The sequence below is a fragment of the Streptomyces sp. P17 genome (genome assembly GCF_032436805.1).
Taxonomy (GTDB): Bacteria; Actinomycetota; Actinomycetes; order Streptomycetales; family Streptomycetaceae; genus Streptomyces.
This window is the reverse complement of record NZ_JAVRBF010000056.1, coordinates 1-56,437: the sequence shown is the minus strand read 5'-3', so window position 1 is coordinate 56,437 and position 56,437 is coordinate 1. Positions and strand designations below refer to the sequence as shown.

The 56,437-nt window shown below is 71.4% G+C and carries 48 protein-coding genes and 9 pseudogenes (1 of these 57 cut by a window edge); 24 read left to right on the top strand and 33 right to left on the bottom strand.

All coding sequences use genetic code 11. The features are described from left to right. Positions 1-282, top strand: partial view of a DUF234 domain-containing protein gene (locus RMT89_RS30625; protein WP_315887021.1) — the 3' end only. The gene continues 1,155 nt to the left of window position 1, outside the view; 282 of the gene's 1,437 nt are visible here — the last part of the coding sequence; the start codon falls outside the window, past its left edge; it ends in the stop codon at positions 280-282. A 66-nt stretch (positions 283-348) separates the two neighbouring features. Next, positions 349-558, top strand: a complete 210-nt coding sequence (locus tag RMT89_RS30620) for a DUF6416 domain-containing protein (RefSeq protein WP_315887020.1) — start codon at positions 349-351, stop codon at positions 556-558. Between the two features lie 708 nt (positions 559-1,266). Here the strand turns inward: RMT89_RS30620 and RMT89_RS30615 are convergent. The 4 genes and pseudogenes from RMT89_RS30615 to eccD form a co-directional block, all read right to left on the bottom strand. Continuing rightward, a complete protein-coding gene (locus RMT89_RS30615; protein ID WP_315887019.1) occupies positions 1,267-2,670 on the bottom strand; it encodes a DUF6177 family protein in 1,404 nt (467 codons plus the stop codon). A gap of 161 nt (positions 2,671-2,831) precedes the next feature. Beyond that, a pseudogene (locus RMT89_RS30610) lies at positions 2,832-4,478 on the bottom strand (FtsK/SpoIIIE domain-containing protein); the annotation flags it as partial. After that, positions 4,475-5,749: a hypothetical protein gene (locus RMT89_RS30605; protein ID WP_315887018.1), complete on the bottom strand. Its 1,275-nt coding sequence runs from the start codon at positions 5,747-5,749 to the stop codon at positions 4,475-4,477. The pseudogene RMT89_RS30610 and the gene RMT89_RS30605, both read right to left, overlap by 4 nt. Positions 5,750-5,764: 15 nt before the next feature. Then, positions 5,765-7,096 (bottom strand): annotated as a pseudogene (gene eccD, locus RMT89_RS30600) (type VII secretion integral membrane protein EccD). Here eccD and RMT89_RS30595 point away from each other — a divergent pair. Then, a complete protein-coding gene (locus RMT89_RS30595) occupies positions 7,005-7,226 on the top strand; it encodes a hypothetical protein (RefSeq protein ID WP_315887026.1) in 222 nt (73 codons plus the stop codon). The pseudogene eccD and the gene RMT89_RS30595 sit on opposite strands and share 92 nt — an antisense overlap. Positions 7,227-7,264: 38 nt before the next feature. Here the strand turns inward: RMT89_RS30595 and RMT89_RS30590 are convergent, their stop codons facing one another. The 6 genes from RMT89_RS30590 to RMT89_RS30565 form a co-directional block, all read right to left on the bottom strand. After that, complete coding sequence (locus RMT89_RS30590; protein ID WP_315887017.1) at positions 7,265-8,125, bottom strand: immunity 49 family protein; 861 nt, start codon at positions 8,123-8,125, stop codon at positions 7,265-7,267. Further along, positions 8,122-10,620, bottom strand: a complete 2,499-nt coding sequence (locus tag RMT89_RS30585) for a hypothetical protein (protein ID WP_315887016.1) — start codon at positions 10,618-10,620, stop codon at positions 8,122-8,124. Before RMT89_RS30585 ends, RMT89_RS30590 begins: the two co-directional genes overlap by 4 nt. Beyond that, the gene (locus RMT89_RS30580; protein ID WP_315887015.1) at positions 10,617-11,009 is read right to left on the bottom strand and encodes a DUF6507 family protein; all 393 of its coding nucleotides are present in this window, start codon (positions 11,007-11,009) and stop codon (positions 10,617-10,619) included. The genes RMT89_RS30585 and RMT89_RS30580 overlap by 4 nt, the downstream gene beginning before the upstream one ends. Positions 11,010-11,041: 32 nt before the next feature. Next, positions 11,042-11,353: a pore-forming ESAT-6 family protein gene (locus tag RMT89_RS30575; RefSeq protein ID WP_315887014.1), complete on the bottom strand. Its 312-nt coding sequence runs from the start codon at positions 11,351-11,353 to the stop codon at positions 11,042-11,044. A 272-nt stretch (positions 11,354-11,625) separates the two neighbouring features. After that, positions 11,626-11,985: a MazG-like family protein gene (locus RMT89_RS30570; RefSeq protein ID WP_315887013.1), complete on the bottom strand. Its 360-nt coding sequence runs from the start codon at positions 11,983-11,985 to the stop codon at positions 11,626-11,628. 52 nt (positions 11,986-12,037) lie between these two features. Further along, a complete protein-coding gene (locus tag RMT89_RS30565; RefSeq protein WP_315887012.1) occupies positions 12,038-12,595 on the bottom strand; it encodes a DoxX family protein in 558 nt (185 codons plus the stop codon). 131 nt (positions 12,596-12,726) lie between these two features. On the opposite strand from RMT89_RS30565, the gene RMT89_RS30560 reads away from it, so the two are divergent. Next, positions 12,727-13,053 (top strand): nuclear transport factor 2 family protein, encoded by a 327-nt coding sequence (locus RMT89_RS30560; RefSeq protein ID WP_315887011.1) that lies wholly within the window; start codon positions 12,727-12,729, stop codon positions 13,051-13,053. Positions 13,054-13,111: 58 nt separating this feature from the next. Next, a pseudogene (locus RMT89_RS30555) lies at positions 13,112-13,738 on the top strand (aldo/keto reductase); the annotation flags it as partial. Positions 13,739-13,969: 231 nt separating this feature from the next. Here RMT89_RS30555 and RMT89_RS30550 read toward each other — a convergent pair. Then, positions 13,970-14,737: an SDR family oxidoreductase gene (locus RMT89_RS30550; protein WP_315887010.1), complete on the bottom strand. Its 768-nt coding sequence runs from the start codon at positions 14,735-14,737 to the stop codon at positions 13,970-13,972. A gap of 134 nt (positions 14,738-14,871) precedes the next feature. On the opposite strand from RMT89_RS30550, the gene RMT89_RS30545 reads away from it, so the two are divergent. Further along, a complete protein-coding gene (locus tag RMT89_RS30545; protein WP_315887009.1) occupies positions 14,872-16,512 on the top strand; it encodes an alkaline phosphatase D family protein in 1,641 nt (546 codons plus the stop codon). On the opposite strand, the gene RMT89_RS30540 is transcribed toward RMT89_RS30545, so the two are convergent. Then, entirely contained in the window at positions 16,499-17,542 is a 1,044-nt protein-coding gene (locus tag RMT89_RS30540) for a Gfo/Idh/MocA family oxidoreductase (protein ID WP_315887008.1), read from the bottom strand. The genes RMT89_RS30545 and RMT89_RS30540 overlap by 14 nt on opposite strands. Positions 17,543-17,630: 88 nt before the next feature. Between RMT89_RS30540 and RMT89_RS30535 the strand changes: the two genes are divergently transcribed. The 4 genes from RMT89_RS30535 to RMT89_RS30520 all read left to right on the top strand — a co-directional run bounded on the left by RMT89_RS30535 (position 17,631) and on the right by RMT89_RS30520 (position 21,949). Then, on the top strand, positions 17,631-18,935 hold the full coding sequence (locus tag RMT89_RS30535) for a multidrug effflux MFS transporter (protein WP_315887007.1): 1,305 nt from the start codon (positions 17,631-17,633) through the stop codon (positions 18,933-18,935). Further along, on the top strand, positions 18,887-20,062 hold the full coding sequence (locus RMT89_RS30530) for a serine hydrolase domain-containing protein (RefSeq protein WP_315887006.1): 1,176 nt from the start codon (positions 18,887-18,889) through the stop codon (positions 20,060-20,062). The genes RMT89_RS30535 and RMT89_RS30530 overlap by 49 nt, the downstream gene beginning before the upstream one ends. A gap of 242 nt (positions 20,063-20,304) precedes the next feature. Next, positions 20,305-21,294, top strand: coding sequence for a small ribosomal subunit Rsm22 family protein (locus RMT89_RS30525; RefSeq protein WP_315887005.1), 990 nt, complete (start codon positions 20,305-20,307; stop codon positions 21,292-21,294). A 40-nt stretch (positions 21,295-21,334) separates the two neighbouring features. Beyond that, positions 21,335-21,949, top strand: coding sequence for a TetR/AcrR family transcriptional regulator (locus tag RMT89_RS30520; RefSeq protein ID WP_315887004.1), 615 nt, complete (start codon positions 21,335-21,337; stop codon positions 21,947-21,949). On the opposite strand, the pseudogene RMT89_RS30515 reads toward RMT89_RS30520, so the two are convergent. After that, positions 21,927-22,737: pseudogene (locus RMT89_RS30515) on the bottom strand (glycerophosphodiester phosphodiesterase). The gene RMT89_RS30520 and the pseudogene RMT89_RS30515 sit on opposite strands and share 23 nt — an antisense overlap. A 160-nt stretch (positions 22,738-22,897) precedes the next feature. Between RMT89_RS30515 and RMT89_RS30510 the strand changes: the two are divergent. Then, entirely contained in the window at positions 22,898-23,629 is a 732-nt protein-coding gene (locus tag RMT89_RS30510; protein ID WP_315887003.1) for a bifunctional DNA primase/polymerase, read from the top strand. Positions 23,630-23,640: 11 nt separating this feature from the next. Here RMT89_RS30510 and RMT89_RS30505 read toward each other — a convergent pair whose 3' ends face one another. Next, a complete protein-coding gene (locus RMT89_RS30505) occupies positions 23,641-24,636 on the bottom strand; it encodes a hypothetical protein (protein WP_315887002.1) in 996 nt (331 codons plus the stop codon). Next, positions 24,596-25,070, bottom strand: a pseudogene (locus tag RMT89_RS30500) (FTR1 family protein); the annotation flags it as partial. The pseudogene RMT89_RS30500 and the gene RMT89_RS30505, both read right to left, overlap by 41 nt. 248 nt (positions 25,071-25,318) lie before the next feature. On the opposite strand from RMT89_RS30500, the gene RMT89_RS30495 reads away from it, so the two are divergent. Together RMT89_RS30495 and RMT89_RS30490 are read left to right on the top strand one after the other, a co-directional pair. Next, positions 25,319-25,456, top strand: a complete 138-nt coding sequence (locus RMT89_RS30495) for a hypothetical protein (RefSeq protein WP_315887001.1) — start codon at positions 25,319-25,321, stop codon at positions 25,454-25,456. Continuing rightward, positions 25,449-26,093 carry a PhzF family phenazine biosynthesis protein gene (locus RMT89_RS30490; protein WP_315887000.1) on the top strand — a complete coding sequence of 215 codons (645 nt, stop codon included), beginning with the start codon at positions 25,449-25,451 and terminating at the stop codon, positions 26,091-26,093. The genes RMT89_RS30495 and RMT89_RS30490 overlap by 8 nt, the downstream gene beginning before the upstream one ends. A gap of 15 nt (positions 26,094-26,108) precedes the next feature. Here RMT89_RS30490 and RMT89_RS30485 read toward each other — a convergent pair whose 3' ends face one another. Both RMT89_RS30485 and map read right to left on the bottom strand, forming a co-directional pair. Then, positions 26,109-26,756, bottom strand: a complete 648-nt coding sequence (locus RMT89_RS30485; RefSeq protein ID WP_315886999.1) for a biliverdin-producing heme oxygenase — start codon at positions 26,754-26,756, stop codon at positions 26,109-26,111. Positions 26,757-26,869: 113 nt separating this feature from the next. Then, positions 26,870-27,727, bottom strand: a complete 858-nt coding sequence (gene map, locus RMT89_RS30480) for a type I methionyl aminopeptidase (protein ID WP_315886998.1) — start codon at positions 27,725-27,727, stop codon at positions 26,870-26,872. A gap of 205 nt (positions 27,728-27,932) precedes the next feature. Here map and RMT89_RS30475 point away from each other — a divergent pair, with 205 nt between their 5' ends. After that, positions 27,933-28,349: a zinc ribbon domain-containing protein gene (locus tag RMT89_RS30475; RefSeq protein ID WP_315886997.1), complete on the top strand. Its 417-nt coding sequence runs from the start codon at positions 27,933-27,935 to the stop codon at positions 28,347-28,349. 97 nt (positions 28,350-28,446) lie between these two features. After that, the gene (locus RMT89_RS30470) at positions 28,447-28,671 is read left to right on the top strand and encodes a hypothetical protein (protein ID WP_315886996.1); all 225 of its coding nucleotides are present in this window, start codon (positions 28,447-28,449) and stop codon (positions 28,669-28,671) included. Here the strand turns inward: RMT89_RS30470 and RMT89_RS30465 are convergent. Next, positions 28,668-29,939: an MFS transporter gene (locus tag RMT89_RS30465; RefSeq protein WP_315886995.1), complete on the bottom strand. Its 1,272-nt coding sequence runs from the start codon at positions 29,937-29,939 to the stop codon at positions 28,668-28,670. The genes RMT89_RS30470 and RMT89_RS30465 overlap by 4 nt on opposite strands. Before the next feature lie 184 nt (positions 29,940-30,123). Beyond that, positions 30,124-30,858, bottom strand: a complete 735-nt coding sequence (locus RMT89_RS30460) for a hypothetical protein (protein ID WP_315886994.1) — start codon at positions 30,856-30,858, stop codon at positions 30,124-30,126. 119 nt (positions 30,859-30,977) lie between these two features. On the opposite strand from RMT89_RS30460, the pseudogene RMT89_RS30455 reads away from it, so the two are divergent. From RMT89_RS30455 to RMT89_RS30445, 3 genes and pseudogenes are all read left to right on the top strand, one after another. Next, positions 30,978-31,487, top strand: a pseudogene (locus RMT89_RS30455) (exo-alpha-sialidase); the annotation flags it as partial. Between the two features lie 37 nt (positions 31,488-31,524). Next, positions 31,525-32,232 carry an NADPH-dependent F420 reductase gene (gene npdG / locus RMT89_RS30450; RefSeq protein WP_315886993.1) on the top strand — a complete coding sequence of 236 codons (708 nt, stop codon included), beginning with the start codon at positions 31,525-31,527 and terminating at the stop codon, positions 32,230-32,232. Between the two features lie 60 nt (positions 32,233-32,292). After that, positions 32,293-32,472, top strand: coding sequence for a hypothetical protein (locus RMT89_RS30445; RefSeq protein ID WP_315886992.1), 180 nt, complete (start codon positions 32,293-32,295; stop codon positions 32,470-32,472). On the opposite strand, the gene RMT89_RS30440 is transcribed toward RMT89_RS30445, so the two are convergent. Beyond that, positions 32,457-33,224, bottom strand: coding sequence for a site-2 protease family protein (locus RMT89_RS30440; protein WP_315886991.1), 768 nt, complete (start codon positions 33,222-33,224; stop codon positions 32,457-32,459). The two genes, RMT89_RS30445 and RMT89_RS30440, sit on opposite strands and share 16 nt — an antisense overlap. Positions 33,225-33,330: 106 nt before the next feature. On the opposite strand from RMT89_RS30440, the gene RMT89_RS30435 reads away from it, so the two are divergent. Further along, positions 33,331-33,882 (top strand): DUF6578 domain-containing protein, encoded by a 552-nt coding sequence (locus RMT89_RS30435; protein ID WP_315886990.1) that lies wholly within the window; start codon positions 33,331-33,333, stop codon positions 33,880-33,882. 41 nt (positions 33,883-33,923) lie between these two features. Further along, positions 33,924-37,163: a BTAD domain-containing putative transcriptional regulator gene (locus tag RMT89_RS30430; RefSeq protein ID WP_315886989.1), complete on the top strand. Its 3,240-nt coding sequence runs from the start codon at positions 33,924-33,926 to the stop codon at positions 37,161-37,163. An 11-nt stretch (positions 37,164-37,174) separates the two neighbouring features. On the opposite strand, the gene RMT89_RS30425 is transcribed toward RMT89_RS30430, so the two are convergent. From RMT89_RS30425 to RMT89_RS30400, 6 genes are all read right to left on the bottom strand, one after another. Further along, entirely contained in the window at positions 37,175-37,975 is an 801-nt protein-coding gene (locus tag RMT89_RS30425; RefSeq protein WP_315886988.1) for an ABC transporter permease, read from the bottom strand. Continuing rightward, on the bottom strand, positions 37,972-38,997 hold the full coding sequence (locus tag RMT89_RS30420) for an ATP-binding cassette domain-containing protein (protein WP_315886987.1): 1,026 nt from the start codon (positions 38,995-38,997) through the stop codon (positions 37,972-37,974). The genes RMT89_RS30425 and RMT89_RS30420 overlap by 4 nt, the downstream gene beginning before the upstream one ends. Before the next feature lie 205 nt (positions 38,998-39,202). Then, positions 39,203-40,420 carry an MFS transporter gene (locus tag RMT89_RS30415; protein WP_315886986.1) on the bottom strand — a complete coding sequence of 406 codons (1,218 nt, stop codon included), beginning with the start codon at positions 40,418-40,420 and terminating at the stop codon, positions 39,203-39,205. Positions 40,421-40,534: 114 nt separating this feature from the next. Then, on the bottom strand, positions 40,535-41,587 hold the full coding sequence (locus RMT89_RS30410) for an endonuclease/exonuclease/phosphatase family protein (RefSeq protein ID WP_315886985.1): 1,053 nt from the start codon (positions 41,585-41,587) through the stop codon (positions 40,535-40,537). Positions 41,588-41,770: 183 nt separating this feature from the next. Beyond that, positions 41,771-42,406: a TetR/AcrR family transcriptional regulator gene (locus tag RMT89_RS30405; RefSeq protein ID WP_315886984.1), complete on the bottom strand. Its 636-nt coding sequence runs from the start codon at positions 42,404-42,406 to the stop codon at positions 41,771-41,773. A gap of 34 nt (positions 42,407-42,440) precedes the next feature. Next, a complete protein-coding gene (locus RMT89_RS30400; RefSeq protein WP_315886983.1) occupies positions 42,441-43,991 on the bottom strand; it encodes an MFS transporter in 1,551 nt (516 codons plus the stop codon). A gap of 181 nt (positions 43,992-44,172) precedes the next feature. Here RMT89_RS30400 and panB point away from each other — a divergent pair, with 181 nt between their 5' ends. Further along, positions 44,173-45,039 (top strand): 3-methyl-2-oxobutanoate hydroxymethyltransferase, encoded by an 867-nt coding sequence (panB, locus tag RMT89_RS30395; RefSeq protein ID WP_315886982.1) that lies wholly within the window; start codon positions 44,173-44,175, stop codon positions 45,037-45,039. Between the two features lie 68 nt (positions 45,040-45,107). On the opposite strand, the gene RMT89_RS30390 is transcribed toward panB, so the two are convergent. From RMT89_RS30390 to RMT89_RS30370, 5 genes and pseudogenes are all read right to left on the bottom strand, one after another. After that, positions 45,108-45,305 carry a hypothetical protein gene (locus RMT89_RS30390; protein ID WP_315887025.1) on the bottom strand — a complete coding sequence of 66 codons (198 nt, stop codon included), beginning with the start codon at positions 45,303-45,305 and terminating at the stop codon, positions 45,108-45,110. Between the two features lie 79 nt (positions 45,306-45,384). Next, a pseudogene (locus tag RMT89_RS30385) lies at positions 45,385-45,680 on the bottom strand (oxidoreductase); the annotation flags it as partial. Between the two features lie 131 nt (positions 45,681-45,811). Continuing rightward, positions 45,812-47,566, bottom strand: coding sequence for an NAD+ synthase (locus tag RMT89_RS30380; RefSeq protein ID WP_315886981.1), 1,755 nt, complete (start codon positions 47,564-47,566; stop codon positions 45,812-45,814). Between the two features lie 450 nt (positions 47,567-48,016). Continuing rightward, positions 48,017-48,641 (bottom strand): annotated as a pseudogene (locus RMT89_RS30375) (DUF305 domain-containing protein). Next, positions 48,638-48,805 (bottom strand): annotated as a pseudogene (locus tag RMT89_RS30370) (DUF3105 domain-containing protein); the annotation flags it as partial. The pseudogenes RMT89_RS30375 and RMT89_RS30370, both read right to left, overlap by 4 nt. Positions 48,806-48,861: 56 nt before the next feature. On the opposite strand from RMT89_RS30370, the gene RMT89_RS30365 reads away from it, so the two are divergent. Beyond that, entirely contained in the window at positions 48,862-49,305 is a 444-nt protein-coding gene (locus tag RMT89_RS30365) for an Rrf2 family transcriptional regulator (RefSeq protein ID WP_315887024.1), read from the top strand. Here the strand turns inward: RMT89_RS30365 and RMT89_RS30360 are convergent. After that, positions 49,289-50,461 carry a globin domain-containing protein gene (locus RMT89_RS30360; RefSeq protein WP_315886980.1) on the bottom strand — a complete coding sequence of 391 codons (1,173 nt, stop codon included), beginning with the start codon at positions 50,459-50,461 and terminating at the stop codon, positions 49,289-49,291. The genes RMT89_RS30365 and RMT89_RS30360 overlap by 17 nt on opposite strands. Positions 50,462-50,773: 312 nt before the next feature. Between RMT89_RS30360 and glnA the strand changes: the two genes are divergently transcribed. Further along, positions 50,774-52,135, top strand: coding sequence for a type I glutamate--ammonia ligase (gene glnA / locus RMT89_RS30355; protein WP_315886979.1), 1,362 nt, complete (start codon positions 50,774-50,776; stop codon positions 52,133-52,135). A gap of 287 nt (positions 52,136-52,422) precedes the next feature. On the opposite strand, the gene RMT89_RS30350 is transcribed toward glnA, so the two are convergent. Continuing rightward, positions 52,423-52,872 (bottom strand): VOC family protein, encoded by a 450-nt coding sequence (locus RMT89_RS30350; protein WP_315886978.1) that lies wholly within the window; start codon positions 52,870-52,872, stop codon positions 52,423-52,425. 495 nt (positions 52,873-53,367) lie between these two features. Here RMT89_RS30350 and RMT89_RS30345 point away from each other — a divergent pair, with 495 nt between their 5' ends. Beyond that, positions 53,368-56,352: a bifunctional [glutamine synthetase] adenylyltransferase/[glutamine synthetase]-adenylyl-L-tyrosine phosphorylase gene (locus RMT89_RS30345; RefSeq protein ID WP_315886977.1), complete on the top strand. Its 2,985-nt coding sequence runs from the start codon at positions 53,368-53,370 to the stop codon at positions 56,350-56,352. Positions 56,353-56,437: the final 85 nt, after the last annotated feature.

Sequence of the window (56,437 nt, the reverse complement as noted above, 5' to 3'; positions counted from 1 at the left end):
GTGGGCGGCTGGTGGAATCGGCAGAACAACCCCGAGGTCGACCTAATTGGCGCGGACCGCGAACCCGTGGCGGGCGCGGTGCACTTCGTCGGCTCCATCAAGTGGCTGGAGTCCCAGCCTTTCGGCAGACGTGAATACGACACTCTCGTCCGGAACGTGCTGGCCGTACCAGGCGCCGGCCCGGACACTCCGCTGGTCGCGGTGTCCCGCAGCGGCGTGACCGACGATCTTCCCCTTGCGGCCCACTGGGGACCCGAAGACCTGGTACGGGCCTGGCAGTAGCCCGGGGCGCGGCACCGGCGGGGTTTCGTACTTCAGGGGCGACGGTGGGCAGAGGGCATCTCGCGAGTGGCTGGTTCCATCGACGGGCACTCGGCACACCGGAATTCGGTATCGGTCGAGGCGGATCGCAGAGCGGGCCCGTGCGGCGCGCCGTCCCGTGGGCGGTGGCTACCGTTCTACTGGTGGGAGGCCCCTGAAAGGAGCGCGGGCGCAACGTACGCAGTCCGCCCCTCGGTGGCAGCGGTGTTCCTGGCCGCTCAGCTCGGCGCTGCGTGATCTGCACAGCCCCAACTGATGGACGGCGGCCGTGACCTGCGGCCGCTGGCCGGTATGCGGCCGGAAGTTGAGGTGCGGTCCCGGCGGTCGCCCTGTTGCGGAACCGCCGGGGCACAGGCGCGCCGGGATCAGTTGGCCAGGGCCATGCGCTCGCGCGCGGAACGCGCGAACCCTGGGCTTGGCCAGGTCGGGCAAGACCGGCTGCGGGACGAGTTGGCCCGATTGGGCCTGTATGTCCAGGGCGTACGTGTGCATGTAGACGCGGACTCTCCAGATGTGGAAAGGGTTGCAAGAACCCGTAAAGGAAATGTGTCTCCTTGCGTCGGGTGGGTGCAGGCACTTCTGGTGCGCTACGCGGACGCCGACGGATATGTGACGTCCCGTGCCCTGGACGGAGTGATCCGGCTGGCCGGGCTCACCTTCCGTGAAGCGGCCACGCTTCGGGCGGCAGCACGCGTGAGGGACGTCGAAGCCGAGGTTCGGAACAGCCAGCGGCTGGGGCGGCCTCGTCATCGCCGGAGGGTGGGCCACAACGGCGGAGCGGCAGGTGTCCCCGCAGAACGGCGACTTCGCCGACGCGGTGGCGGCCACCATGTCCGTGCTGCACGTGGATCGTGTTCCATGGGGCCCGACGCTGATGCCGTACCCGGCGCAGCCAGATGGTCGGGCTAGCTCGCGCCCGCGCACCGACACGGCGTGCTCTGGCAGTTATGCCTGCTGCTTGAGGTGTTGGGAGAGGCGCTGGAAGGTGGACCAGGCGTGCGGTTCGGTTCCATCGCCCAGGGGGTAATGGAGGGCCGGTTCGGCCGAGGGGCCGACACGTGTGGGGGTGGGGCCGAGGGGTGGTTGCTCGGCGTGGGGCGGGCCGGTGCTCCTCGCCTCGTCGTGGCCGAGCGTGAAGGACACCGGGATCGGTGGGGGTTCGAGCTGCGCGGGGACGGTGAGGTCGCGGCGGGCGGCACGGAGCGATGTGAACAGGGTGACGAGACCGTGTTCCGCGTCGAGTTCGGCCGCGAGAGCCTCGATGGCTTGCCGGGGCGGTGTCTCGTTCCCGCCGTAGCCGAGCGCGAGGGTGATGTCTTCTTCGACGCCCGCCGTCGTCCGGAGCACGCGCATGGTGGCGAGAGCGGGCCGGTCGGGGTGGCCGATGGCGATCAGCCAGCTGGGTCGGGGTGCGCGGGCCCGGGCGAGGTCGGTCAACTGGCTGGTGGACCAGGGGAGGTTGACCGGTTCGGCGGTGCTCCAGCCGGTGGGCGGGGCGCCTGTCAGGTGCCGGAAGGCGGCCTCCAGGGCGCGACCGAGGACGAGATCCGCATCTGCGGGGTGTCGGGTGCGCAGGGTGAGGAGAAGCTGGCGCTCACCGGTCTCGGGGGCCGCTTTGAACGCCTCGGCCACGGAAGCGGTGCCGTCCTCGTCACGTACGGGGGTGAACGTGCCGTTCTTCCAGTGCAGTTCGGCACCGGACAGGCCGTCGTAGTAGCCGCGCTCGGGGCCTTGGACGACCCAGCGGTTGGGCGCCCCGCGCAGGGCGGTGCGGGTGGGCAGGGTCAGGCGCGCCGTGGGTGGCGTGACGATGTGCAGGGCTCGGTCGCTCTCGGCGGCCACGCGCAGGGCATCCGACAGCCAGCTGGTCATCGCGACCAGGGGACGGTCCTGGATCACCACGGCCGTGGTGGCGGTGAGGACGTCCACGGCCGGGGTCGCGGTGGTGGGGACGGGGATCGCCGAGACGTCGGTGGTGAGGGGGACGACATCCGTGGTGGCGGCCTCCGGCGGCCAGACCGTGCCGCCGAGCACGGTGGCCAGCCGTCCGGCGAAGGAGCCGGCGAGCCGGCCGGCCTCGGCGACGGCGGTGGAGGCGCGGGCCTCGGTCCACCACACCGGCCCTTCCTGGACCGCGTGACCCAGCAGACGGGCCGTCTCACCGGGGACCTGGACCAGGATGGGCGCCTCCACCGAGACCAGGGGGCGGCCGTCGGGGGCGCAGAGCTGGACGACGGCGCCGTCTGCCGTGGTGTTCACGCCGAGGTCGGGGCCGCCGGCGTAGAGGCCCGCCAGCAGGGTGGGCAGGTCCGGCATCTTGGGGGTGAGGGCGATGACGTCTTTGGTCACGGGCTCTCTTCGTCTGTTACGGCGGTCTGGACCAGCTGGTGGGGTCGGCCGCGGCGGACGAGCGTGCCCCGGCCCGGCGGCTGCTGGGAGGCGTACAGGCCGGGGAAGAGCTGGCCCTCGCTGCGCTCACCGGACATGAGGAGCGTGGTGGTGCCGGTCTCGAGGCCCGCCTGGTTCTCCAGGTTGGTGATCACCCCGGCCACGTGCGGGAGTTCGGCGAACGGGGCGAAGGTGGCGCCGCCCTTGTAGTCGACCAGGACGAGGGCGAGGTCTTCGGGGGAGTGGGCGGCGGCGAGGGCGAGGACGAGGGTGCGCAGCAGTTCGCTCTTGCCTGAGCCGGTGGCACCTACGCACAACCCGTGTGGGCCCATGCCGAGTTGCGAGGATTCCTTCAGGTCCAGGAGCACCGGTTCGTGGCGGTCCGTCAGGCCGATGGGGACGCGCAGGAAGTCGCGTTCGCCGCGTGGCGCCCACAGTCGGGGCAGGTCGAGGGCGGCGGGGTCATCAATGCCGAGCAGGGCGGGGAAGTCGACCGGCCCGGACACGGGGGTGCCCTCGGCGGCCGACTCCGCCGACAGGCGCAGCGGGGCGAGCATGCGGGCGATGCCCTCCGCACCGGCCGTGCTCGCCGGGTCGACCGTGCCCTGGGCGATGTTCCCGCGCAGGTCGTCCACGACGATCCGGTCGCCGTCGACGGTGATGCGCACGCTCACCTGGTCGGGCTCGTGGATCTGCTGCTCCAGTAGGTGCAGCACGGTGACGCCCATGTCGGGCAGCCCGACGGCCGAGTCCGGCGGCGGGAGTTCGGCCGCGGTGTCACCGTAGGAGTCGCTGATCATCAGCATGCGGGAGGTCAGCCGCAGCGCGTCCTGGCCCCGGCCGGACAGTCCGCGCCGCACCTCGGCCGCGTACCCGGCGCGCTGCCGCAGGTCGGGTGCGCAGAGCCGGTCCAGTTCGGGCAGATCGGCGGCGATGCGGCGGGCGGCGACGGGGCCGTCGTAGGTCTGTGGATCGAGGACGTGGGGCAGCCACTTGGCCCAGGCCCACTGCGGCTCGTCACCGGTGGCGATGGCTACCGCGACGTCGTCCGGGGCGTGCGTCACGGCGGTCTGCAGCAGCAGCGTCCGGGCGACCCGGAGGACGCCCTCGCGGTCGCCGAGGATGCTGACGTTCCCGGCGCGGTCCAGCGGAACGTTGAGCGGGAAGTCCGTCGCCGTGCCGAAGCGGTTCTGGAGGGCACGGGCCTCGTTCAGCATGAAGGGGTCCGGCGGGGTGAGGACACCGCCGGTGCTGTTCTGCGCGATGACCGGCGCCGGAGCGGGCACGTCGCCGGTGCCGGCCCGCACCGAGAGGAAGTCAGGGTCCGCACGGCGGCGTTCCCACAACCTGGCCGGATCCCTGACGAGGTCGTAGAGAGCCTCGGGCGGTGGGTTCAGTTCGCGTGCCGCCTGCCGTCGTGCCCGCTCGACGGAGCCCAACTCCTCGCGCAGCTCCTCCAAGTACTCCAGATAGCGCTCCCTCTGCACGCGCCGGGTGCGCTGCGCCTTGCCACGCTGGGACAGGAACAGTGCCACGGCTCCGAGCAGCGCGACGACCAGAACGAGGGCCCCGATCGCGGCGAACTGGCTGTTGCGGATGACGGTCATCAGCACGACGGAGCTGACGATTCCGGCCATGGGCAGGAGTGCGGTGGCCGCGTTGCCGACCTTGCCCTCCGGCAGGTTGGGGGGCGCCTCGACCGTCCGGGCCTCGGCAGGCGGGAGGGGACGGGTGCTGCGGGCGGGCCGGTGGACGACGTGCTGCGTCACCTGACCCTCACCGCCCGCCGCATCGCCTCGGCCGCGAGGCGGACGGCCGCGTCACGGGTGCTCCGGCCCAGCATGGCGGTGTGGATGGGGCCTCCTTGGGCGAGGTGACGGTCGTAGGGCAGCGGGACGACGAGCACGCCGGGTTCTCGCAGGTGTGCGACGGCGGCCTTCGCGTCGAGCGTGGCGTCAGGGGTGTTGGCGCTGAGCGCGACCACCGTGGTCGCCAGGGCGGAGTGCGGCAGCCGGGCCAGCCAGTCGAGGACCTGTCGGGTGCCGTGGATGCCCTCGGCGGTCATCGGGGCGACGATCACCCGCGCGTGCGCGGTGTCCATCGCCGTACGCGCCACCTCGCCGGGCAGCGTCTCGCAGTCCACCACCGTCACCGCGAAGTACCGGCGCAGGGCCAGCGTCACGGTCCGGTAGGCAGGGACGTCCAGCGGGGCGCCGACCCGTCCCTGGCCCGCGGGCAGCAGCCAGCCGCCGTCGGTCACCGGCACCAGGTAGCCGGTGACATCGGTGAGTTGCATGGAGGGGGTGAGGATCCGGGCGAGGTCGGCGCAGGACCAGCGCACCGTGTCCGCGCCCATGCGCACCGGGAGCGTGCCGAGGGCCGCGTCGGCCTCCAGGGTGAGCACCGGGTCGTGCCGGTAGTGGTTGAAGGTACGGCCGAGCAGGGCGGCAACCGTGGACTTGCCGACGCCGCCGCGGATCGAGGTGACGGCGATGACCCGGCCGGTGGTGACGGGCTGCTGCAACTCCTGGGCGAGGCGGGTCTGTTCGGTTACTTCCCGGGTGGCGGAGGCGGTGAGACGGCGGAGCGAGCCGCCGGCCCGGCGCGCGACCGAGTCGCCGTGCTGCGGGCCGCCCAGGGCCAGGGCGAGCCGGGGGCCGACGGTGGGGAGGGACTCGGGGACGTGGACGGGGACACGTGGGTCACCTGTCTGGCGCGGGGCCGGGGGCTGGGGCGGTTCGGGAGCGGCCTGGGCCGCCGGGGCGGGTAGGGCAGGAGCAGCCGGGTCCGGGGCGGCCTGGGCCGACGGGGCGGGCACGGCGGGAGTAACCGGGTCCGGGGCGGCCTGGGCCGCCGGGGCGGGCACGGCGGGAGTAACCGGGTCCGGGGCGGCCTGGGCCGCCGGGGCGGGCACGGCGGGAGTAACCGGGGCCGGGGCGGCCTGGGCCGCCGGGGCGGGCACGGCGGGACTAACCGGGTCCGGGGCGCCCTCCGCCAGCTCCCGCAGCACGTTCCGCTGCCAGTCTCCGCCCTCCGCCATGTCCGCCACCGCGCCCTATGCGAAGGTGCCGAGCAGCCGCCCGTACACCCCGAACACGCCGATCACCAGCGGGAACAGGGCCATCACGGCCACCGACTCCACCAGGTCCCCGGCACGCCGCAGCCGCACCCGCACATGCTCGGCCGGCTCCACGGCCAGCACCACCAGCGGTACGACGGCCAGGAGGCCGAGCGCGGCGACAGGCCTCGCGGCCGGGGAACGCTCACCCCATACCATGACGAGCCGCACCGCCACCAGCGCCGCCGCGACGAGCAGCGCCACAACCTCGGCGGTGAGCGGGAAGGCGCGGGCCCGCAGTGCCAGTGCCACGGCGATGACGATGCCCAGTGTCACGGTCCACACCGAAGTTTCACGCAGTACGAGGACCCCGGCCGCGCCCGCGGAGACGGCGAGGACGACGGTGGCGAGGGCCAGCCCACGGTGGGTGGCCGCGAGTGCGGTGCCTACCTGGTACCGGCTCACCGACACCCCACCCGTACGCCGGTCGTCCAGCCCGGTCAGCCCCGACGCCATCAGGGCAAGCCGCGGCAGCACCCCGAGGACCACGACGGACACCACGGCAAGCAACGCACCGACCCGGGCCTGCCCGGCGGCGGTCGCGGCCCCGCCCTGAAGCCCGAGGGCCGCCTCCCACACCACTACACAACCGACAACGGCCGCGGCACCGATCAGCGCCCCACGCCCCACCGGCGTGAACCACCCGGCCAGCGCCAGCGCGACGGCGATCACTCCCGCAACAGGCGCCAACCGCACGGCACTCGACCAGTCGTAGGCGTCGGCACAGGTCCAGATGCCCAGGACGGCCAGTACGGCGGCTGTGCTCAGCAGGGTGGCGGCGAGGGCGTGCCGTCGGGCCCGCCCGCACAGGACGCCGACGGCGGCAGCGGCGAGAGCGACCGCGAGCAGCCCCGCCCCGACGGCGGAGAGATCGAAGTGGCTCCGGGCCAGCAAGCCGGCGGCCAACGCCCACAAAACGGTGGCGCATCCGGCGACAGCCCGCCGCACCGCGGGCCGCCACCGCCACACCCGCAGGTCGAGATCGTCGGCGACCTCGTCGGTGACGTCATGGACGACGGGGGCCGACGGCGCGTCCTCGACCCGCACGAGCCGCAACACCGCCCCGTCGGACACACCGGCCGACTCCAGGGTGCTGTCGTGTGCGAGCGCGGACCCGTCCGGGATGATCAGATGCCGCAACTAGGGCCGTTCCCCAACCCGGTCGTCCAGCAGCCGCATGACCTCGGGCAGCAGCACCCCGATGGGCTCCCGCGACGGCAGTACGAGGTCCACCCGACGCCGCTCACCGACCAGGGTCACCCGGCTCAGCGCCGTACGACTGCCGGTCACCGAACGACTCGACCCCGGCGAACACCTTCCCCATTCGCTCGTCCAGCGACCGGCGCTGACGCTGCGCGCCGAAGAGGAGGGCGTCGCGGAGACGGCGACGGCGTACTGACACCGACTCCAGGAGCTGACTGTCGTAATCCTGCGCCGTCACGTCGGGAACTCACCCAGCCAGCTGTGCTCGACGAGATGCTTGGGGAGGTAGTCGGACTCCACCCCGAGCGCGACCTGCCCGTCATAGGCCCAGCAGGCCATCGCCAGCGGACCCAGGGCGATGCTGCCGTCGATGTTCGCCGCCCGTTCCTCGTTCAGCGTCCAGTACGCCCGGTGCAGCTTCAACGCCTCGATCAGGCCCGAGGCGAAGCCTTCCCAGTCGTTCGCGATCAAGCGGGAGAAGAGGTGGATCGGCGGATAGAGCACGCCGTCGAGTAGATCGCGGGGGGCGATGCGGGCCACGTCGGGGTGCGACATCTGCAACGTCGTGGTGAGCTTCTCCACCAGCCCGGGCCGCCGCAGCCAGTACGTCTGCAGCGTGTCCACCCAGTGGTAGATGTACTCGTCGTACTGCCCCTCTGGCGGCCGCAGCCGCTCCAGCGGGATCTCGCAGAGCTGAGTCATGCGCTGCGGCTCGCGGCAGATGACCGCCAGCCAGAACGCTTGCAGCCAGGCACCGGCGCTGGCGGTGGAGAGCGGGCCGACGGCCCGCAAGGTGCGCACCTTGCGGTCGATACGGCACTCGACCGTGCCCTCGCTCAGACCAGTCACAGCGAACAACGCAGACCCCAACTGCATAGCCGTGACCGCGGCTTCCCACGTCTCAACAGCCGCTGCGCGCGGGTCGATCACACACCGGGCACGCAGATTCATCACCGCCGTGGTGAACGTGAAGTCGGTCAGGCTGGGTGAGCCTTCGAGATCGTCGATCTCTTCGGCCAAGTCGGCCCCCAGCCGCTCCGCGAACTGCGCGGCATCTGGGCGCGGTGCGAGGTGTCGGGAGATCTGTACGGTCACGGAAGGGTCCCCCTGCTGATGTCAAACCGTCGGTACCGGAAGCCAGTGTACGTGCCTGCGTTTCTCTCGCCCTTGACGGCGACGTATTCCAGATTGCCGTTTCGAAGGGCCTTTCTGAGATCCGAGACGAGGTCGTGCTCACCGCGCTTCCTCATTGCCTGGAGGATGTCGAAGAAATATTCTCTACTACCCTGGGAGACTTGATGGCCATCTGAAAGGGTCCGTCTGCCGAGTTCGGTATCAGGACTGCTCTTGGCTTCGATTACAACTATTCGGCCGTCCTCATGTTTCCATACTTGGTCGAACTGGTCGTTACCGTTCCTTGGCCCCAGCAGTGGCTGTTTCTCGAAGCCCGGATAGTTCTCGGCTATGTAGTGATATTCAGCCGCTTTCTCGCCAAAAGCCTCGGTAGCGTCCCCCATCGCGGTATGCGATTCCTTGTACGCCCCCTTGGCCTCCCCCCACTGCGCCGCCGTATCGACGGTGCCGTGGAGCTCGTGGGTAGCGCCCGTCTGCGCCTTCCAGTCCGCGACGAGGTTGTCGTACTGGACGGCGGCATGGCGCTCCCATGCCGCATCTTCCAGAACTCGGAGCCTGTCCGCGCCCGTCACGGTGTCCGCGCCCACGCGGATGTAGCCGGCGTCGAGGAAGTGCGGCTTGGGCGGCTCGGGAACGTCCTTGGCACGAATCCACGGACCGTCGTCCGACAGTCGGGTGAGCTGCGGCGGCGTGTATCCGCTCTCGTCGTAGCGCTCCAGGAGCTTGCGAGTGCCGTCCTTGCGGTAGTAGTGCTCGCGATACCCGGGCTCGTGGTTGGCCCGGTAGACCTGGATCTCCTCGATCTGCTCCCGTGTGAGCGTTCCGCGCGGTCCGTAAGGATTGACTCCGTCACGCATGTGGCTCGGTCGCGGAACCTCCGAGTGCTGACCGGGGTTTCCACTGTCCGGGCCACCCGCACCCTCCAGGCCGCTGCCGCTGCCGCTGCCGCTGCCGCTGCCGCTGCCGCTGCCGCTGCCGCTGCCGCTGCCGCTGCCGCTGCCGCCGGTGCCGGTGCCGGCATGGCCGTCACCGACACCGCCGGAACCAGCCGAGCCGGGTGCCGCAGATCCGGTGACATGCGAGGTTCCGGCTCCGCCGGATGCTTCCCCTGAGGCGCGCGACGTCGCGCCAGCTCCAGCGAGCTCCCGCTCCCGCGCCGGTGCGGTCCCCTCAGCGAGGGATCGTTCCTGCCTTGGCGCCTCGCCCACGAGGTCGCCATGTTTGTCGTAGGCGATGAACCTGCCGTCCTCGATGACGAGTTTGGAACCATCGGAGAGTTCCAGCACGCTGTGCGGAGCGCTCAGGTCGGGGATGTCATCCACGCCGTGCAGGCCCGCGGCGACCTCGGCGATCTTCGGGATGGCATGCCCCGTCACCTTGACCGCCGCGCCCACCGGGTCGATGACCTCGCCGACCTTCCCGACCGTGTTGGCGACCTTCGCCGCCGTACCCGCCTTCCCCGCAGATGCCGCCTTCAGCGGGCCCGCGCCCAGCGTGAGGATGCTGAAGGTGACCATCCCCGCCGCGCGGGCCGGGTTCTCCTTCCACTGGTCCCAGGCGACGAAGCCCTTGGCGAACTCCTTGGCGTAGACCTTGCTTTCCTGGGCGAAGTCGGACGCGAAGACGCCGGTCGGCTGTTGGCCGCCGGACTCCATCAGGTAGGTCTCGGCGCCGATCACTGCGCGCACGATGCCTTCCCAGGACTGCGCGGCCGCGTCCGAGCCGTGGAAGCCGGCGAGCGTTGCGAGGCCGTCGACGGTGCCCCAGACGCCGTCGACGATGAACCCGTCCCAGACGTAGCTCTTGGCGTAGTAGCCGAGATCGTTCGGGTCCCACCAGTCGTGGTCCTGCGTGACCGGTGTCCCCCAGGGCAGTTCCTTCGCCTGGTCCAGTACCTCGGCGCTGTAGCCGTACAGCTCCGCGCCTCGGGGTATGAACTGCTTGGCCCCGGTGCCCAGGACGTACTGTGTGCCGCCGACCAGTGCCGTGATCTTGTTGTGGCAGGCGATCTCAGCGACGTAGAACTGCTCCTGGGCGACGTTGATGTCGTGCAGCAGGGACTGATGCTCGGCGACCTTGTCCCCGTCATCGGTCCAGTTCTCGTCGAACTCCCCGGCGTTGGTTTTCAGGCCGGCCACGAAACCGACCGCCTGCCGCTGCAGGGCTTCCAGCCGCTTGGCGATCGGCCCGACTTCGACGGCATACGACGACAGGGCCTCCACCACCATCGCGACCTTGTCCGCGTACGCGTCGGCGGTGTCCCGCACCGGCACGGTCGAGGCGAACAACTCCTCCGCCTCCGGCGCCTCGTAGAAGGCCGACAGGCCCTGGAACTGCCGGTGGGCTTCCCCGCCGGCCCGGCGGATACCGTCCCCCTCGACGCGCAACGCGTCGATATGCCGCTCCAACTCCCCCAGATCACCGGTGAACAGCGGGATCGACTCCGGCTGGATCACAGACGACCCGCCTTCCACCCGTCCGGCATATCGGGCCGGACAAGACCGGACGCCCGGTGCTGCGCCTCGGCCGCCATCTCCAGGTCGCCGTCCCGGTAGGCGACGGTGGCTTCCACGGCGCCGTTGACCGACTTGCCGACCCGCACGCCGATGAACTGCAACTCCTCCGCGGTGCCCGTGAGGAACTCCGCGAGGGCCGCGGCCACCAGCCCGGTCTGACCCTTGCGCTCCCGGCTCGCCCCGCCCGGCGCGAGCGTCCCGGCCGCCGTGGCCGCGCCCTCCATGTCGTCCGAGTACGCCTTGACGATGTCGTCCAGGACCGTCATCACGTCCCCGACGTTCGAGACGACGTGTCCGACCCCGGACGGCGAGATGTCCCACTTCGGCATGTGCCGACCCCCGTTCCAGAAACCGTCCGGCGTCAGCCGATGTTGTCGACGGCCGCCTTCGCCTTGGCCAGCGTCGACTGCGCGGTCCCGTCGTTGTTCTCCATCGTCGAGCGGACCAGCCGGATGATCTCGCGGACCTCCCCGGCCGCACGGTTCCAGCGCAGCTCCTTGCCGTGGTACTCGTCGGCGACGCCGTCCGCGGTGAAGTCGGCCATCGCGGCCTTCACGGCGTTGTCGCGGTCGGTGAGCACGCGCTCCAGCTGGCCGATGATGCCCGTCAAACTCATCTGCACCTCGGCCGAGGCGCCGGTGTCGTACGAACGGCGGTCGAGGCTCTGCCCCATGGTCGTGTTGATCTAGGTCATGAGCGGCTGCGAAAAGTCTGTCGCGCTGCTGTCTTGTGAGGTGGGCGACGTTCAACCAGGCCCCGCCCGCGACGGCCACGCCGGCCGCCGTGACGACGGCGCCGACCGGCACCAGGCGGCGCCGCCTGGGTCGACGATGCTGCACCATGTCCCCTCCGAGGGATCCGGGGACATAGATGCTTGCCTGTGCGGAGCGGGCCGTGGCGACGTTCGCGCAAACGTCTGTCGACGCCTTCGCCTCACCGGCGTTGCTACGACGGCTGCCCCAGCGACCGCTCCATGACCCGGGCCAGGTGGCGGGCGAAGACCTCCCGGGTGTCCGGCGTCAGCGTCCGCAGGACGATCAGGGCCGTGATCACGACATCGCAGAGTTCCGCCTGGACGTCGTCCCAGGTGTGCGTGACGCCCTTGCGCGGGTTCTGCCCGGTCGCCCCGATCACCGCCTCGGCGACCTCGCCGGCCTCCTCCGACAGCTTCAGGATGCGCAGGAGCAGCCCTTCCTGGCCGTCGACCGGACGGTTGGCGTCCAGCCAGGTCCACAGGTCGTTGATGCCGGCCCAGAGGTCGGCGGCGGGGTCGTCGTAGGCGGGAGGGATGGCCTGTTCAGTCATACGGGGAGACTGTCATGCCCTACTGACAGCGGGCCGCCTGCCGTCCGTGCCCCTACCGCGAGAACTCATCCTCGAACAGGGCCACCTGCTCGCCCTCCCGCTCCTCGCGCAGCCGCTTGTTGCGCATGCCCACGACGACGGCCGTACCCGCGGCGGTCGCCGCCAGCGCCGCCGGGACCATCCAGCCGCGGTCGAAGACATGGCCGAGGGCGTGGTCCAGGGACAGCCGCCCGGGGCCGGTGATCGCCAGGCCCGTCGCGGCCAGGCCCAGGGTCGCCGCGTACTCGTAGCCGCCGCCCGCGTTGAAGAAGCCGTTCGGGGTGTGCACCGCGGCCGCGCCCGCCATCGCGCCGGTGGCCGCGGCGCCCGCCGCCGGGGTCGCGAGACCGAGCGCCAGCAGCGTGCCGCCGCCCGCCTCGGCAAGCCCTGCCATCGTCGCGTTCGTCCGTCCGGGCCGGTATCCGACGGACTCCATGAACTTGCCGGTGCCCTCGATACCACCCCCGCCGAACCAGCCGAACAGCTTCTGCGCGCCGTGCGCGGCGAGCACTCCGCCGGCACCCAGCCGGAGCACAAGCAGACCCAGATCACGTCGGTCGTAAGAGCTCACGATGTCTCCCGGAACAGACAACAGGAACGGTCCCCTCCCGCGTGTCCACCGTCGCACCCCTCACACCAGGTGGGCCCGCCCGGGCCGCCGTTCGGGTGGCGCGGTGCCGGGAGCGGTGTGAGTCTGCCGTCATGACGATCCAACCGAAGAACCTCAGCGACCCGGTCGTCCGGGACTTCGTGACCGCGGTCAACCAGCACGACCGGGACGCCTTCATGGCCCTGCTCACCCCGGACGCGACCATGGCGGACGACGGCGCCGACCGGGACCTGGACGACTGGATCGACCGGGAGATCTTCCAGTCCAACGGCCACATGGAGGTCGACCGCGAGTCCGACGGCGGCCACGCCCTCATCGCCCGCTACCGCAACGACACCTGGGGCGAGATGCGCACGCGCTGGCGCTTCGAGGTCGACGACAGCGGAAAGATCAGCCGCTTCGAGACCGGGCAGGCGTAGAGCGGATTCGCAGGACCCCTTGCCCTGAAGCGCGCTCCAACTCCTGGCGTCTGCCCTCATGGAGACGGACTTCAGGGCCCTGGGCCGCACCGGCATCGACGTCAGCGCCCTCGGCTTCGGCTGCTGGGCCATCGGCGGTGAGTGGACCGCCCCGGACGGGCAGCCGCTGGGCTGGGGCCGGGTCGACGACGAGGAGTCCGTACGGGCCGTCCGGCGCGCCCCCGACCTCGGTGTCACCTTCTTCGACACCGCCGACACCGCCGACACCTACGGCGCCGGGCGCAGCGAGCGCGTCCTGGGCCGTGCGCTGGGCAAGCGCCGCGCCGATGTCGTCGTCGCGACCAAGTGGGGCAACGTCTTCGACGAGGAGACCCGGACCCTCACCGGCGGCGACGACTCGCCGGCGTACGCGCGCCGGGCCCTTACGGCGTCTCTGCGGCGCCTGGAGACGGATTACGCCGACTTGTACCAACTGCACCTGTCGGAGGCCGGTCCCGAGCGGACTGCCGAACTCCGCGAGGCCTGCGAGGAGTTCGTGCGCGAGGAGCTCATCCGGGCGTATGCCTGGAGCACCGACGACCCGGACCGCGCCGCCGTCCTCGCCGAGGGCGCGCACTGTGCGGCCGTACAGCATCGGCTCAATGTCCTCCAGGACGCGCCCGACATGCTCGCCCTCTGCGGTGAGCATGTGTACGGCAGCCGTCCACGGCGCGGTGCGCACCCCGCGGTCCCGCGCGGGGTCCACCCCCAACCCGCGCCGTGGAGCGGCTGCCGACTCCCCCCCTCGGTGTGGCCGGCGGAAGCTCTGTACTCCAACTGTGAAGCTCTTGTGGAGGAGAGTTGAGCATAAGCCGCCGACCGGCCGCAATGGAGCGGATGGTCAAATTCCGGATGTGCAAGTTGTGGAGGTGCCGGCTCAGCCGCGGCCCACGTACGGCATTGCCGTAGCCAGGACGGTCGCGAACTGCACATTCGCCTCCAGTGGCAGCTCCGCCATGTGCCGGACCGTGCGCGCCACATCGGCCACGTCCATCACGGGCTCGGGTGCCACCTCGCCGTTGGCCTGGAGCGCGCCCGTTCGCATGCGTGCCGTCATGTCGGTGGCAGCGTTGCCGATGTCGATCTGCCCCACCGCGATGCGGTGCGGCCGCCCGTCCAGCGACAGCGCCTTGGTCAGGCCCGTCAGCGCGTGCTTGGTCGCCGTGTAGGCGACGGAGTGCGGACGGGGCGTATGGGCGGAGATCGACCCGTTGTTGATGATCCGGCCGCCCTGTGGGTCCTGCTCCTTCATCTGCCGGAACGCCGCCTGCGCGCACAGGAACGCCCCGTTGAGGTTGGTGTCCACCACATGCCGCCAGGCGTCGTAGGGCAGCTCCTCCACCGGCACCCCGCCGGGCCCGAACGTCCCCGCGTTGTTGAACAGCAGATCGACCCGCCCGAACCGGTCCACCGTGGCGGCGAACAGCGCGGCCACGTCCTCGGGCCGTGACACATCCGTCCGTACGGCGAGCCAGGCGCCCTCGGGGATCAGCGCCGCCGTCTCCTCCAGGGTCTCGGTCCGCCGCCCCGCCAGCGCCACCGACCAGCCCGCGCGCAGCAGCTCCACGGCGACCGCGCGCCCGATGCCGGAGCCCGCGCCGGTCACCACGGCGGTCCTCGGCTTGCCCGTTTGCTTCGCGTTCATGGCCCCGCAGCGTACGGGAGGGTCCGCCATACGGAACTCATCTGTCCGCCATCCGGGTGTTGTGTACGCGCCAATCGCGAGTCGTCCCCGGCCACTCCAATGCCTGAGGCATTCATTCGTCAGGGGAGGACCGGATGACACTCGACGCACGTCCGTCACAGCACGCCCCAGAACTCCGCATCGCCGCCCGGCACTTGGGCCGACGCCGCTTCCTCACCGTCACGGGCGCGGCCGCCGCGCTCGCCTTCGCGGTGAACCTGCCGACGGCCGGTGTCGCCGGCGCCGCCGAACTCGACGCCGCGCAGATCACCGACGACCCGTTCACGCTCGGCGTCGCCTCAGGCGACCCGCTGCCCGGCTCCGTACTGCTGTGGACCCGTCTCGCGCCCGCCCCCTACCAACCCGACGGCGGACTGCCCGCCGAGCGCGTCACCGTGCACTGGGAGCTGGCCCGCGACGAGAACTTCCGCCGCACCGTCAGACGCGGCACCGCCACCGCGCACCCCGAGTTCCACCACACGGTCCATGTCGAGGTAGGCCACCTGGATGCGGACCGTGTCTTCTACTACCGCTTCCGCGTGGGCAGTTGGATCTCCGAGACCGGCCGCACCCGCACCGCCCCCGCCCCCGGCGCCCCCGGTTCGGGGCTCAAGCTCGCCGCCGTCTCCTGCCAGGCGTACCACGACGGTTACTTCACCCCGTACGGCCATCTCGCCGCCGACGACGTCGATGTCGTCTTCCACGTCGGCGACTACCTCTACGAGTACGCCGTCAACTCCGTGGGCGGCGCCCGCAACTACACCGACCGCGTCCTGCCCGCGCTCTTCAACCGCGAGACGATCACGCTGGAGGACTACCGGCTGCGGTACGCCCTCTACAAGTCCGACCCCGACCTGCGCGCCGCGCACGCCGCGCACCCCTTCGTCGTCACCTGGGACGACCACGAGACCGAGAACAACTACGCCGACGACACCCCCGAGAACAGCGTCCCGCCCGAGGAGTTCCTGCTGCGCCGGGCCTCCGCCTACCGCGCCTACTGGGAGCACCAGCCGCTGCGCCGCCCCCAGCTCCCCGAGGGCCCCGACATGCAGCTCTACCGGCGCCTGACCTGGGGCCGGCTCGCCCAGTTCGATGTGCTCGACACCCGGCAGTACCGCAGCAACCAGGCCTACGGCGACGGCGCCAAGGTCCCCGGGCCCGAGGTCGACGACCCGGCGCGCACGATGACCGGTGAGACACAGGAGCGGTGGCTGCTGGACGGCTGGCAGCGGTCGCGGGCAGTGTGGAACGTCGTCCCGCAGCAGGTCGTCTTCTCGCAGCGCAAGTTCGACCTGACCGAACCGTCCCGGGTCTCGATGGACGCCTGGGACGGCTACCGCGCCTCCCGGCGCCGCATCCTGGACGGCGCCGAGGCGGCCGGGGTGGAGAACCTGTTGGTGCTCACCGGCGATGTGCACGTCGGGTACGCCTTCGACATCAAGGACGACTTCGACGACCCGGCCTCGCGGGTGCGCGGCACCGAGATCGTGGCGACCTCGATCGCCAGCGGCCGGGACGGCGCCGACAAGCCCGCGAACTGGGACACGTACATGACCGCCAACCCGCACCTGAAGTTCTACAACGGCCGGCGCGGCTATGTGACCGTCGCGCTGGGCGAGCAGCAGGCGCGGGCGGACTTCCGGACGGTGCCGTACGTGACCACGCCGGGGGCGCCGGTCACGACGGCCGCGTCCTTCGTCACGGATGCGGGGGAGCCGGGGCTCAGGCCCGCGTGAGAGCGGGCTCGCCGGATTCGCCCTCGGGCTCTCCGGTCTCACTCGGGTAGCGGACGCCGACGCGGTCCCGGATCGCGTCGAGCGTCCGCATCACGGCGAGGGTGCCGTCCAGCGGGACGAGCGGGGACTCGGTCTCGCCGGCCCGCAGGGCGCGCATCACCTCGGCGGCCTCGTGGCGGAGGCTGCCCCGGGGTCCGTCGGCCGGGTCGGCGGTGACCTTCTCGGGGTCGCGGCCGTCCCGGTGCAGCACGAAGTGGTCCGGGAAGAAGAAGCCGTACGGGATGTCGATCCGGCCGCGCGAGCCGGTGACCGACGCCGAGGTCGCCGTACCGCCGATGATGGAGCAGTGCACCGAAGCGAGAGCGCCGCTCTCCCAGGTGAGCAGTGCTCCGGTCTGGAGATCGACGCCCTCGTCGGAGAGCGCTGCTCTCGCGACGATGTCCGAGGGCTCCCCGAGCAGCAGCTGGGCGAACGACACCGGATAGACCCCGAGATCGAGCAGCGCGCCGCCGCCCTGCAGCGGGTCGCGAAGGCGGTGTGAGGGCGGGAAGGGCCCGGCGAGCCCGAAGTCGGCCTGCACATGCCGCACTTCACCGATCGCGCCGTCGTCGACGAGGCTCTTGAGCCTGCGCACCAGCGGGTTGCAGTACATCCACATGGCTTCCATCAGGAAGCTCCCGCGCTCCTTGGCGAGCGAGACCAGCTCCTCCGCCTCACGCGCGTTCAGCGTGAACGCCTTCTCGCACAGCACGTTCCGCCCGGCCTCCAGGCACAGCCCCGCGGCCACCCGGTGCGCCGAGTGCGGGGTGGCGACGTAGACGACATCGATGTCCTCGTCCGCCGCGAGCGACGCCCAGTCGCCGTACGCCCGCTCGATCCCGAAGCGCTCCGCGAACCCGTCCGCCGACTCCTGCGAGCGCGAGGCCACCGCCACGACCTCCGCGTCCGGCATGTCCACCAGATCGGCCGTGAACGTGGCCGCGATCCCTCCGGTCGCCAGAATCCCCCAGCGCACCCTCTGCTCCGCCATCCCCGAGCCCCACCCTCGCTTCACTGACCCTCGGCACCTTGTTCGAGCTGAGAGCATAGGGGCCGGATCGCGAGGAGAGGGAGGGCACATGCCCGAGAGCGGGGCGTCCAGGGCATCCATACCGAACGAGGCGCAGGCGGCCGTACCGAAGACGGAACCGGCCGCCCGCGCCATGCGGCGCACCGGACTGCTGGTCACCTTCGTCCTCGGCGGACTGACCGCCACGCCCCCGCTGGCGATGGACATGTACCTCCCCGCCCTCCCGCAGGTCACCGAGGCCCTGACCGCGCCCGCCGCGACCGTCCAGCTCACCCTCACCGCCTGCCTGGCCGGCATGGCGCTCGGACAGCTCGTGGTCGGCCCGATGAGCGACCGGTGGGGCCGCCGGCGCCCGCTGCTCATCGGCCTCGCGGTGTACGTTTTCGCCACCGCCCTGTGCGCCGTCGCCCCCACGGTCGAGTTCCTGGTCGGCTTCCGGCTGGCGCAGGGCCTCGCGGGCGCCGCCGGGATCGTGATCGCGCGGGCCGTCGTCCGGGACCTGTACGACGGCGTGGCGATGGCCCGCTTCTTCTCCACGCTGATGCTGATCTCCGGGGTCGCGCCGATCGTGGCGCCGCTGATCGGCGGGCAGATCCTTCGGGTGACGGACTGGCGCGGCGTGTTCGTCGTCCTGACGGTGGTCGGGGCCCTGTTGGCCGTGCTGGTGTGGGCGCGGCTCCCGGAGACGCTGGCGCCGGCCGACCGCCACGAGGGGGGTGTCGGTGAGGCCCTGCGGTCGATGCGGGGGCTGCTGGCGGACCGGGCCTTCGCGGGCTACATGCTGACGGGTGGCTTCTCCTTCGCCGCGCTGTTCGCGTACATCTCGGCGTCGCCGTTCGTGATCCAGGAGATCTACGGCGCGTCCCCGCAGACCTTCAGTCTGCTGTTCGGCCTCAACTCGATCGGGCTGGTCCTGGTCGGCCAGATCAACGGCAAGGTCCTGGTGGGCCGGGTGAGCCTGGACGCCGTCCTGGCGGTCGGGCTCGGTGTGGTGGTGCTGGCGGCGAGCGCGCTGCTGGTGATGTCGACGGGGGTGGTCGGGGAGGTGGGCCTCGTCCCGGTGGCCGCGGCCCTGTTCGTGTTGATGTCGGCCATGGGTGTGACACTGCCCAACACCCAGACCCTCGCGCTGCTGCGGACGAAGCAGGCGGCGGGTTCGGCGTCCGCGCTGCTGGGTACGTCGTCGTTTCTGATCGGCGCGGTGGCCTCCCCGCTGGTGGGTGTCGCCGGGGAGGACACGGCCGTCCCGATGGCCGTCGTCCAACTGGCCGCCGCACTGGTGGCGTCGGCCTGCTTCATGGGAACGTGCCGTCCCTGGAACAGGCGTGCGAGCGTGGAGGGAGCGGGGAGCTGAGCGCACCGAGACTGCGCGGCGACACACCGGAGCGGGCGGGCCTCGACCCCGAGGAGCTCGATCGTCTGGTCGGCGAGGTCCAGGACCTCACGACGGGCGAGCGGCCCTGGGCGGCGGGCGCGGTGGTGATCGCCGGACGTGGACCCTGTGTGGCCGTGGAGGCGGCGGCGGGCTGGGCGGTTCGCCATGCCTCGTACAACTCGGAGGCGGACCGGGGCGTGGAGCTCCCGCCGGCCGCCCGCGTTCCGATGACCGTCTCGACAGCCTTCGATCTCGCCTCGCTCACGAAGCTGTTCACGGCGGTGGCCGCGGTGCAGCAGATCGAGCGGGGGACGCTGGGCATCGACGCGGAGGTGGGCGCGTATCTGCCGGAGTTCCGTGGGGCGGCGCGGTACGGGGTGACGGTGCGGCAGCTGCTGACGCACACGTCCGGGCTTCGGCCCGAGCTTCCGCTGTACGACTGCGCCGACGACGCGGAGCGGTTGGCTCGGCTGCGGGCGGAGGTGCCGATCGGGGTCCCCGGCACGTACTGCTACTCCGACCTGAACATGCTCCTGCTCCAGCACGTCCTGGAACGCATCACGGGCCGTGGCCTGGACGTCCTGATCCACGACGGCATCACCCGCCCCCTGGGCATGACCTCGACCCGCTTCGGCCCGTTCCCCGGTGCGGCGGCGACGGAGGACCAGCGGCGGCCGTGGGCGAAGGCGGACCGGGGGATGCTGCGGGGCGTGGTCCACGACGAGAACGCGTGGGCGCTGGGCGGCGTGGCGGGTCATGCGGGCCTGTTCTCCACGGCACCCGACCTGGCGGTGTTCTGCCGGACCCTGCTGACGGGCGGCTCCTACGGCCCCGCCCGCATCCTCGGCCCCGACTTCGTCGAACTCCTCCTGACCCCACCGGGTCTCGGCTTCGCCCTGGACCAGGAGTGGTTCATGGGGGAGCTGGCGGGCCGGGGCGCGGCGGGCCACACCGGCTTCACCGGAACGATGCTCGTCCTGGACCGGGCGACGGACACCTTCCTGGTCCTGCTGGCGAACACGGTGCATCCGCGAAGACGGGCGGCGGACAGCCGCCCCAGGGCGGCAGCCGGGACCCGGGTGGCGCGGGCGGTACGGGAGCGGTGACGCGCATCAAGCGACGCCGTCGGGAAGCGTGAGGTCTCCGGTGAGGATTCCGCGGTTCTGTTCCCCGACGTCCTGCCGGTAGGTGATCTGCTGCCCCTGGTAGGGGATGGCGAAGCCGCGATGTCCGCCGGATCAACAAGCCCCGGATATGCACCGCTACGGACCGCGCACACCAACAGCCGGACATATCGGAACCCGCATGCGGTGCGGAGGGCCACCGCAGGCCGGATTAGAATCGGCGGGTGAACGACCCCGTAGCCCCGGCCGACACCCTGCGTACCGCCCTTGCCGGTCTCCTCGACGGGCTTCCGCCCCGGCAGGCCGCCGCCGCGGTGGAGCGGCTGATCGCCAGTTATCGCGGGGCCACCCCGACTCACGCCCCGATCCTCCGCGACCGCGCGGACGTGGTCGCGTACGCCGCCTACCGGATGCCCGCCACGTTCGAGGCGGTGCATGCCGCGCTGGAGGCGTTCGCGGACGCCGCCCCCGCATGGGCCCCGGACAGTCACATCGACGTCGGCGGCGGCACCGGCGCCGCGACCTGGGCCGTCACCGCCACCTGGTCCGGCCGCCGCCCCGTCACCGTCCTCGACTGGGCCGAGCCCGCCCTCGCCCTCGGCCGCGAGATCGCCGCCGCCCACCCGGACCTGCACGACGTCCGCTGGCAGCGCTCTCGTATCGGAGCAGCGCTCTCCCTGGAGAGCACCGATCTCATCACCATCTCCTACGTCCTCAACGAGCTCGCGGAAAACGACCGCGCCACCCTCGTCGACGCCACCGCCTCCGCCGCCCAGGCCGTCGTCATCGTCGAACCCGGCACCCCCGACGGCTACACCCGCGTCATCGAGGCCCGGGACCGCCTGATCACCGCCGGCTTCCACATCGCCGCCCCCTGCCCGCACAGCGCCGCCTGCCCCATCACCCCGGGCAGCGACTGGTGCCACTTCTCGACGAGGGTCAGCCGCTCCTCCCTCCACCGCCAGGTCAAGGGCGGCTCCCTCCCCTACGAGGACGAGAAGTTCGCCTACGTCGCCGCCACCCGCTTCCCCACCACCCCGGCCCCCGCCCGCATCGTCCGCAAACCCCAGATCCGCAAGGGCCAGGTCATCCTCGACCTCTGCGAGACCGACCCGGGCCTCGCCCGGACGACGGTCACCAAACGCCACGGCGACCTCTACAAGGCGGCCCGCGACGCGGACTGGGGCGACGCCTGGCCTCCGGCCGAGGGCTAGAACGAGACGCTCCGTCTTGTCAGCCTGGTAAATTCGAGCCATGGCCAAGAACCTCGCCCCGGACTCCACCCGCCGCAGTGAGAAGTCCCGCCGCGCCATCTACGACGCCGCCCTCGCCCTCGTCGGGGAGGTCGGCTACCCCAGGACCACCATCGAGGGCATCGCCGCTCGGGCCGGCGTCGGCAAGCAGACGATCTACCGGTGGTGGTCCTCCAAGGCCGAGGTGCTCATGGAAGCCTTCCTCGACCTGGGGGAGCAGTCGAGCCGGGACGCCGGCCAGGAGCCGTACGCCATCCCCGACACCGGAGACCTCGCCGCCGACCTCAAGGCCGTGCTCCGCGCCACCGTCGACGAGCTCAAGGACCCGCGCTTCGAGGTGCCCTCCCGTGCCCTCGCCGCCGAGGGCGTCGTCAACGAGCAGCTCGGGCGGCAGTTCGTGACCAAGCTGCTCGAACCCTCGCTCCAGCTCTACGTCGAGCGGCTGCGCTCCGCCCAGGCCGCCGGCCAGGTGCGCCCGGAGATCGACCCGCGGATCGCGCTCGAACTGTTCGTCTCGCCTCTCGCCCAGCGCTGGCTCCAGTACTCCGGGCCCTTCTCCCACGAGTACACCGACACCCTCGTCGACTACGCCCTCAACGGACTCGCACCCCGCTGAGCCGCCCCGGCGCGTCCGTGATCACCCCGTCGCAGGCCAGCGCCAGCGCCCGGTCCCGCTGGGCCGGGGTCACCACCGTGTGCGCCCACACCCGGGGGATCCCGGACCGCACCGCCCGCCGCGGATCCGCGTCCCGGGCGCGGTGGTCCGTCCAGCACGTCCACGTACGACCGCCAGCGGGCAGGGCGGTCCGTGCGCAGCTGACGGGCCGAGCGCCACAGCTGGGACAGCAGGCCCAGGGCCTCGGCGCGGCGGGCCACCGCCGGGTCGTTCGTCTTCACCAGCACCGAGCGGGCCAGGTCCCGGCCGCGGATCAGTGCCGCCAGGCGGTCCAGGCTCCCCGGGTCCTTCACCTCCAGCATCAGCAGGATCGGCCCGCCGAACCGGTCCAGCACCTCCGCCACCGTCGGCGGCCGCTCCGGACGCCAGCGGCCCGGCAGCGACGGCGCCGGGCGCAGCCGTACCGCCCGCCAGCCGTGGGAGTCCAAGGTCCGCACCGCGCCGGACCGGTGTGTCGTCCGGTCCAGGGTCGGATCGTGGAACACCACCGGCGTGCCGTCGCGCAGAGCGCGCGTGTCGAAGTCCAGGACCTGTGCCGTCCCGCGCGCGTACGCCGCCGTCAGGCCCGCCATGCTGTTCTCGGGAACCTCGCGGGCGCCGCCGCGGTGGGCGACATGCGTGATGCGGGGGAGCGCGTCGACGGTCAGGGGGCCCGTGCCCCACGCCAGTGGGGTCGGCGGCATGGACAGGGAAGCAGTCGGGGCCGTCACCGCGAGCCATGTGACCATGACGACCACGGTAGGGGCGTAAATCACGGCAAAGCGTGCAATGGCACTCGATCCCGGGCCTCGCCCCACCTACCCCTGTTGTCGGCTACGGCCCCCCGGAGCGCACGATGGTGGGACCATAGGGCATGCTGTTCCGCACGACAGCGAGGCGAGGGGATAGATGAGCGCGGAGTTCGGCGACCGAGGCCTGCAGGGCAAACTCTCCCGGTGGCTGCGCGGCCGCCGCCCCCAGCAGACCGCCGACGACGGCGGTCGTGAGGCTCTGCTGCTCGCCGCCGCCTCGGCGGGACTGCCGCTCGCGCCCGCCGCGTACCCGGCGCCCGGCTACCGCTGTTCCTGTGACCGCGTCGGCTGTCCGACCCCCGCCCAGCACCCGGTGTCGTTCGCCTGGCAGACGCAGTCCACCACCGACCGCGGCCAGATCGAGCGCTGGGCCCGCCACCAGCCGCAGGCCAACTTCATCACCGCCACCGGCATGGTCCACGACGTCCTGGACGTCCCCCTGGAGGCCGGCCGCGAGGCCCTCACCCGGCTCCTCGACGCCGGTATCGAGGTCGGCCCCGTCGCCGAGAGCGACGCGGGACGCCTGCTCTTCTTCACCCTCACCCGCGGCACCCCCGAGGACGAGGACGAGTGGTGGCCCTGCGAACTGGACTGCCACCCCGAGACGATGGACGAGCATCCGGGTCTACGGTGGCACTGCCGCGGTTCGTACGTCCTCGTGCCGCCCGCCCGGCTCACCGGTGACGACCAGCATGTGCGCTGGGTACGCGGGCCCGAGCATCCTCTCCCGGACCCGCTGAGCCTGCTGGAGGTCCTCACCGACTCCTGCGCCCGCCACGCCGGCCAGGACTCCGACCACCCGCACGCCGCCTGGCCCTCGCGCCGCTGAACCCGAGGGATCTACTCGCCCTTCGCGCCCGTCAGGCCCTCGATCCGGCCCAGTATCGACACGTCTCCGCCGCCGCTCGCCGGGTCCAGCGCCACCTCGTTCGAGACGAACTCCATCGTCAGCGACTGCTTGATCTCGCCCGTCGTCAGGGCCTGCACATCCTTGTTCGGGGTGGGCACCGCGGTGCCCGGCGCCGCCGTCTGCTTCTGGAAGTGGTGCGTGGTGAAGAACACCAGCGCCCCGCCGTCCGCCGTGCGCAGCGCCAGCGGCGCGTAGTCGCCCTCGGTCAGCGGCTCGTCGATGTACTGCGTGACCAGCCCCGGCCGTTCGGCGTTCTTCGCGCGCTTCTCCCGCCAGCCGGAGGTGTGGCTGCCGTCCGCGAAGGTCTCGCCGCCGTTCTTCAGGTAGGCCGTGTAGTCCTTGCTCAAGTCGCTGGGGGCGATGGCGAGTTCGGTGGACTTCGCGTCGACCGCCTCGGCCCAGCCGTCCTTGTCCTTCTTGAACTCCGGCATCTTGTCCGGGGCCACCAGCGTCAGATACGCGGCCTCCCACGGGTCGTCGAGACCGTCCCGGGTGAACACCAGCAGCCAGCGGGAGTCACCGCCGCGGTTGCCCTGGGCGTCGGCCAGGAACCAGCGCGGCCAGCCCGGCTTCTTGGGGATCGTGAACTCGGCGTCCGTGAACTCCAGTGGGGAGTGCCCGGTGTTGCCGTCCGGGTTGTTGACACGGCCCGCCTTCAGCCGCGCCGCGTCGATGTCACCGAGCGCGCCGGTGACATGGTCGGCGTCCAGGGAACTGTCGTACGCCTTGTCGGCCGCGTTGTACGCCGCCGTGAAGTCCTTCAGCGCCTCGGCCGCCTCGGCCCGGGTGGCGGCGGGGATCAACTCCCGTTCCCCGTGCACCACCACGCACCCGCTCGCCGTCAACGACAAAGCGGTCACGGAGGCCGCTACCAGCACCCTCCGGTCAAGCCTGCGGAGCCTTCGAGGGCCGCGATCCGTGCTCATCGGGTTGCTTCACCTTCCCCTTCCCGGAGGCGAACCCTACCGGGGCGAGGAACAGCGCGAGCGTCGGGATCAGGTACAGCAGCCACACCGTGACCTGGAGGACGGTCGGATCCGGCCGGAGTCGAACACACCCTTCAGCAGAGTGCCGTACCAGCTGTCCGGCGGGATGGTCCCGGTGAGGTCGAAGGCCTTGTCGGTCAGGCCCGGCAGCCAGTCGGCCTCCTGCAGGTCATGGAAGCCGTACGCCAGCACACCGGCCGCGACCACGACCAGCATGCCGCCGGTCCAGGTGAAGAACCTCGCCAGATTGATCCTGAGGGCGCCGCGGTAGAACAGCCGGCCCAGGAACACCGCGGTGGCAGGCCCAGCCCCGCGCCGATCACCGGGTCCGAGGAGCCGTCCCCGGCCGCCCGCACCGACGTCCACACGAACCGCCTTCTCCCTTTTCCGTGCACCCCGTTACGGCGGTCAGGGCCGCCGCGACGGCGGTGGCGGCGACAGCGGTGAGTCTGGCGGGGCGCATGGGTGCTCCTGGTGGCCGAAAAGTGTCCGTGAAGAGCCAGGTGCCCGCCGAAGGGCAGTGGCGGCGGGCCGCCGAGGAGGTGACCCGGGCGCACGAGCACCGCATGCGAGGGCTCGCGGGCACCCCGATGCCCCGGACGCCGAACGCCAACGGGCCGCCGTGGAAAGGGCGTACGCCGGCACGATCGCCTCGCTGCCGTACGGCGTGGGTCCCACCCGCTTCTGGAGCCTTCCCGGCACCCCCGCGACCTGGGACGACCTCGCCGCCCGGGTGATGTTTCAATGCCCCCGTGACTGACTACGACGTGCTGCGCGTCTTCTGTGCGCCGAACGGCGGCTACGGCAATGAACTGGGCGTCGTCCGTGAGGGATCCGTGCTGCCCGAGCGGAGCGACCGGCAGGCGTTCGCGGCGAAGCTCGGGTTCAGCGAGACGGTGTTCGTGGACGACCCCGAGCGGGGGGTCATCGACATCTACACGCCCAGCGTGCGGCTGCCGTTCGCCGGGTACCCCTGCGTGGGCGCGGCCTGGCTGCTGGACGTGCCGGAACTGGTCACGCCGGCCGGGGTGGTCGGGGCCCGGCAGGACGGGGAGTTCTGCTGGATCGAGGCCCGGGCGGAGTGGGCTCCGGCGCGGACGCTGCGGCAGTACGGATCGGCCGCCGAGGTCGACGCGCTGCCGGTTCCCGAGCCCGGGGAGTGGATCTATGCCTGGGCATGGGAGGACGAGTCCGCGGGCCGCATCCGCGCGCGCGGCTTCCCCGGCCGGGGCGACGGCATCGACGAGGACGAGGCGACGGGAGCGGCGGCCCTGCTCCTGACGGAACACCTGGGCCGCGCCCTCAACATCACGCAGGGCACGGGCTCCCAGATGCTGACGGCTCCGCAGCCGGGGGGCTGGGTGGAACTCGGGGGCCGGGTCTACCTCGAACGCTGACCCCCTGACCCCCGGTCACGCCGACAGGCGGAACTCCTCCCCGAGCGCCCGGAACACCGCCGTGTTCAAGGCGAACGCCTTCTTGCACTCCGTCACGATCCGCTGCTTCTCCAGGTCGTCCGCCCGGACCGCGTCCAGCAGTTCCCGGTAACCGCGCTTGAAGGCCGCCGGGTTGGTGATCTCCTCGAAGACGTAGAAGCGGACGCCGTCGCCCTTCTTCTCGAAGCCCCAGGTCTTCTCCGCTTTGTCGCGGATGATCTGGCCGCCGGAGAGATCGCCGAGGTAGCGGGTGTAGTGATGGGCGAGGTAGCCGCCCGGCCACTGCCGCGCGCACTCGCGGACCCGGTCCGCGTACGCCCGCGTCGCCGGAAGCGCCGACACCCCGGCCCGCCACTCCGGCCCCCGCAGATGCGCCAGGTCCTTCTCCAGCGCGGGCAGCCGGAACAGCTCCGGCTGGATGAACGGCCCCGCCACCGGATCCGACGCCAGCCTCTCGGCCCCGCCCTCCAGTGCCTCGTAGACGAACCACAGCTGCTCGGTGTAGCGCGCGTACGCGTCGACGCCGAGGCGGCCGCCGAGCAGGTCGCTCATGAACGTCGAGGTCTCGGCCTCCACGTGCTGCTCGTGCGAGGCGGTGCGGATGACTGTCGAGAAGGAGTCCATGCGGAACATCCTTTAAGGTAAGGCTTACCTAAGTCAATAGGTTTGCCGACGCTCTGTCGGTAAAAGCGTACAAGAAAAGACCCGCCCCCAGCAGGTGACGGGTCTCGGTGGTGCTACGGCAGCGTTAGGATCTCCGCCCCCGTCTCCGTCACCACCAGCGTGTGCTCGAACTGCGCCGTCCGCTTCCGGTCCCTCGTCACGACCGTCCAGCCGTCGTCCCACATGTCGTACTCGTGCGTGCCCAGCGTCAGCATCGGCTCGATCGTGAAGGTCATCCCGGGCTGGATGACCGTCGTCGCGTGCGGACTGTCGTAGTGCGGGATGATCAGGCCGGAGTGGAAGGACGAGTTGATGCCGTGGCCCGTGAAGTCACGCACCACGCCGTAGCCGAAGCGCTTGGCGTACGACTCGATCACGCGGCCGATGACATTGATCTGACGGCCCGGCTTGACCGCCTTGATCGCGCGGTTGAGGGACTCCCGGGTCCGCTCCACCAGCAGCCGGCTCTCCTCGTCGACGTCACCCACCAGGTACGTCGCGTTGTTGTCGCCGTGCACCCCGCCGATGTACGCCGTCACGTCGAGGTTGATGATGTCGCCGTCGCGCAGCACCGTCGAGTCCGGAATGCCGTGGCAGATCACTTCGTTGAGGCTCGTACACAGGGACTTCGGGAAACCCCGGTAGCCGAGCGTCGACGGGTAGGCGCCGTGGTCGCACAGGTACTCGTGCGCCACCTGGTCCAGTTCGTCGGTGGTGACCCCGGGCGCGATCAGCTTCGCCGCCTCGGCCATGGCCCGGGCGGCGATACGGCCGGCGACGCGCATCGCCTCGATGGTCTCCGGAGTCTGCACCTCCGGGCCCGAGTACGGCGTCGGCGCGGGCTTGCCGACGTACTCGGGACGGCGGATGTTTCCGGGTACGGAACGGGTGGGAGACAGCTCCCCTGGTACGAGCAGCGACTGGCCAGACATGCCAGCGAGTCTAACCAGCGGGCATGGGATTGACGGTGCCGCCCGATGCGGGCTGAGGTCTTTGCCTTCCTTCCCGGAAATAGGAACGAAAGTTCCTTCATCGAATGCGTGACCATCGTGGGTGGTGCTCGTTGGGTGCGGTGAGGGGATTCTTGAGGCGGGGGACGATCAGGTGTACGGGAAGTTTCGGGCAGGGCCCGGTTGCGTGGTGCAGGCCTACCGGTTTGCCCTGGACCCGAATGTCGGTCAGGAGCGGGCGCTGCGTTCGCACTGCGGTGCCGCCCGTGCTGCGTACTGCGGTGCAACGAAAGCCAAGCTGCCGCTGCACGTCCGAGTCTTCACCTGCGACACCTGCGGCCTGATCCTGGACCGGGACGAGAACGCAGCCCACAACCTGGTCGCCCTCGCGGCGGCCTGCACCACTGGTACCGGAGTGGCCGGAGACCAGGACATGCCCCGCGTGTCGAAGCCCCGTGGAACCGACCGTAAGACCCGCCGCCAACGCTCCGACCGGAACACCGGCCGGGGCGGGCGGGCAGGTGGCGCAATCCTGCCGCACGAGTGGCAGAAGGAAACGGGAGACCGTCGTCAAGACACCGAAGCGCAACTCGCGCTCCGGTGACACCGTCACGGACCTTCCAGACGGAAACGCCTGGAATGCCGAAAGTCACGGAGACTTAGGTAACGGAACATGTCCCTGGCGAGGAGAGGAGCAGGTCATGGCCTTGTTCAAGAAGCGTACCGTCGGAAAGCCGGGCGAGTGGTACTACTGCCTGGAGCACAAGAAGGTCGAGGAGGGACCCGACTGCCCCGGCAAGGACCGCTTCGGCCCCTACACGTCCCGCAGGGAGGCCGAGCACGCGATGGAGACCGCCCGCGAGCGCAACCTCCAGTGGGAGAACGACCCCAACTGGCATGACGCCCCCACCAGCACCGACGACTAGGCCGGTGCCGATGCCGCCTCGCGTTGCGCGCGCACGCTCTTCGCGTGCTCGCTCGTCCGGGCGTCGTACGTCATCAGCTTCGGCAGGCACAGCGCCAGCAGCCCCACCGCGCCGGCGCACAGCAGTCCGCCCGACCACACCGACGCCCGCACGCCCCACCACGCGGCGAAACCGCCCGACCTGACCTGGCCGAGGGTCGGTCCGACGGAGTACGACAGCAGCTCGATCCCGGCGAGCCGGCCGCGCAGCTCGTCCGGGATCGTCTGGTTCCACATGACCCCGCGGAAGATCCCGCTCACCATGTCGCAGCCGCCCGCCACGGTCAGGAACAGCAGTACCAGCCATACGTTGCCCACGACCCCCGCGGCCGCGATGGCCACGCCCCACAGCGCCGCCGCCAGCACCACCATCCGCCCGTGCCGATGGATCCGCCCGGTCCAGCCGCTGCTCACGCTCACCAGCAGCGACCCGAACGGCACCGCCGCGTACATCAGGCCCAGCGACCACTCCGCGTCCAGCTCGTCCGCGAGAAACGGCAGCAGCGCCAGCGGCATCGCCAGGAACATAGCGGCGATGTCGACGGCGTAGGTGCCGAGGAGTTCCTTGCGGCTCCAGGCGTACCGGGCTCCCTCGGCGATGGCCTTCAGCGACGGTTTCGCCGCCTCGTGCGCGGCGGGGGAGGAGGCGAGCGGGATGATCAGTACGACCGAGACGGCGAAGGTCAGCAGGTCGGCCGCGTAGGCCCAGCCGAAGCCCGCGTACGCGACCACCACTCCCGCCACCGCTGGGCCCGCGACTCCGCCGACCGTCCAGCGCAGGGCGTTCAGGGAGGCGGCGGCCGGCAGGTGGTCATGGGCCACGATCCGCGGCCAGAGCGAGTCGAGCGCGGGGCGCTGCACGGACACGAGTGCCGAGGAGAGGGCTGCCACCACATACAGCGGCCATACGGCGGGCTGCGGCAGCAGGGCGTTCACCAGCAGCAGCGCGCTCAGCAGCCCCTGCCCCGCCTCGGTCCAGATGATCAGGCCCCGCTTGTCGAGCGCGTCGGCGAGGGCACCGCCGTACAACCCGAAGACGATCAGCGGGATCAGCTCCACGGCCCCGATCGCCCCGACGGCCGCCGCGGACCCGGTCAGCTCCTTGATCTGCACCGGCAGCGCCACGAACGTCAGAAAGCTGCCGAAGCCGGAGATCAGCCCCGACAGCCACAGCCGCCGGAAGTCGGCGGAGGCACGCCAGGGGGCGAGGTCGGGGAGGAAGGAAGTCACGAGAGGTCATGGTCGGGAGGGGCGGGAGAGCGGGGCAACTGCTTTTCGGAGCGGGGCGTCGGCGCGCGGCGGTCACGAAGAGGGTGGTGACTGGTCCTTCGGCCGGTCACTGGCGCCCGGCCGGGTCATCGCCGCGCGCCGCCGTGGCGGAGGGTGGAAGGGCGGGATTGAGGAGCCGGCTGTCTCACCACCGCGCCGGTGGCGGCGCCGTCAGCTGGTCCGCCAGTGCCGAGAGGCGGTCCCGGAAGCGTCTGCGTGCCCGGGGAGAGGGGACGGAGCTCTCGCCGGCCGCCGCGCTCACCAGGTGCTGCACCGTGTCCAGGTCCAGGTCCGTGCCCTCGGGGACCGCCAGTGACTCATGCGCCATCGCCACCAGGTCCCCCTCGCCGGGCCCCAGCGCCAACACCGTCGCCCCGGCCCGCCGGGCGTCATGCACCCGCTCCAGCAGCCCGTCGTGCGGCCCGTGCGGCGACACTCCCGATACGGCGTCCAGCCCCTTCGGTGATCCCGCCAGTCCTGCGTCCGGCCCCCGCGGCGGCTCCGCCAGTCCTGCGTCCAGCCCCCGCGGCGGTCCCGCCAGTCGCGCGTCCGCGCCCTGGGGCGACACCACCAGCAGCGTCTCGCCCCGTCGCGCCGCCGCAAGACGGCCGAGGCCGACCGCCAGATGTGCCGGGTCCGAGGCGCGCGCGTCATGCCGTACGAGCGTCGGGGTCAGCTCGGGCGTGCCCGACCACGCGGCCTCGTCGACCAGATGGGCCGCGAGATGCCACGGCTCGTACTCCGGTGTGCCGACGAGCAGCAGCCCGCCGCCGTGCGAGACCACCGAGCCCCGCAGGACACCCGCGAACCGCCGGGTGGCCCCCAACCACTCGGTCCCGGCGAGCACTTCGCGCAGCAGCGCGACCCGTACGGCATCCATGGGTCCGCATCCTGCCGCACCACGCCACTCGTGACCGGCGGTTCACCAGGAATTCGCCCAACCTGGGCAAGCAGTACGACATGCCGGCATCCGCCGCCTCCCTGCCCGCCTCCGTCCCCTGTCTGCTCAGCGACGACCGCGGCGCCACCTGGTCGATCGGGTACATCGACCAGAATCCCAACGGCTACGTGAACGTCAACGAGACCACCGCCGCCGAACTCCCCGACGGCCGCGTCTACTTCAACGCCCGCAACGACTCCCCGTCGCCCGGCAACCGCGCCGACGCCCACTCCAAGGACGGCGGCCGCACCCTCCACCATCCCTTCCGCCCCCAGGCCGGACTCGACGGGCCGGTCTGCGAGGCCGGCGTCCTGCAGCTGCGCGACCCCGACGTGCTGCTCTTCTCCGGCCCCGCCTTCCCCGGCGGCCGCACCCTGAGGACGATCCGCGTCTCCACCGACTCCGGCACCACCTGGCACCCCCGCGTCACCGTCGACGGCCTGCCCGCCGCCTACTCCGACCTGGTGCGCATCGACGCCGACAGCGTCGGACTCCTCTACGAGACCGGCGACTTCGGCGCCTACGAGCGCATCGTCTTCCGGCGCGTGCCCGTGACGCGGCTCACCTGAGCGAAGGGGGCTGTCGACGCGGACGTAAAGTCGGGCCATGACCTCTACCGACAGTGCTGCACAGAAGGCTCCCGCCAAGGATCCCTGGGACCTTCCCGATGTCTCCGGGCTTGTCGTCGGCGTGCTCGGCGGGACCGGGCCGCAGGGCAAGGGCCTGGCCTACCGGCTCGCCAAGGCCGGCCAGAAGGTGATCATCGGCTCCCGTGCGGCGGACCGCGCGCAGACCGCCGCCGAGGAACTCGGCCACGGTGTCGAGGGCGCCGACAACGCCGAGTGCGCCCGCCGCAGCGACATCGTGATCGTCGCCGTGCCCTGGGAGGGCCACGGCAAGACGCTGGAGTCGCTGCGCGAGGAGCTCGCCGGGAAGCTGGTCGTCGACTGCGTCAACCCGCTCGGCTTCGACAAGAAGGGCGCCTACGCGCTGAAGCCGGAGGAGGGCAGCGCGGCGGAGCAGGCGGCGGCGCTGCTGCCGGACTCACGGGTCACGGCCGCCTTCCACCACCTGTCGGCGGTGCTGCTGGAGGACCCGGAGATCGACGAGATCGACACCGATGTGATGGTGCTCGGCGAGGTCCGCGCCGATGTCGAGATCGTCCAGGCCCTGGCCGGCCGTATCCCCGGCATGCGCGGCATCTTCGCCGGGCGGCTGCGCAACGCCCACCAGGTCGAGTCCCTGGTCGCGAACCTGATCTCCGTCAACCGGCGCTACAAGGCGCACGCGGGACTCCGCATCACGGACGTATGAGGGGATGGGGGACACTGGACGGCGACGTACCGCAGTGTCCCCCCGACAGGAGCCCCTCGCATGCCCCGCCTCGCCCTCTACGCCCTGGTCGTCTGCGTCCTCGCCGTGGCCGCCGCCGTCGTCTCCTTCGCGCAGGGCAGCTTCCTGGGCATCATCTGGGTACTGCTGGCGGGGCTGTCGTCCAACATGTGCTGGTACTACCTGAAGCGCGGGAAGGCCGCCGCCTACCAGAAGCGGTAGAGGTCCCAGCCGAGCGCCGTCTCCAGTTCGCTCACCCCGAGCCCCCGCAGCACCGCGTCGACCATGTCGAAGAACACGCCGTTCACCGCGGGCAGCCACAGCAGCGCGAACACGAACAGCAGACCGAACGGTGCGAACGGCTCCACCTGGCGCCTGATGTTGTACGACAGCCAGGGCTCGATCACGCCGTAGCCGTCCAGGCCCGGAACCGGCAGGAAGTTCAGGATCGCGGCCGTGACCTGGAGCAGGGCGAGGAAGGCCAGCGCGAACCGGAAGTCGTCGGGGACGCCGTCGAGGGCGTCGAGCCAGAACGGCGCCGTGCACACAGCGGCGAACAGCAGGTTCGTGAGCGGACCCGCCGCCGAGACGAGGCTGTGCCGCCACCGCCCCCGGATCCGCCCGCGCTCGATGAAGACGGCACCGCCGGGCAGACCGATCCCGCCCATGATCACGAAGAGGACCGGGAGCACGATGCTCAGCAGCGCGTGCGTGTACTTCAGCGGGTTCAGCGTGAGGTAGCCCTTCGCGCCGACCGTGATGTCGCCGCTGTGCAGCGCCGTGCGGGCGTGGGCGTACTCGTGCAGACACAGGGAGACGATCCAGGCCGCCGTCACGAACAGGAACACGGCGAGCCCCGGCTGCTCCGCGAAGCCGGTCCAGGTCGCCCAGCCGGTCACCGCCGTGACGGCCAGGATCCCGACGAAGACAGGACTCATCCGGCGCTCGCTGTGACGGGTGGTGGTGGCGGTCATGCGGCTCCCTGAACTGGTCGGCACGCGGAGTGCTGCCGCCCGACGGTACCGGGCGCACCGGGAAAACGTCTCGCGGTCGTGCGTGGGTTCCGTAGAAGGTAGGGGGATGGGGATCTGGCATGTGTTCTACGCGGACTGGCAGATGGAGTGCTGCGGCAAGCCGTTCTCGGCGGGCGAGGAGGTGAGCCGGCCGCTGCTGCTCAAAAGCTCCGGGGAGGTCCTGGGCGGCGGCGACTGGGACGACCGGCTGGCGAAGGTCGTCGGGGAGGTGGCGGATGTGCGGGGCGTCCGGGTGCTCCAGGAGGAGACGGGACTGACGGTGGCGCTGCACGAGCACACAGTCGACGTCGTGGCACCGGAGGACCTCGGCGAGGAGCGCCCCCGTGACCGGATCCGTCTCGTCGGGCTGCTGACGGTCGAGACGCACGGGGGCCAGTGGCCGGAGGTCACCGGCCGGGTGCGGGACATCCAGATCCTGACCCAGGAGTACGCCGAGCCCGTACCCGGCTCGGGCACCTGGGAGCCGGTGCCGGGGGAGCGGGCGCTGCGGCCGGTCGACAGCTGCCCGAAGTGGTTCAAGGACACGGGCCCGGACTCACGCGGCCGACGGCGGATGGAGGCCGGAGTACTGGTGACCCTGGAGGCCCCGACGGCCTGAACCGAGCCGTCCGCCGATCCCACCCCCGCTCTCCGGAGACAATGGACCCCGTGCGCTATCGCATCCTCGGCACCACTCAGGCCCTCCGTCCCGACGGCACCCCCGTACCGGTCGGCGGGGCGCGGCTGCGTGCCCTGCTCAGCGTGCTCGCCCTGCGGGGCGGGCGGGCCGTGCCCGCGCAGTTCCTCGTGGACGAGGTGTGGGGCGCGGATCCGCCCGCCGACGCCGCGGGGGCGCTGCAGGCGCTCGTCGGGCGGTTGCGGCGGGTTCTCGGAGCCGGTGCCGTGGAGTCCGTGGCGGGTGGGTACCGGCTGGCCGCCGGGCCCGACGACATCGACCTGCACCGTTTCGAGCGGCTTACCGCCGACGGCATCCGCGCCCTCGCCGACGGCGACCCCGCCAAGGCCGCCGGCGTCCTCGACGACGCCCTCGCCCTGTGGCGCGGCCCCGCCCTCGCCGACCTCCCCGACCGTGCCGCCGAAGCGGCCCGCTGGGACACCCGCCACCTCGACGCCCTGCGCGCCCGCCACACCGCCGCCCTCGCCCTCGGCCAGGCCGAAGCCGCGCTGCCGGAGCTGACCGCCCTGTGCGACAGCCACCCGCTGGACGAGCCCTTGCAGGCGCTGCGCCTGCGCGCGTTGCGCGACACCGGCCGCCCCGCCGAGGCGCTGGCCGCCTACGACGACGTACGACAGCTGCTCGCCGAGCAGCTCGGGTCCGAGCCCGGTGCTGAACTGCGAGCGCTGCACGGGGAGTTGCTGAAACCGGCGCCGCAGGCCGCTCAGCTCGGCAACCTCCGCGCCCGGCTCACCTCCTTCGTCGGCCGGGAGGCCGACATCGATGCCATCCGCGGGGACCTCGGCAGCGCCCGCCTCGTCACGCTCCTCGGGCCCGGCGGCGCCGGGAAGACCCGGCTGTCGCAGGAGGCCGCCGAGACGCTCCGGGACACCGCCCGGGACGGGATCTGGCTGGCCGAGCTCGCACCCGTCGACGACCCGGCCGCCGTACCGGAGGCCGTGCTCACCGCCGTCGGGGCCCGCGAGACCGTGATGTACGGCGCCGGTGCCGAGGAGTTCCGTACCGCCGTCGCCGACCGGCACGACGACCCGGTCGAGCGGCTCGTGGAGCACTGCGCCCGGCGCCGCATGCTGATCGTCCTCGACAACTGCGAGCACGTCGTCGACGCCGCCGCCCGCCTGGTGGAGCAGCTGCTGGCCCGCTGCCCGGGACTGACCGTCCTGGCCACCAGCCGCGAACCCCTCGGCGTACCGGGCGAGGTGCTGCGCCCGGTGGAGCCGCTGCCGCAGCCGTACGCCCTGCGGCTGTTCGCGGACCGCGGCGCAGCCGCCCGGCCCGGGTTCCGCGTCGACGACGACCCCGAGGCCTGCGCCGAGATCTGCCGCCGCCTCGACGGCCTGCCCCTCGCCATCGAACTCGCCGCCGCCCGGCTGCGGATACTCACGCCCCGCCAGATCGCCGACCGGCTCGACGACCGCTTCCGGCTGCTCACCTCCGGCAGCCGTACCGTCCTGCCCCGCCAGCAGACCCTCAGGGCCGTAGTCGACTGGTCCTGGGACCTGCTCGACGAGGACGAACGGGACGTGCTGCGGCGGCTGTCGGTCTTCGCGGGCGGCTGCGACCTGCCCGCCGCGGAGGCCGTGTGCGGGACCGCCGCACTGGAGGCGCTGGGTTCCCTTGTCGACAAGTCGCTCGTCGTGTCCACCCCGTGCGGCGACGACGCGATGCGCTACCGGCTCCTGGAAACCGTCGCCGAATACGCCGGCGAACGCCTGGACGAGGCCGGGGAACGCCCCCGCGCCGAGCGCGCGCATCTGACGTACTACCGCGAACTCGCCCGCACCACCGACCCGTTGCTGCGCGGTCCCGGCCAACTGGACGCCGTGGAAAGGCTCCAGCGGGAGTACGAGAACCTGCGCACCGCCCTGAGGCACGCCGTCGCCGAGCGTGCCGAGCAGGAGGCGCTGACGCTGGTGCTGTCGCTGGCCTGGTACTGGCAGATGCGCGATCTGCGGATCGAGGCCCGCAACTGGTGCAAGGAGGTCATGGCGCTCGGCCCCGACCCCTTCGCCGTACCGGTCCGGCCGGCCGAGCCGGTCTGGCAGCGCTGCACCGCCGAGCCGCCGCCGTACACCGGAGAGATCCTGGCGGAGGCCCGGCGCGGGGTTCATCTGGCCCACCTTGCCTGTATGGACACCGAGTTGGACGCATGGCAGAACCCGGCGGCCCAGCAGAAGCTGCGCGCGATCGCCGAGGCCTATGAGCCGGGAATGCCGCAGAACTGCCGTAGCCCCGGACTGCTCGTGATCTTCGCCGTGGTGCTCTCCGGCGACGTGGACCGGGTCGGCCGGATGCTCGACGCCGCCGTGGAGACCTGCCGGCGGACCCCGGACTACGACTGGGAGCTGGCCGCCACCCTCCAGATGCGGGCCAATATGCTCGCCAACCGCCCCGAGCAGGTGAGCGCCGCCGCGCGGGACGCCGACGAGTCGCTGGCCATCTACCGGCGCCTCGGCGACGACTGGGGCACCGCCGAGGCGCTGTCGGCGCGCGCCGAGGCCCGGGAGCGCAAGGGGGAGTACCTTCTGGCAGCCGCCGACTACGAGGCTGCCATCGAGCACGCCCGGAAGCTCGGCGCCCATGCCCAACAGGCCGTCCTCACCGCCCGGTTGGGCAGCGTGCTGCTGGAGGGCGGGGACAGCGAGCGGGGCGAACGCCTGCTGCGGGAGACACTCGCCGCGCTGGACGGCGGCCACAACGAGGCGATGCCGTTCTGCCGGGTCGCCCTCGCCGGCTGGCTCAGCATCACCGACCGGGTCGCCGAGGCGCGCGAGCACATCCGGCTGCTGCGCGAGGAGTTCTCCATCGCCCACTTCATCGTCTTCGACGCGTTCATCCTGGCGCAGGAGGCCTGGCTGGACGTCTCCGAGGGCCTCCACGAAGAGGCGCGGGAGAAGATCCGGCGCGGTATCGAACAGGCCGAGGACCCGCTGTCGAAGGCCATGGCGCCGCAGATGGTCTCGGTCTACCTGACCGTCGCCGCGCTGGCGCTGGCCGGGAGCGGCGAGGGCGTCGACGCCGCCCGCTGCCTCGGGGCCGCCGACGCGCTGCTGCTGCCCGGGCATCTGCACTCCTCGCTGGAGCGTGAGTCAAGGGAGCGGGCGGTGGCGGCGGTGCGGTCGGTGCTCGGTGACGAGGAGTACGAGGCGGGGTACGCCGAGGGCGGCGGCCTCACCGCGAAGGAGGCAGCCGCCCTGGTGTGATCCTTTCGGGATCAGGTCTTGGTACGGAACTTGTGGATGGCGATCGGTGCCATGACCGCCGTGAGCAGCACGGACCAGCCGAGCGTCAGCCACAGGTCGTGGGCGACCGGACCGCCGATCATCAGTCCGCGGGCCGCGTCCGCGAGCGAGGACAGCGGGTTGTAGTCGGTGAAGTTCTGCAGCCAGCCCGGCATCGACTGGGTCGGTGCGAAGATCGACGAGCCGAACTGGAGCGGCATCAGCACCAGGAAGCCCATCGCCTGCACGGACTGCGCGTTCTTCATCACCACGCCGAGCGTGAGGAACACCCACATCAGCGCCGAGCCGAAGGCCACGGACAGCGCGACGGAGGCCAGCAGACCGCCCCAGTTGTCGATGTCGAAGCCCACGAGCACGCCGACCGCCATGAGCACGCAGGTCGCGAACAGCATGCGCATCAACTCCACGGCGATCTTCGCGAACAGCACCGAGCCGCGGCCGATCGGCAGGGACCGGAAGCGGTCCATGACACCGGAGTTGAAGTCCTGGTTGAAGCCGGTGCCCACGCCCTGGGCCATGGTCATGCCCATCATGGCCAGCATGCCCGGCATGACGTACTGCACGTACTCGTCCTGGCCGCCGCCCAGCGACTGTCCGATGGAGCCGCCGAAGACGTACACGAACAGCAGCGTGAAGACGATCGGGAACAGGACGGCGTCGAACATCGACTCCGGGTCCTGTCGGATCCACAGCAGATTGCGGCGTACGAGCGCCCCGGTGTGCCGGGCATGCGCACGCAAGGGGATTCCGGTGTCTGCGGTGATGGCGCTCATACGGCGACCTCCTCGCGGTCGTCGACGGGCACGGCGTCCTGCGGGGCACTGGCACGGTGGCCGGTGAGGGACAGGAACACCTCGTCGAGGCTGGGCAGTTCGGTGGTGACGGAGGAGAGGGTGACTCCGCGCGCGGTGACGGCACCGACGACGGCGGTGAGCTGCTCGTCACTGAGGATCGGCACCAGCAGCGCGCCGCGGTCGGTGTCGACGGTGGTGGTGGCGAGCCCGGTGATCCCGAGGCTGTCGAGGTGGGAGGCGAGCGGCCGCAGCTGCAGCGGATCGGCCGGCTTGATCCGAAGGGTCCGCCCCCCGACCTTGGCCTTGAGCTCATCGATCCCGCCCTTGGCGATGACCTTCCCCCGGTCGACGACGGTCAGCTCGGAGGCGAGCTGCTCGGCCTCTTCCATGTACTGGGTGGTCAGCAGCACGGTGACCCCGTCGCCGACCATGGCCTTCACCTCGGCCCACACCTCGTTGCGGGTACGGGGGTCGAGCCCGGTGGTCGGCTCGTCGAGATACAGCACAGCCGGGTGCCCGATCATCGAGGCGGCGAGATCGAGCCGCCGCCGCATACCGCCGGAGTAGGTGGCGGCGGGCCGCTTGCCGGCGTCGGTCAGCGAGAACCGCTCCAGCAGCTCATCGGCCCTGGCCCGGGCGTCCCGCCTCGACAGATCGAGCAGCCGCCCGATGAGATACAGGTTCTCCCACCCCGGAAGCTTCTCGTCCACGGAGGCGTACTGCCCGGTCAGCCCGATCACCCGGCGCAACTGCCGAGGCTGCCGTACGACGTCGTACCCGACGACGGTGGCCTGCCCGGAGTCGGGCGCGAGCAGCGTGGACAGAATCCTCACCAGGGTGGTCTTCCCGGCCCCGTTGGGCCCGAGCACCCCCATCACGGTCCCCTCGCGCACATCCAGATCCACACCGTCCAACGCCTTGGTCTCGCCGTAGTGCTTGACCAGCCCCCGCACGGTGACGGCGCTGCCCGCGCCGGTGGGGTTCTTGTCGATTCGTGTCATGCCCCCGAAGCTGCCAGCCCCCACCGACAAACCACCGACAGGGGGCCTACAGGGGCCTACAGACTGCCGACACCGATCTCCGAACCCGCTGCCCGGTAGCCCAATAGGGGCCGTACGGGGGCTTTCTGCCCTGTCTGGGGCAGCGCAGCTCGCCGAGCGCGATCGAGGGACCGCTGCGCCACGGGAAGGGGCCCGGCCCCCTCCCTCAGGACCGCACCGCCTCCGCCTCCTGAGGCACATGCCCCGCGACGACCCGCTCCCGACCGGTCTCCGGCACCCGGCTCCGGTCCACCGCGTACGCTGCCCCGGCCACGCCCAGGCCCAGCACCGCCAGTGCCCCGCCCGCGACCGCCGGGGACGTGACGCCGAAGCCTGCCGCCAGGGCCAGACCCCCGATCCACGCACCCCCGGCGTTCGCCAGGTTGAACGCGGCCTGGTTCGCGGAGGACGCCAGGGACGGGGCCGACGATGCCTTCTCCATGACCATCAGCTGGAGCGGGGAACCCGTCACGAACGCCGCCATGCCGAGCAGCACCACCGCCACCGCCGCGCTCCACGCCGAGGACATCAGCAGCGGGAACAGCCCCAGGACCAGGGCCAGCGACGCCAGCCCGCCGAACAGCGTCGCGCGCATCGCGTGGTCCGCCAGGCGTCCGCCCAGCAGGTTCCCGGCCGTCGCGCCGACGCCGAACAGCGCGAGCAGGACCGTCACGCTGGCGTCGGCATAACCGGCGGCGTCCGTGAGCATCGGTGTGATGTAGCTGTACGCCGCGAAGAGCGCCCCGAAGCCCGCCACCGTCGTACCGAGGGCCAGCCACACGGGCAGCGACTTCAGCGCCGCCAGTTCGCCGCGCAGACCGTGAGCGGGGGCACCCCCGCCATCACGCGGGATCAGCAGGGCCAGCGACACGATCGCGGCCAGCCCGATCGCGCTCACCCCCAGGAACGTCGCCCGCCAGCCCAGGTGCTGGCCCATGAGCGTGGCCACGGGGACGCCCGCGATGTTCGCGACCGTCAGGCCCAGGAACATCAGGGACACCGAGCGGGCCTTGCGCTCGGGCGCCACCAGGGACGTGGCGACGACCGCGCCCACGCCGAAGAAGGCGCCGTGCGGCAGGCCGCTCAGGAAGCGGGCGGCGAGCAGTGAGCCGTTGTCGGGGGCGAAGGCCGACAGCGCGTTGCCGGCCACGAAGAGGACCATCAGGCCGATCAGGACCTTGCGGCGGGACATGCGGGCGGTGACGGCCGCGAGGAGCGGGGCGCCGATGACGACGCCGAGGGCGTACGCCGAGACGAGGTGGCCGGCGGTCGGGATGGAGATGCCGAGGTCGGCCGCGACGTCGGGCAGCAGGCCCATCATCACGAACTCGGTGGTGCCGATACCAAAAGCGCCGACGGCCAGAGCGAGCAGGGCCAGGGGCATGAAGGGCCTGTGCCTTTCAGGGGAGCGGAGTTCCGTACATCGTATGTTCACGTACGGAACAAAGCCTCTCAGGCCCAGTATTCCTGGAGGTGAAGACCGGGTTGCCGTGGGCTTTCACGACGCGGTTGTGTCGACCTTCACACGCGCGGCCACCGGAAAATGGTCGCTCCCGGTCTCCGGCAGCGTCCACGAGGTGACCGGCTCGATGCCCTTCACCAGGATCTGGTCGATCCGCGCCATCGGGAACGACGCGGGCCAGCTGAACCCGAACCCGCTGCCCGCCGCGCCCTGCGTGGAGCGCATCTGGGAGGTGACGGCGTTCAGCGCACGGTCGTTCATCGTGCCGTTGAGGTCGCCGAGCAGCACGCTGCGGGGCAGCTTCTCGTCGGCGATGGCCTCGCCCAGCGCGTTGGCGCTCTTGTCGCGCTGGCGGGCGGTGAACCCGGCCTCCATCTTCACCCGCACCGACGGCAGGTGGGCGACGTACACCGCGACCTGCCCGGAGGGCGTGGTCACCGCGGCGCGCATGGCCCGCGTCCAGCCCAGCTTGATGTCGACGGCCCGCACGCCGGTCAGCGGGTACTTGCTCCACAGCCCGACCGTGCCCTGCACCGAGTGGTACTTGTACGTCGACGCCAGGGCCTTCTCGTACACCGGCACCGCCGTCGCGGTCAGCTCCTGCAGGGCCACGACGTCCGCGCCGGAGGCGGCCACGTCGCGGGCGGTGCCGGACGGGTCGGGGTTCTCGGCGTTGACGTTGTGCGTGGCGACCGTGAGGTCGCCGCCGGCAGAGGTCTTGTCGGTGAGCAGACCGCCGAAGAGGTTCAGCCACACCCCCGCGGGCAGCACCACCGCGATCAGCGCGGTCGCGGACTTGCGCACCACGGCGATCAGCACCAGCAGCGGGACGAAGAGCCCGAGCCAGGGCAGGAAGGTCTCGGTGAGGCTGCCGAGGTTGCCGATGGCGTTCGGGATCTGCGCGTGCAGCAGCATGACGAGAGCGAGCAGTACCGCGACGACGGCGGTGACGATGCCCCGGCGCCAGATCCGCGGGTCACCGCGCCAGCCGGTGACGAGCCGCTCCAGCAGACGCCGGAACCGGTTTCCCCGGCGCTCGGGTCCCGAGCCGCCGCTGTCCGTCTCCGTCATGTACGCCTGCTGCGCCATACCGTCGCCTCACTGCCTGCCGTGCACACCATCGTCCCCCGCGCTTACGACCCTAGGGGATGATCGGTTCTGTTCCTGCCGTCCCATGACGGCCGTACGGGCACCATGACGTACAAGTCGGCTTTCGGAGTTCCGGTCACGGACACGGAAAGCGCGCTCTGTGACGAAACACGCACATGGCCGCTACCCCGAGGGCGAACTGACGGGCGGTGAGCTGACGGGCCGTAGCCCTTCGAGCAGGGTGTCGACGATCTGCTCGGACAGGTCGTCCGGCAGATCCGCGTCCGGCCGCATGACGGAGCGCAGCAGCATCGGGCCCACGAACAGGTCGTTGAGCAGTTCCACGTCGACGTCCTCGCGGAGTTCGCCGTTGCGCTGGCCCCGGCGCAGCACCTCGATGCCGAGCCTGCGCCGGGGGGCGACCACGAGGTTGTGGTACGCCGCCCAGATCTTGGGGCTGCTCTTCATCTGGGCGTGCACGTTGTGCAGGATCACCGAGGAGCGGCTGACCAGGCCGCGCCGCCGCAGCGACTCCAGCAGGACGACGAGGTCGTCGCGCATGGAGGTACCGGGCAGTTCGGCGTCGGGGGGTTCGGCGGCGCGGACGACGTCGACGAACAGCTCCTCCTTGCCGCTCCAGCGGCGGTAGATGGCGGCCTTGCCGACGCCGGCGGTCCGGGCGATCCGCTCGATGGAGAGCTCCGCGAGCGGCACGCCCTCCTCCAGCAGCCTCATCACGCCCTCGATGATGGCGCGCTCCACGGCCTCACTGCGGGGGCGGCCCCGGACGGGGCTGGTCTTGCTGTCAGCGAGGTTCACGTGTGCGTTCCTTCCGTGTTCCGGGGATTGTCCCTTACTTCGGGTCCTGTGTTCTCCCTGGCAGGAACAGCGCCACGACCACCGCTCCGATCACCGCCACCGCGGCACCTCCGAGCGCCGTGACATGCATGGCGTGCAGGAAGGATTCGTTGGCCTGGGCGATCAGCGGCTTCGCGTCGGGGCCGAGCCTCGCCGCCACGGCCAGCGTCGACTCGATGGACTCGCCCGCCGTGTGGCGCAGCCCGGGAGGCACGGCGCCGAGATCCCCCTCGATCGACGAGCGGTAGGACGTGGACAGCACCGAGCCGAGGACCGCGATGCCGAGGGCGCCGCCGACCTGGCGGAAGGTGTTGCTGAGCGCGGAGGCGGAACCGGCCTTCTCGCGGGGCAGGGACTGCATGATGACGACGCTGACCGGGGTCATGATGTGCGCCATGCCGGTGCCCATGAGGAAGAAGATCACCTCAAGGATCCAGATCGGGGTGTCCGCGTCCAGCGTGGCGAACGCCGCCAGCATCGCCGCGATCAGCGCCATGCCGGCGGTCGTGGTGGCCCGGTTGCCGAAGCGGTCCACCAGCAGCCGGGCGCGCGGCGCGAAGACGAGCTGCGCGGCGGCGAGCGGCAGCAACAGCAGACCGGTCTCCAGCGGGGAGTAGCCGCGCACGCTCTGGGTGTAGAAGACGGAGAAGAAGGTCACGCCCATCAGCGCGAAGAAGACCAGCGCGATGGCGGCGATCGCGGCCGAGAAGACCTTGTCGCGGAAGTAGCCGACATCGATGGACGGATGGTCGCTGCGCTTCTCGAACACCACGAAGGCCACGAGGACGGCGAGACCGGCGGCGATCGTCCCCAGCACGGTGACGTCCGTGAAGTCGGCCAGCTCGCCGCCGCGGATGATGCCGTAGACGAGAAGGACCAGGCCGACGACGGACAGGGTGACGCCGACGGGGTCGACGCGGCCGGGGTTCGGGTCGCGGGAGTCCGGGACCAGCCAGATCATCAGGGCGAGCGCGAGCAGCACGATGGGGACGTTGACGAGGAAGACCGAGCCCCACCAGAAGTGGTCGAGCAGCACGCCGCCGGTGATCGGGCCGATGGCGATGGCGAGGCCGACGCCGCCGGCCCAGATGCCGATGGCCTTGGGCTGCTCGTCGCGCTCGAAGACGTTCATGAGGACGGCGAGGGTGGCCGGCATGACGAAGGCGGCGCCGAGGCCCATCACCGCGCGGAAGCCGATGAGCTCGCCCGGCGATCCGGCGAAGGCGGCGAGCGCGGAGCCGGCGCCGAAGACGACGAGGCCGCCGAGGAGGACCTTCTTGCGCCCGAGCCGGTCACCCAGCAGCCCCGCGCTGAACAGCAGGCCCGCGAAGACGAGGGTGTAGGCGTTGATCGCCCACTCCAGCTCGCTCTGGGTGGCGCCGAGGCCGGTCGGGGCCGGGGTCGAGATCGTCTTGACGGCGACGTTCAGGATCGAGTTGTCCAGCACCACGATCAGCAGACTCAGCATGAGCACGCCGAGGATGGCCCAGCGGCGGCGGTGCACCGCTTCCGGTATCCGGGGTACGGGGGGAGCGGAAGTAGTCATGCCGTCCAGACTAGGAGACTTACGATACGGGCCCGTGTCGTATCGTAAGTCTCTTACTCGGCTCTTACGCGGGTCGAGCGTGACCGGGGTCCCCCTAGCCGCGTCTGGCACGAGGTGCCACCATGGAGGGGATCCGGGGACGCCGTCAGGGCGCCACGAGATGACGTAAGGAGCCGTTGCCATGACGCAGCTTTCGGCTGCCCAGAACACGCCTTCCGGCGGCAGCAAAGCGCTGTACGGGGGGAAGGGCACCCGCCGCATCACCGTTCGGGACATCGCCGCCGCCAAGGAGCGGGGCGAGAAGTGGCCCATGCTCACCGCCTACGACGCGATGACCGCGTCCGTCTTCGACGAGGCCGGGATCCCGGTCATGCTCGTCGGGGACTCGGCGGGCAACTGCCACCTCGGGTACGACACCACCGTGCCCGTCACGCTCGACGAGATGACCATGCTGTCGGCCGCCGTCGTACGGGGCACCTCGCGCGCCCTGATCGTCGGCGACCTGCCCTTCGGGTCGTACCAAGAAGGCCCGGTGCACGCGCTGCGCTCGGCGACGCGGCTGGTGAAGGAGGCGGGCGTCGGCGCGGTGAAGCTGGAGGGCGGCGAGCGCTCGCACCGCCAGATCGAGCTGCTGGTCGAGTCCGGCATCCCGGTGATGGCCCACATCGGCCTGACCCCGCAGTCCGTCAACGCCATGGGCTACCGCGTCCAGGGCCGCGGCGAGGAGGCGGCGGCACAGCTGCTGCGCGACGCCAAGGCCGTCCAGGACGCGGGCGCCTTCGCGGTCGTCCTGGAACTGGTCCCCGCGGAACTCGCGGCCGAGGTCACCCGGGTCCTGCACATCCCGACGGTCGGCATCGGCGCGGGCGCCGAGACGGACGCCCAGGTCCTGGTCTGGACGGACATGATGGGCCTGACCGGCGGCCGGGTCCCCAAGTTCGTCAAGCAGTACGCCGACCTGCGCGAGGTCATGGGCAACGCGGCGAAGGCGTTCGCGGAGGACGTCGTCGGCGGGACGTTCCCGCTGGAGGAGCACTCCGTCCACTAGAGCCACAGCGGCACAGAGGCAGCCCGCCGATTTCCCCCGTCGGCGGGCTGCTGCCGTGGTGGGCGAGGTCAGGCCGCCGCCTGCGCCCGTGCACGGTTGCGGATGTCCTGCCGTACGACACGTCGGCGCCGGGACGGCATGCCTGCCGTCGGGTTGGCGACGCCCCAGGCCGCGCCCTTGCAGATCAGCGACCCAGGGCGGCTTCGCCGCCCGCCGTGGGGCGGGTAAATGGGCAGGGCGGATGCCCCGTAGCCCTTGATCAACACGGCGCCGCGGGGTGGCAGCGCAGGAGGCGAGGTCAGCTACCTGCACTTTTGCCCGCGCCGGTTCGTATTTACGCGTCAGTTCCTTGTAGAGGGCGGCCACGGCCCGTCAGGGCCCGGTCGACCGCTCGGTCGTCGGCTGTGACGAACTGGATCAGGCCCTCCTTGCGGCCGAGCGAGATGCACTGCTGGAAGTAGCGGATGGAGACGCTGGGGACCTTGGTGCCGGCGAAGACGGGCGGCGATGGCGTCGGCGGCCTGCCAGGCCATGGGGACGCCCGAGGCCCAGGACATGCGCAGGGGCTTGTCCTCGGGGCCGATCGCCAGCGCGGCGTCGCCCACGGCGTACACGTCCGGGCGGGAGACCGAGCGCATCGAGGCAATGGCCTCCAGCCGGGGCCGGGCAGCCTCGAACCGGTCCACGTCACTCATGATCAGCGCCATGGTCGCGATCGTAGTCACCCCGGGGCCGAACGGGAGGCGGGATCACATGACGTGACGAAGCGCCACTACGCCGTCTCCCGCCACCCGTTGGTGATCGGCAGCCGCCGGTCCTTGCCGAAGCCCTTCGGGGAGATCTTCGTGCCCGGCGGGTACTGGCGGCGCTTGTACTCGGCCGTGTCGACCATGCGGAGGGTCTTGGTGACCAGGGCCGGGTCGAAGCCCGCTGCCACGATGACGTCGGCGCCCTCGTCGCGGTCGACATAGCGCTCCAGGATCGCGTCCAGAACCGGGTAGTCGGGGAGGGAGTCCGTGTCCACCTGGCCCGGGCGGAGTTCCGCGCTCGGGGGCTTGCTGATCGAGTTCTCGGGGATCGGCGGCGTCTGGCCGCGCTCCGCCGCCGCTCGGTTGCGCCACTCGGCGAGGCGGAAGATCGACGTCTTGTAGACGTCCTTGATCGGCCCGTACGCGCCCACCGAGTCGCCGTACAGCGTCGAATAGCCCACCGCCAGCTCCGACTTGTTGCCGGGGGCGAGGACGATATGGCCCTCCTGGTTGGAGATCGCCATCAGCAGGGTGCCGCGCAGGCGGGACTGGAGGTTCTCCTCCGCCAGGCCCGTGAGCTCTGTCGACGCCATGTACGCGTCGAACATCGGCTCGATCGGAACCGTCCGGAAGTTCAGGCCCGTCCGCCGCGCCAGTTCCGCCGCGTCGCCCTTGGAGTGCTCGGAGGAGTACTTCGACGGCATCGAGACGCCGTACACGTTCTGCGCGCCCACCGCGTCGCACGCGATGGCCGCGACCAGCGCCGAGTCGATGCCGCCGGACAGGCCGATCAGGACCGACCGGAAGCCGTTCTTGGCGACGTACGCCCGCAGGCCCACGACCAGCGCCGAGTAGACCTCCTCGTCGTCGTCCAGGCGGTCGGCGTAACCGCCCGCGAGCTCCGGCTCGTACGCGGGGACCGGGTCCTCGGAGAGGATCACGCGGTCGATGCGCAGTCCGTCGTCCACCACTCCCGTCGGAGCGTCCGTCCGCGCCGCCGGCAGGTCGAGGTCCAGGACCACACAGCCCTCCGCGAACTGCGGTGCCCGCGCGATCACTTCGCCGCTCGCGTCGACCACGATCGAGTCGCCGTCGAAGACCAGCTCGTCCTGACCGCCGATCATGGCGAGGTAGGCGGTGGTGCAGCCCGCCTCCTGGGCGCGCTTGCGGACCAGTTCGAGGCGGGTGTCGTCCTTGTTGCGCTCGTACGGCGAGGCGTTGATCGAGACCAGCAGCCCGGCCCCGGCCGAACGCGCCGCCGGCACCCGGCCGCCGTCCTGCCACAGGTCCTCGCAGATGGCGAGGGCCACGTCCACGCCGTGCACGCGCACCACCGGCATGGTGTCGCCGGGCACGAAGTAGCGGAACTCGTCGAAGACGCCGTAGTTGGGGAGATGGTGCTTGGCGTACGTCAGCACCACCTCGCCGCGGTGCAGCACGGCCCCCGCGTTCCTCGGGGCGCCGGCCGGCTGGCCGTACTTCGGCTGGGCCGTCTCGGAGCGGTCGAGGTAGCCGACGACGACCGGCAGCTCCCCGAAGCCCTCCTCGGCGAGCCGGGCGGCCAGCTCGCGCAGGGCCGCGCGGGAGGCCTCCACGAAGGAGGACCTGAGGGCCAGGTCCTCGACGGGATACCCGGTCAGCGCCATCTCGGGGAACACCACGAGATGCGCTCCCTGCTCGGCGGAGTGCCGGGTCCAGCGGACGATCGTCTCGGTGTTGCCGGCGAGGTCACCGACCCGTGAGTCGATCTGGTTCAGGGCGAGGCGAAGTTGAGGCACGCGCCCAGTGTAATCGTCAGAGCGACGCGATGGGGTGGTGAGGGGGTGTGGGCCAGCCCACCCCGCGCTAGGGGGTGTTTTGAAAGTCCCGCACAGCACCCACGGCGCCCGGCACGCACCCTCGCCGCACCGGCCAAAGACCCAAGTACGTCCAGTACGAGGGCCTTCGTCCGGCACGCCGAGGGCACGCACCGAACACCGCGGGCACCGCACAGGACTTTCAAAACACCCCCTAGGGCCTGTCCGGCGGATCAGGCCGGCTGCGAGAACGGTGCATGTCAGCGGGGCCGAGCGGGGTCTGGTGCGTGCAGCTGCAAGGCGGAGGAGGGAGTCGACCGGAGCGTCGGCGAGTGACGACAACGCGGCTGGGGGTCCCCCCCTCTGGGGGTCCCCCCTCTGGGGGAGTGCGTGCCAGACCCCGCCACGCCGGCATGATCCGCCGGACAGGCCCTACGGCCGGGCCTTCGCGCCCCGGTCCTTGAGCATCCCCGCCATCAACTGGATCTCCGACTCCAGACCGTTGACCACGGTCTGCGAGAGCCGCTTCTCCACCTTGACCTCGCAGCGCTTCACACAGGCCTCGGCCATGTGGATGCCGCCCTTGTGGGTGGTCGGTCATGAGCTGGAGGAAGAACACCTCCGCCTGCTCGCCGCTCAGGCTCTCCAGCTTCTTCATCTCGGTGCTCGTCGCCATGCCGGGCATCAGCGCGCCGTCCTCGCCGGAGGCCATGGAGCCCCTGTCCATCCAGGTCATCGGCGGGTCCGACGACACCTTCGGCAGCTCCCACAGATCGAGCCAGCCCAGCAGCATCCCGCGCTGGTTGGCCTGCGTCTGCGCGATGTCGTACGCCAGGCGCCGCACCTCTTCGTCGTCCGTGCGGTCGCGCACGATGTACGACAGCTCCACGGCCTGCTGGTGGTGCACCGCCATGTCCCGCGCGAACCCCGCGTCGGCGGAGCCGGCGGCGGGGGCCGCGTCCGAGCCCCCGCCCTCGGCCACGGTGTACGTGATCGCGCCGGCCGCGACGGGCACCGCCGCCGCGGTCCCCGCGATCCAGCCGACGTGCTTCCTCACTGCGCCTTACCGCCCGTGCACGTGGCGCCCGGCTCGGGCGTCTGCTCGCCCTGGACGTACTTCTCGAAGAACGTGTCGAGGTTCGGGTCGCTCGCCCCCGTCACCGTGCGCTGCGCGCCCCACGCCGACAGCATGATCGGCGACTTCTGGCACCCGACAGGTGCTCGGCGCGGGGCGGCGATAATTTGAAGCGCAGATGCGCATTATCTACGCTGCTGATATGCGGCTGCTGCGCTCCACCGACCTCGCCCTGCGGGTCCTCATGCGACTCGCCGTCGCCGACGGCTCCACTCCCACCACGCGCGAGGTTGCCGCGGACATGGACATGCCGTACACGCACGCCGCGAAGGTCGTCGCCGAACTCCAGCACCAAGGCCTGGTCGATGCCCGCCGGGGCCGGGGCGGCGGCCTGGCGCTCACCGAGGAGGGCCGTACGGCGTCGGTGGGCGCCGTGGTCCGCTCCTTCGAGGGCGACGGGGACGTGGTCGACTGCGAGGGCACCACCCCCTGCCCCCTGCACTCCGCCTGCCGCCTGCGCGGCGCCCTGCGCCGGGCCCAGGAGGCGTTCTTCGCCTCGCTGGACCCGCTGACGGTGGGGGACATGGTCGCCGCGCCCACGGGACCGCTGCTGCTGGAGATCGGGCGGCCTAGCTCTCCCGCGTGAGCCAGAGGTCGGGCCCGAACACCTCGTAGCGGATGTCGGCCGCCGCCACGCCCTTCCCGAGCAACTGTGCCCGCACCGCCCGCATGAAGGGGAGCGGGCCGCACAGGTACGCGCGCGTGCCTGGTGCTACGGGGATCTCCGTGAGGTCGACCCGGCCCGCGCGGGTGCCTTCGGGGGCGCCCTCCTCGTACCAGAAGTGGAGCTTCGAGTCCGGGAGTTTGGTCGCGTAGGTCTCCTGGTCGGTGCGCAGGGCGTGGGTGGTGGGGGAGCGGTCGGCGTGGACGACCGTGACCCGCCAGGCATGGCCGTCCTGGGCGAGCTGGGCCAGCATGGCGATCATCGGGGTCACGCCGATTCCGGCGGAGGCGAGCAGGAGGGGCCGGTCCGTCACCTCGTCCAGGGTCAGGTCGCCGCAGGGGGCGGACAGCTCAAGGATGCTTCCCTCGTGCACGCGCGCGTGCAGGTGGGCGGAGACCTCGCCCCCGGACTCCCGCTTCACACTGATCTGGCGCAGCGTCGAACCCGGCGCGCCGGACAGGCTGTACTGCCGTATCTGCCGGGCGCCGTCCGGGAGTTCGACGCGTACGGAGACGTACTCGCCGGCGCGGAAGTCGGCGACCGGGCCGCCGTCCAGCGGGCGCAGCCGGAGGGTGATGACGTCGGGCGTCTCCTGGACGCGTTCCACCACCTCCCACTGCCGCCGGCCGGGCTCGCGGGAGTCCTCGTACAGCCGCTTCTCCATGGCGATGAGCGCGAGAGCCATCAGCCAGTAGACCTCGTCCCAGGCGGCCGCGACCTCGGGGGTGACGGCCCCGCCGAGGACGTCGGCGATGGCGGCGAACAGGTGCTCGTGGACGAGCGCGTACTGCTCGGGCGCCACGCCCAGGGAGGCGTGCTTGTGGGTGATGCGGGCGAGCATGGCGTCGGGCCGCTCGTCCGGGTGCTCGACCAGGTACGTGGCGAAGGCGGCGATGGAACCGGCCAGGGCCCGGCGCTGGGTGCCGGACGCCTGGTTGCCGCGGTTGAAGAGGTCGCGCAACAGGTCGGGGCGGGCGGCGAACAGGCCCGCGTAGAAGCGCTCGGTGATCTCGTCCAGGGCGGCGCCCACGGCGGGGAGGGTGGCTCGGACGGTGGCGGCGGACTGTTCGGACAGCATCGAGGAACTCCTTCGGCTCTCGGCTCGACGGGCAGCCGCCATTAAAACTCGCATCTCAGATACCAATTAACCCGGGGGTGCGGTCGAGGCAGCCGACGGCGGCCGGGCATTACGGATGTCAGCCCGAGCAGGCAAGATGGGCGGCAGAGCGGTACACCCGCGGTGCGCCGGGCGTTCAGGCCGAGGTCGGCTTGCCGATCAAGGTCGGCAACGCGCGCGAAACGGTGTTGTGGTGTGATGCTCAGGTGCCCGACCGACTTACCGCACTGCGCGGGACAGTCGGCCTGACCAGCAAGGATGGGGAAGCGGAAGATGGACAAGCAGCAGGAGTTCGTGCTCCGTACGTTGGAGGAGCGCGACATCCGGTTCGTACGCCTGTGGTTCACGGACGTGCTGGGCTTCCTCAAGTCCGTCGCCGTGGCCCCGGCCGAGCTTGAACAGGCCTTCGACGAGGGCATCGGCTTCGACGGCTCGGCCATCGAGGGCTTCGCCCGGGTCTACGAGTCCGACATGATCGCCAAGCCGGACCCCTCCACCTTCCAGGTCCTGCCCTGGCGCGCGGAGACCCCCGGCACCGCCCGGATGTTCTGCGACATCCTGATGCCGGACGGCTCCCCGTCCTTCGCGGACCCGCGCTATGTCCTCAAGCGTGCCCTCGCCCGCACCTCGGACCTGGGCTTCACCTTCTACACCCACCCCGAGATCGAGTTCTTCCTGCTGAAGGACCGCCCCCTCGACGGCTCCCGCCCCATCCCGGCCGACAACTCCGGCTACTTCGACCACACCCCGACCAATGTCGGCATGGACTTCCGCCGCCAGGCGATCACCATGCTGGAGTCGATGGGCATCTCGGTGGAGTTCTCCCACCACGAGGGCGCGCCGGGCCAGCAGGAGATCGACCTGCGCTACGCCGACGCGCTGTCGACCGCGGACAACATCATGACCTTCCGCCTGGTCATGAAGCAGGTGGCGCTGGAGCAGGGCGTGCAGGCGACGTTCATGCCGAAGCCGTACTCGGAGCACCCGGGCAGCGGTATGCACACCCACCTCTCGCTCTTCGAGGGCGACCGGAACGCGTTCTACGAGTCGGGCTCCGAGTACCAGCTCTCCAAGGTCGGCCGCTCCTTCATCGCGGGCCTGCTGAAGCACGCCGCGGAGATCTCCGCCGTCACCAACCAGTGGGTGAACTCCTACAAGCGCATCTGGGGCGGCTCCGAGCGGACGGCGGGCGCGGGCGGCGAGGCGCCGTCGTACATCTGCTGGGGCCACAACAACCGCAGCGCGCTCGTCCGCGTCCCGATGTACAAGCCCGGCAAGACCGGCTCCGCGCGCGTGGAGGTCCGCTCCCTGGACTCCGGCGCCAACCCGTACCTGGCGTACGCGGTGCTGCTCGCCGCCGGACTCAAGGGCATCGAGGAGGGCTACGAGCTCCCTCCGGGCGCCGAGGACGACGTCTGGGCCCTCTCCGACGCCGAGCGCCGCGCGATGGGCATCGAGCCGCTCCCGCAGAACCTCGGCGAGGCCCTGACCCTCATGGAACGCAGCGACCTGGTCGCCGAGACGCTCGGCGAGCACGTCTTCGACTTCTTCCTGCGCAACAAGCGCCAGGAGTGGGAGGAGTACCGCTCCGAGGTCACGGCCTTTGAGCTGCGGAAGAACCTGCCTGTGCTGTAGCCGCCTGCCCGACTCGCGCAGCCCCACATCCTGACGTAGGGTGTGGGGCTTTTCATGTCAATTGCCTTATATATCCCGACTCAGGTGATTCTGGAGAGAAACGTGAGCCGGCAAGAGGCGACAGTCCGGAACGCTCGGCCGGCAGCCGACTTGTAAGGGCGGCGGGCTCGAACAGGAGACGGAGAACCGGAACCCCGCGGGCCACGCCCCTGGAGGACACAACTGACCAACCCGGAATCACGGGAAAACCAGCGGAGACGGCCCGGGCGGGCCGCCCCCTCCGTGCGCTACGACGGCTGAGCGGCCTCGTCCGACAGATGCTTGTGCAGGGGCTTGCCGGCCCTGACGCGGTACTCCTGGATCGACCAGCCGTTGCCGTCGGGGTCCGTGAAGTACATGAACGTCGCGCCGTCGTCCGGCGAGTACTGGACCGGGTCCGACACCTCCAGGCCCCGCTCCACCAGCTCCGCGTGCGCCGCCTTGATGTCCGCCACGCACAGCTGGAGACCCTGGTAGGAGCCGGGCTCCGGCTTGGTCTCGCCCTTGGTCAGATCCCAGATGCTGTCGCCCAGCGCGATCGAACAGCCGGAGCCGGGCGGCGTCAGCTGGACGATCCGCATCCCGGGCATGACCTCCTGGTCGATGTCGACGTGGAAACCGACCTTGTCACGGTAGAAGTCCCTGGCTCGGTCGATGTCGCTCACGGGCAGCGGGATCACTTCAAGGGTGAAGTCCATCGCTATTCCTCCCTGGAGAATCGCCAACGGGTCTGGCTGAACGGCTCACCCTTACCGAAGCGGAAAACGATGCTCTGCGCCACGCGAGGAGCAGGTTCCGCTACTTTCAGGCCACCGGCGTCGCTGGGGGCCGGTGCCCCAGACCCCCGTTTCGGCCGTGAAGGGGCCTCCTCAAACGCCGGACGGGCTGAGTGATGCTGCCCTGCGTCGCGCAGATACGGGCGTACCCAGTCCCGCCGCAGCCGCGTACGGCGGGAAGGGGACGTGTCGGGGGGTGTCCGCCCGCAGCGTCCGGCGTCCGGCACCGGCGCCTGACCGAGCAGCAGAGCCGCCGGACCGAGGACGGACACCCCGGCGCGGCCCCGGCCCACCAACCGGCAGCAGGCGCTACGCGTACCCCCAAGCACCGCAGAGGCCGCCGCAGGCATCCCGCCAAAGCCCAGCGCAGCGGTTACGCTCGACCGCGTACGACCTTGATCGGACGGGAGGCCGAGGATGACGGCGCCGGGGCGCAGGAGCAGTACCTTCACGCGGCTGCTGCGGCACGGCTTCACCGATCCGAGCGCCGCCGAGCGGCTGCTGGACGCCCCGGAACTGGCGCCCGTACGCGATGACCCGGTGCTGCTGGAGGCCCTCGGTGCCACCGCCGACCCGGATCTCGCCCTGCACGGTCTCGTACGGCTCCTCGAGGCGCAGCACGGCCGGGAGCTGCTGGACACAGTGATAGCCGCCAAGCCGCTGCGCGACCGCCTCCTCGGCGTGCTCGGCGCCTCCGCCGCGCTCGCCGAACACCTCGCCAGGCACTCCGACGACTGGCGGGCCCTGGTCACCTACGAGCCCCGGGATCTGCACCCCGGCGTCGCCGAGTTCGAGCGCGGCCTGGCCGAGGCCACCGACCCCGTCTCGCTGCGCGTCGCCTACCGGCGCTGTCTGCTGTCCATCGCCGCCCGTGACGTGTGCGGCACCACCGATGTCGGCGAGTCCGCCGCCGAACTCGCCGACCTCGCCACCGCGACTCTGCGCGCCGCACTCGCCATCGCCGGCGCCGCCGCGCCCGACGACGCCGCCGCGTGCCGGCTCGCGGTGATCGCGATGGGCAAGTGCGGGGGCCATGAACTGAATTACGTCTCCGACGTCGACGTCATCTTCGTCGGCGAGGCGGCGGAGGGCGCCGACGAGGGCAAGGCCCTCAGAGCGGCCACCAAGCTCGCCTCGCACATGATGCGGATCTGCTCGGAGACCACCGTCGAGGGCTCGATCTGGCCCGTCGACGCCAATCTGCGTCCCGAGGGCAGAAACGGCCCGCTGGTGCGCACGCTCTCCAGCCACCTCGCCTACTACCAGCGCTGGGCGAAGACCTGGGAGTTCCAGGCGCTGCTCAAGGCCCGCCCGGTGGCCGGTGACATCGAGCTCGGCGAGGAGTACGTCGCCGCCCTCGAACCCCTGGTCTGGAAGGCCGCCGAGCGCGAGAACTTCGTCGCCGACGTGCAGAAGATGCGGCGCCGGGTGGTGGAGAACATCCCCGTCGCCGAACTCGACCGCCAGCTCAAGCTCGGCCCCGGCGGCCTGAGGGACGTCGAATTCGCCGTACAGCTCCTGCAGTTGGTGCACGGACGGGCCGATGTCTCACTGCGCAGCGGCACCACCCTGGCCGCCCTGAAGGCTCTCGCCGCGGGCGGCTACGTCGGCCGTGACGATGCCGCCCAACTGGACGCCGCCTACCGCTTCCTGCGCTCCATGGAGCACCGTATCCAGCTCTACCGGCTGCGCAGGACCCACCTCGTCCCCGAGGACGAGGCCGATCTGCGCCGCATCGGCCGCTCGCTCGGGCTGCGCAGCGACCCGGTGGCCGACCTCAACCGCGAGTGGCGGCGGCACGCCTCCGTCGTACGCCGCCTGCACGAGAAGCTCTTCTACCGGCCGCTGCTCGACGCGGTCGCCCAACTCGCCCCTGGCGAGGCCCGGTTGAGCAGCGAGGCGGCTCGCGAACGGCTCGTCGCGCTCGGCTACGGCGACCCCGCCGCCGCCCTGCGCCACCTGGAGGCACTCGCCTCCGGCGTCACCCGCAAGGCCGCCATCCAACGCACTCTGCTGCCCGTCCTGTTGGGCTGGTTCGCCGACTCCGCCGACCCCGACGCGGGCCTGCTCAACTTCCGCAAGGTCTCCGACGCCCTCGGCAAGACCCCTTGGTATCTGCGGCTGCTCAGGGACGAGGGCGCGGCGGCGGAGAACCTCGCCCGCGTCCTGTCCGCCGGGCGCCTCGCCCCCGACCTCCTCATGCGCGCTCCCGAGGCGGTGGCCCTGCTCGGCGACGGTGACGGCGGCGGCCTCGAACCCCGCCCCCGTGCCCACCTGGAACAGGAGATCCTCGCCGCGGTCGGCCGCGCCGACGGCGGCGCCCAGGCGGTCACCGCGGCCCGTGGCGTACGCCGCCGCGAGCTGTTCCGTACGGCAGCCGCCGACATCGTCGGCTCCTACGGCACCGAGGCCCAGCCCGCCGAGGCCGACCAGGGCGCCCTCGTGGACCGGGTCGGCGGCGCCGTCTCGGACCTGACCGCGGCGACGCTGGCCGGCACCCTGCGCGCGGTCGTCCGCGAGGGCTGGGGCGACACCCTGCCCACCCGGTTCGCGATCATCGGCATGGGCCGCTTCGGCGGCCACGAGCTCGGCTACGGCTCCGACGCGGACGTCCTGTTCGTCCACGAACCCCGCGACGGCGTCGACGAGCACGAGGCCGCCCAGGCCGCCAACCGCGTCGTCTCCGAAATGCGCCGCCTGCTCCAGATCCCGAGCGCCGACCCGCCCCTGCTGATCGACGCCGACCTGCGCCCCGAGGGCAAGTCGGGCCCGCTGGTGCGCACGCTGAAGTCCTACGAGGCCTACTACCGCCGCTGGTCCCTGGGCTGGGAGTCCCAGGCGCTGCTGCGGGCCGAGCCGGTCGCCGGGGACGAGGAGCTGGGCCGCCGTTTCGTCGAGCTGATCGACCCCCTGCGCTACCCGTCGGCCGGTCTCCCCGACGACGCGGTCCGCGAGATCCGCCGCCTGAAGGCCCGGATGGAATCCGAGCGCCTCCCGCGCGGCGCCGACCCCAAACTCCACACCAAGCTCGGCCCCGGCGGCCTCTCCGACGTCGAATGGACGGTCCAGCTCCTCCAGCTGCGCCACGGCGCCGCCGAGCCGGGCCTGCGCACCACGCGGACCCGGGCGGCACTGTCCGCGGCGGCCGCTGCCGGGCTGATCCCGGAGCAGGACGCGGCAATCCTCGACGAGGCGTGGGTCCTCGCCACGCGAGTGCGCAACGCCGTGATGCTGGTCCGCGGCCGCGCCGGCGACACCTTCCCCTCCGACGCCCGCGAACTCGCCGCGGTCGGCCGCTACCTCGGCTACGCCCCCGGCCGCGTCGGCGACATGCTCGACGACTACCGCCGCACGGCACGCCGGGCCCGTGGCGTGGTGGACGAGCTGTTCTACGCGGGCTAGGACAGGCCCTAGCTAGGGGGTGTTTTGAAAGTCCCGCACAGCACCCACGGCGCCCGGCACGCACCCTCGCCGCACCGGCCAAAGA

Excerpts from the sequence above, each read along its gene's own strand:
- RMT89_RS30445 (WP_315886992.1), top strand. The coding sequence starts at position 32,293 with ATGCCCCGCCTCGCCCTCTACGCCCTGGTCGTCTGCGTCCTCGCCGTG.
- npdG (WP_315886993.1), top strand. The coding sequence starts at position 31,525 with ATGACCTCTACCGACAGTGCTGCACAGAAGGCTCCCGCCAAGGATCCC.
- RMT89_RS30460 (WP_315886994.1), bottom strand. The coding sequence starts at position 30,858 with ATGGATGCCGTACGGGTCGCGCTGCTGCGCGAAGTGCTCGCCGGGACC.
- RMT89_RS30485 (WP_315886999.1), bottom strand. The coding sequence starts at position 26,756 with ATGGACTCCTTCTCGACAGTCATCCGCACCGCCTCGCACGAGCAGCAC.
- RMT89_RS30400 (WP_315886983.1), bottom strand. The coding sequence starts at position 43,991 with ATGACTACTTCCGCTCCCCCCGTACCCCGGATACCGGAAGCGGTGCAC.
- RMT89_RS30470 (WP_315886996.1), top strand. The coding sequence starts at position 28,447 with ATGGCCTTGTTCAAGAAGCGTACCGTCGGAAAGCCGGGCGAGTGGTAC.
- RMT89_RS30345 (WP_315886977.1), top strand. The coding sequence starts at position 53,368 with ATGACGGCGCCGGGGCGCAGGAGCAGTACCTTCACGCGGCTGCTGCGG.
- RMT89_RS30580 (WP_315887015.1), bottom strand. The coding sequence starts at position 11,009 with ATGCCGAAGTGGGACATCTCGCCGTCCGGGGTCGGACACGTCGTCTCG.
- RMT89_RS30350 (WP_315886978.1), bottom strand. The coding sequence starts at position 52,872 with ATGGACTTCACCCTTGAAGTGATCCCGCTGCCCGTGAGCGACATCGAC.
- RMT89_RS30420 (WP_315886987.1), bottom strand. The coding sequence starts at position 38,997 with ATGACACGAATCGACAAGAACCCCACCGGCGCGGGCAGCGCCGTCACC.
- RMT89_RS30545 (WP_315887009.1), top strand. The coding sequence starts at position 14,872 with ATGACACTCGACGCACGTCCGTCACAGCACGCCCCAGAACTCCGCATC.
- RMT89_RS30415 (WP_315886986.1), bottom strand. The coding sequence starts at position 40,420 with ATGCCCCTGGCCCTGCTCGCTCTGGCCGTCGGCGCTTTTGGTATCGGC.
- RMT89_RS30360 (WP_315886980.1), bottom strand. The coding sequence starts at position 50,461 with ATGCTGTCCGAACAGTCCGCCGCCACCGTCCGAGCCACCCTCCCCGCC.
- map (WP_315886998.1), bottom strand. The coding sequence starts at position 27,727 with ATGTCTGGCCAGTCGCTGCTCGTACCAGGGGAGCTGTCTCCCACCCGT.
- RMT89_RS30440 (WP_315886991.1), bottom strand. The coding sequence starts at position 33,224 with ATGACCGCCACCACCACCCGTCACAGCGAGCGCCGGATGAGTCCTGTC.
- RMT89_RS30430 (WP_315886989.1), top strand. The coding sequence starts at position 33,924 with ATGGACCCCGTGCGCTATCGCATCCTCGGCACCACTCAGGCCCTCCGT.
- RMT89_RS30520 (WP_315887004.1), top strand. The coding sequence starts at position 21,335 with ATGGCCAAGAACCTCGCCCCGGACTCCACCCGCCGCAGTGAGAAGTCC.
- RMT89_RS30540 (WP_315887008.1), bottom strand. The coding sequence starts at position 17,542 with ATGGCGGAGCAGAGGGTGCGCTGGGGGATTCTGGCGACCGGAGGGATC.
- RMT89_RS30505 (WP_315887002.1), bottom strand. The coding sequence starts at position 24,636 with ATGAGCACGGATCGCGGCCCTCGAAGGCTCCGCAGGCTTGACCGGAGG.
- glnA (WP_315886979.1), top strand. The coding sequence starts at position 50,774 with ATGGACAAGCAGCAGGAGTTCGTGCTCCGTACGTTGGAGGAGCGCGAC.
- RMT89_RS30560 (WP_315887011.1), top strand. The coding sequence starts at position 12,727 with ATGACGATCCAACCGAAGAACCTCAGCGACCCGGTCGTCCGGGACTTC.
- RMT89_RS30365 (WP_315887024.1), top strand. The coding sequence starts at position 48,862 with ATGCGGCTGCTGCGCTCCACCGACCTCGCCCTGCGGGTCCTCATGCGA.
- RMT89_RS30425 (WP_315886988.1), bottom strand. The coding sequence starts at position 37,975 with ATGAGCGCCATCACCGCAGACACCGGAATCCCCTTGCGTGCGCATGCC.
- RMT89_RS30605 (WP_315887018.1), bottom strand. The coding sequence starts at position 5,749 with ATGGCGGAGGGCGGAGACTGGCAGCGGAACGTGCTGCGGGAGCTGGCG.
- panB (WP_315886982.1), top strand. The coding sequence starts at position 44,173 with ATGACGCAGCTTTCGGCTGCCCAGAACACGCCTTCCGGCGGCAGCAAA.
- RMT89_RS30550 (WP_315887010.1), bottom strand. The coding sequence starts at position 14,737 with ATGAACGCGAAGCAAACGGGCAAGCCGAGGACCGCCGTGGTGACCGGC.
- RMT89_RS30535 (WP_315887007.1), top strand. The coding sequence starts at position 17,631 with ATGCCCGAGAGCGGGGCGTCCAGGGCATCCATACCGAACGAGGCGCAG.
- RMT89_RS30410 (WP_315886985.1), bottom strand. The coding sequence starts at position 41,587 with ATGGCGCAGCAGGCGTACATGACGGAGACGGACAGCGGCGGCTCGGGA.
- RMT89_RS30595 (WP_315887026.1), top strand. The coding sequence starts at position 7,005 with ATGACCTCGGGCAGCAGCACCCCGATGGGCTCCCGCGACGGCAGTACG.
- RMT89_RS30510 (WP_315887003.1), top strand. The coding sequence starts at position 22,898 with ATGAGCGCGGAGTTCGGCGACCGAGGCCTGCAGGGCAAACTCTCCCGG.
- RMT89_RS30435 (WP_315886990.1), top strand. The coding sequence starts at position 33,331 with ATGGGGATCTGGCATGTGTTCTACGCGGACTGGCAGATGGAGTGCTGC.
- RMT89_RS30570 (WP_315887013.1), bottom strand. The coding sequence starts at position 11,985 with ATGACTGAACAGGCCATCCCTCCCGCCTACGACGACCCCGCCGCCGAC.
- RMT89_RS30575 (WP_315887014.1), bottom strand. The coding sequence starts at position 11,353 with ATGGGGCAGAGCCTCGACCGCCGTTCGTACGACACCGGCGCCTCGGCC.